Origin of the sequence: Streptomyces sp. NPDC051183 (assembly GCF_040682455.1) — a bacterium.
Lineage (GTDB): Bacteria > Actinomycetota > Actinomycetes > Streptomycetales > Streptomycetaceae > Streptomyces.
Genome location: NZ_JBFBBA010000028.1, coordinates 54,911 through 111,289 on the forward strand (window position 1 = coordinate 54,911; position 56,379 = coordinate 111,289).

Sequence of the window (56,379 nt, forward strand, 5' to 3'; positions counted from 1 at the left end):
AACGCTGGAGGTACTGATGCCGTCGTTCAAGGTGGACACGTCGACCGCCGTGGTGTTCGTGGCCACGGCACCCACTCCGAAGCTCGTGAGCAAGCAGACCGGCGAACGAGCCATGGACCGGGAGACCGGGGCCGGGCTGTCCACGGTGGGGCTGCTGATCTCCGACGAGGGGGAGGGCAACCTCTACCAGGTGACCGTGCCGGAGACCGGGCTCCCCGAGGGCCTGATGCCGGGTATCCCGGTCTCCGTGATCGGCCTGAAGGCGCGGGACTGGGAGAACACGTTCAACGGCCAGACCCGGCACGGCATCTCGTTCCGTGCCGTCGCCCTCACGACCGCCGGGGCCTGACCATGACCGACCTGACGACCTTATGGGAGCTCGGCCTCCCTCTGGCCGGTAGCGGCGGCGGGCTCTGGTACACGAAGGCCCGCGCCCCGCGCGTGTACTGGTCCGTTGCCGGTCTGCCCATGGCGCGTGTGCGCTTCGCAGTCACGTACCGCTCCACGATGGACGTGTGCGGGCTGACGGTCCAGCCGTCCCGGCTCCGGGCCTTCGTGGTCCGCAACGTCGCCCGCCGCAGCGACGTACAGCCCGTCCCGCCGAAGGTTCGCCGGGTACGGGGCTCCTCGACCGGGATGCGGGTCACCCTGCGCCTGCCGGCCGGGCTGGAGCCCGCGGACGTGATCGCGGCCTCCGAACGGCTGCGGCACGCCTGGGGCGTCCACTCCGTCAACGTCGTGGAGACCAAGCCCGGGTTCGTCGAGCTGCGGATGACCGGCTACGACGTACTGCGACGGGTGAAGATGCCGCGCCGGATCCCTTCGGGGCAGCTGGCGGTCCCGGTCGCCCTCCGGGAGGACGGTACGGCGTTCGTACGGGACTACCTCAGGGTCCCGCACGCGCTGACCCTCGGCGCCAACCAGTCGGGCAAGTCGATGTACCTGCGCAACCTGATCACCGGATTGGCCCCGCTGCGGGTCGCCCTGGTCGGGATCGACTGCAAGCGGGGGGTCGAGCAACGCCGTTACGCGCCGCGGCTGTCGGCGCTCGCCATGACGCCGGACGACGCATCCGGGGTCCTGGACACGCTCCTGGAGGAGATGGAGAACCGCTTCGACCTGCTGAGCTACCACGGGGTCGGAGACCTCTGGGCCCTGCCCGACGAGGTGCGGCCGGTACCGATCGTGCTGCTCGTGGACGAGGTCGCGGAGCTGTTCCTCGTAGCAAGCAAGAAGGACGAAGAACGCCGGGACCGGATGGTCACCCAGTTGATCCGCCTCGGGCAGATGGCCCGCGCCGCTGGCATCTACCTGGAGATCTGCGGACAGCGCTTCGGGTCCGACCTCGGCAAGGGGGCTACGACGCTCCGCGCCCAGCTCACCGGCCGTGTGGTCCACCGCGTCAACGACAAGCAGACCGCCGACATGGGCCTGGGCGACATCGCCCCGGACGCGGTCGTGGCCGTGACGACGATCCCGCCCGACAAGCCCGGGGTCGCTGTGGCCGGCGACTCCTCCGGCGGCTGGTCCCGGATCCGCACTCCCGAGCTGAGCGCGGACGAAGCTGCCGAGATCTGCGCGCAGTTCGCGGACCTGACCCCGCTCATTCCCGCCCTCGCCCCGTACCGCCCGGTGATCTCGACCCGGACCCCCGCGGGTGGATCCGTCCCGCTGGTGAATCCGATCCCGGCGATGGACTGAGAGTCCCCCTTCCCTCGGTCGGCGCGACCGCCTCGCGCCAGGTCCCTACCCGGCCCATGCCCGAAACCGAAGGGAACCGCCATGACCGTCCAGAAGCAGCCGCCGACGCGGCGGCGCTCGCCCAAGTCCGCTCCGGCCGCGCCGAACTGTGAGACCTGCGGCGGAACGGGCGAGACCGCCACGACCGTCCGGGTCGGCCGCAAGCGCCGGGAGATCGGCGCCACGCAGTCCGGACTGTGCCCGGCCTGCCTCGGCACCGGCACCGCTTGACCGTCCCGAACCTGCTGGTGCCGGACCGAAGCGCCCGGCACCGGCCTTCCGAGAGGAGGTAGCTCGTGTCCCGCTCCATCCGAGCCGATCCGGTGGTCATCCAGGCCGTCATCGCCGGTGCCCTGTCCTTCGCCCACCTGCACGACCTGGCGGAAGCGGCAGGACAGGACGGCTGGAAGGCGTGGGCCTACCCGGTCAGCGTCGACCTGTTGCTCGTTGCGGCGTGGCGCCGGATGCGCGCCGACAGGGAGAACCGCGACGCATGGCTCTGGTTCGCCATCGCCCTCGTCGCGTCCCTCGGCGCCAACGTCGCCACCGCTGGGCTGCTCGACCTCGGCGCAGTCCCGCCGTGGCTGCGCATCCTCGTCGCAGGCTGGCCCGCGCTCGCCTTCCTCGGCGGCACGCTCCTCGCCCACACAACCGCTCCGGCGTCGCGGGAGGTGGCGTACTCGGGTAAGCCCGAGGGCGAGCCCGCTTCTTCGGACGTCACCGTGGAGCGTGCGCCGGATCCGGCTCCGGAGCTGCCGGCAGCAGACCCCGCGACACCGGAAGTACCAGCCCCGGCCGCCGTACCCCCGAGCGTTCCCGTCCCGCCTGCGCTACTCGCCCACGCCCAGAAGATCGCGGACGCCCATCAGGCCCAGAACGGGACCCCGATCGACGCCGCGACCCTGCGGAGCCGCCTCGGTGTTCCGCCCGCCCTTGCTGACGCCATCGCCATCCAACTCGCCTAACAGGAAGAGAGGCAGAACCGTGCGCCCGAACCGCTTCTACCAGGTCATATGCATCGGCCCCGTGAAGGTCGGCAGCCACAGCGACGGCCGCGGCCGCACCCTGCACACCGCCGTCTGCACCGCCCCCCGCTGCGACTTCTCGGCCGACTACACCAGCCGCACCGGTGCCGAACTCGCCGCCCGGACCCACCGCTGCAACCCCCGCTGACCACGAAGGAGACCCGCGTCATGGACGTACCGCTCTGGCTCGCCCTGATCGTCGTCGGCGTCCTCGGCTACAAGCTCGTCCGCCCGCCGCTGTGGCTCGTGGCCGTGATCCTCCTCGGCGGATACCTGCTCGCGCACAGCTTCATGGCCCCGCTCATTGACCCGTTCACCAAGTAGGGAGGCACTGCCATGCTCCGCCCCCGTGTCCCGGTCAACCCCGCCCCGACCGGCCTCGTCGCCCCGCTCGTCCGCCCGACCACCGGGGACATCACCTACGGCGCCACCGCCGCCCCGGCCTGCGGCTGCGACCACGCCCCGGCCGCCACGACCGACCAGCCCCGCGCCCAGCTCCCCACGGTCCGCCTCACCCCGGCCGGCTTCGTCGCCGTCGTCGCGGGTGGCGCCGGCCTCGTCCTGGTCGTCGGCGCGGTCCTGGTCTCCATGCTGCTCGCCGTCGCCGTCACGGGAGCCTCGGTCGCCGTCTGCGCGGTCGTCCTGCGCTCGCTCCTCAACGGCCAGAACCACCGTTGACCGGCCCCGGGACGGCCTAAACCGCCAAGTCTCCGCCGTCCCGGCGCCGTGCTCCTGCCCGAACCAAACGATCCGGAAGGAAGCACCATCATGACCCAGCACACCCCTGCCCTGCGCCCGGTCTGCCCGCACTGCGACGGCCACCCCTCCGTTGCCGTCACCGTCGGCGGCCGCGACCGCGCCGGCCTCCTCCGTACGATCACCGCCCACTGCCCCGCCTGCCACGGCACCGGCACCCGCCTCACGCGCGCTGCGCAGATCACGGCCGGGCGGTGAACGGCATGAACCTCACCCCCTCCTCCGACCGCCCGGGTCTGCACGTCAGCAAGCCGTCCCCCGACGCACCCGCCACGGGCTCCGCCGTCTGCCACTGCGGCGCCACTGCCACGGCCAAGGGAGACGCCCAGGTCGGCGCCCTGGTCGCCGGTTGGAACGCCAACCACGGCTCCGCCCACGGGAAGTGATCGCGTGACCAACACCGCCACCGCGGCGGGCCTGGACCCGGCCACCCTGAGCGATCTGCTCCGGGTGGCCGGGGACCCCGGCTTCGAGCGGCTCCATGAACAGATCCGCCGCACCGGGGGATGCGCCGCCCCGATCCGCCTCTCCGGCGGGACCAAGCTCCTCGACCCCGCCACCCGGACCGTGCTCCACGCCTACAGCACCGACGCCGAACCCGGCGGCGTCCTCCGCGTCGCCTGCGGCAACCGCCGGGCCTCCCGGTGCCCCGCCTGCGCCTGGACGTACGCGGGCGACACTTACCACCTGATCCGCGCCGGCCTCGTCGGGGACCCGGCCAAGGGCACGCCTGAGACGATCCGCGATCACCCGCGCGTCTTCGCCACCCTGACCGCTCCGTCCTTCGGGCCCGTCCACAACCGCCCCGGCCCCCGGCCCTGCCGGTGCGGCGTCCGGCACCTCGAGGACGCGGAGGAGCTGGGTACCCCGCTCGACCCGACCACGTACGACTACGCGGGCGCCGTGCTGTGGAACAACCACGCCTCCGAGCTGTGGCGGTACTTCACGATCTACCTCCGACGGGAGATCGCCGCCCGCGCCGGCCTGACGCAGAAGGCCGCTCGCGAACAGTCCCGCGTCTCCTTCGGCAAGGTCGCCGAGTACCAGAAGCGCGGAGCCGTGCACTTCCACGCCGTCGTCCGCTTCGACGGACCGGACGGGCCCGACAGCCCGCCTCCCGCGTGGGCCACCCTCGACCTGCTCACCGATGCCATCCGGGCCGCCGCCGCCCGCGTACGCATCGTCGTTCCCGCCAGCCCCGAGTACGGCTTCGAGAACGACTGGGTGCTCCGGTGGGGCGAGCAGATCGACGTGCAGCCCATCGGCGCCTTCGGGAACGGCGAGGACCTGACGGAACAGGCGGTCGCCTCCTACGTCGCCAAGTACGCGACCAAGGCCGCTGAGACCACCGGGACCGTGGACCACCCCGTGGGGAACAAGGAGGCCTTGCTCCTCCTTGGCGTCCCCGATCACCCTCGGCGGCTCATGGAAGCCTGCATGGACCTTGACCGGGCCTACCCGGACCGGCGCCTGCGGGCATGGGCTCACATGCTCGGCTTCCGTGGGCACTTCTCCACCAAGTCCCGCAGCTACTCGACCACGCTCGGCGCCTTACGCCAGGTCCGCGCCGACTACCGCGCCGCCCAGCAACGCGCCTCCCTCGGCCTGCCCGACCTCGACGACAACCCGGAGTCCACGCTCCTCGTCGTCGCCCACTGGTCCTACGCCGGCCACGGCTCCACCCCCGGTGAGTCCTGGCTCGCCGCCAACATCCGCCGCGACATCCAGCACAGCCGCGAGACCGCCCGCGAAGCACTGGCGGACCTGCCCGAAGAGCATGAGGGGGAGCGATGACCGTGATGGTGCAGCAGCCGGTTCTCTACCGAGTCGCTGATGTGACGGGGCTGTTGGGGTTGAGTCGGACGGTCGTCTACGAGCTGATCCGTTCGGGACGCCTCCGGACCGTCACGCAGGGCCGGGCCCGGCTCGTTCCTGCGTCCGCGATCGCCCAGTACGTCGATCTTCTGGAGCGCGAAGCGGTGGCCCGACCGTGACGAAGAGGCGTAGTCGAGGGGATGGCGGCCTCCACTGGGATGAGCGTCGTCAGCGTTGGATCGCCACTGCGCAGCTCGGCTTCGACGCGAGCGGCAAGCGCATCGTCCGGAGGGGGAGTGGCCGGACCAAGACCGAAGCCAAGAACAAGTTGAAGGAGGTTCTGCGGGACCACGAGGACGGCCTCGCCATCGCTCCCACCAACTACACGGTGGCCGATGCGGTGAACGACTGGCTGATGTACGGGTTGGCCGGCCGCGACGCACGCACCGTGGACACCGCCACGTCCCTCAGCCGGAACCACGTCATCCCTGCCCTCGGGGCCAGAAAGCTGCGTGAGCTGAGTGGGGAGGACGTGGACAAGTGGCTGGCAGAGAAGGCCAAGACGCTCAGCACACGGACGCTTCAAGCGGTGCATTCGTGCCTGAACCGAGCCGTCAAGCGCGCCATGGTGCGGGACAAGGTGAAGCGGAACATCGTGGAGCTCTGCTCCATCCCGACCGGGCAGCTCGGCCGCCCCTCGAAGGCGCTCAGGTTGGCCCAAGCCGAAGCGGTGCTCAAGGCTGCCGAAGGGACGACGGCGGGCGCGTACATCGTGGTGGCACTGCTCACGGGTGCCCGGACAGAAGAGATGCGCGCACTCACCTGGGATCACGTCTTCCTGAAAGGGGATCCCACCGCGGCGCCACCCGTTCCGCCGCACATCGCGGTGTGGCGGTCGGTCCGCTCCACCGGGGACACCAAGACCAAGAAGTCCCGACGGACGATCGCCTTGCCGGCCCGGTGCGTGGCCGCGCTCTGGCAGCAGTTCGAAGATCAGGGGTGGGACCGGCTCGCCGCCGGTGAGAAGTGGACGGAGAAGGGGCTCGTCTTCTCCTCCGCGTCGGGGACCGAGCTGGACTCGACCAACGTCCGCCGCGCCTTCCGGCAGGCGATCACCGGAGCCGAGGGGGTCGACGCGAAGGAGTGGACCCCGCGGGAGCTGCGGCACAGCTTCGTCTCGCTGCTGTCCGACAAGGGGGTCCCGCTCGAAGAGATCTCCCGGCTGGTCGGCCACTCCGGGACGGCCGTCACTGAGGCGGTCTACCGGAAGCAGATCCGGCCCGTGATCCAGACCGGGGCGACGGCCATGGACGAGATCTTCAAGGACGCTCGGAAGCCGTAGTCACTCAGTTAGTCACGCAGACGCAGAGAGAGCCGGTGCAGATTTCTCTGCACCGGCTCTCACCTGGTGTTTCTCTGTCGGGGTGGCGGGATTTGAACCCACGACCTCTTCGTCCCGAACGAAGCGCGCTGCCAAGCTGCGCTACACCCCGATCGTCGTCCTTGCAGCGTTGCTGCCTGGCGACATCGATTACTTTAGCGGACCCTCGGCCGGAGACGAAATCCGGTTTTCGCGCGGCGGTGCCGGGCGGTGGCGGTCCGCCGCCACCAGGGCCAGGCCGAGGGCGTAGAAGGCGATGCCCAGGACGACCGCGTTCACGGCGACCTCCGCGTAGCCGTACTTCGCCGCGTCCAGGAAGGGGTACGTGTAGCGGCTCGGCACGTCGGGGGACAGGAGCGCGCCGCGGATCAGGGCGAAGGCCAGGTACGCGCCCGGGAAGGCCAGCCACTGCAGGGCGTGCCGGGCGGTGAGGGAGCGGGGGGCTGTGAGCAGCACGAAGTCCAGGAGCGCGCCGATCGGCGTGACCGTGTGCAGGAGCTGGTTGGAGACGGCCTTGGCGCCGGTGAGGCGGTCGATGGCGTCGGCGTTGTTGAAGGGGCTCGCGTGGTTCGCCAGGACCAGGTGGAACACCAGCCCGGTGATCAGGATGAAGAGGAGCACCCCGCCCGTCCACAGCGCGGGCAGCGGCGGCCGGCGCCGCAACGAGCGCTGCGCGGAGATCCCGAAGACCACCGCGACCAGGATGTTCGTCCAGATCGTGAAGTAGCTCAGGACCACGGGCACGCTGCCGTACGCGCACTCGATCACGAGCCCGGTCACGGCCGCGGCGGAGATCAGGGCGCGGAAGATCGCGGGCAGCACCGTCGGCCGCACCGCCGGGACGGCCGCCCGGTCCGTTGATGGGATCATCCGGCCAACGTACTGCCTGCGGTTACGCCGCCGGGGTCAGCGTCAGGAGTGTCGCCTCGGGCGGGCACGCGAACCGCACCGGGGTGAAGCGGTTGGTGCCGCAGCCCGCCGACACGTGGAGGTACGCGCGCTGGTCGTCGCTCTCGTACGTCGACAGGCCCTTCACCCGCTTGGTGTCCAGGTCGCAGTTGGTCACCAGTGCCCCGTAGAAGGGGATGCACAGCTGACCGCCGTGCGTGTGCCCGGCGAGGATCAGCGGGTAGCCGTCGGCCGTGAAGGACTCCAGCGCGCGCAGGTACGGGGCGTGCACGACGGCGATCGAGAAGTCCGCCGCGGTGTCGGGGCCGCCCGCGACCTCCTCGTAGCGGTCGCGCTTGATGTGCGGGTCGTCCAGGCCGGTGAAGGCGAGGTCCACCCCGTCCAGCTTGAGCCGGGCCCGCGTGTTGGTGAGGTTGTGCCAGCCCGCCGCGTCGAAGGCGTCCCGCATGTCCTGCCACGGGTTGTGGACGGCGCCGACGACCGGCTTGTTTCCGTTCAGCCCGTGCCGGCCCTGGACCTTCTCGATCAGGTAGCGCCCGGGGTTGCGCAGCCGGGGCCCGTAGTAGTCGTTCGACCCGAACACGTACACCCCGGGGAACTCCATCAGCGGGCCGAGGGCGTCCAGTACCTCGGGCACACCGTCCGTGTCGGAGAGGTTGTCGCCGGTGTTCACGACGAAGTCCGGGCGCAGCCCGGCCAGGGACTGCAGCCAGGCGCGCTTCTTGCGCTGCCCGCTGACCATGTGGATGTCCGAGACCTGCAGGATGCGCAGCGGACGCATCCCCTGCGGGAGCACGGGTACCGTGACCCGGCGCAGGCGGAAGGACCGCGCCTCGAAACCGGCGGAATAGGCCACACCCGCGGCCCCGACCGCCGCGATTCCGGCGGTGACTTTCAGGGGTACTCCGTAACGCGCACGCATGCCCCCATCGTCGCAGACCGGGAAAACCAACGGGCGCCACAGGCCCCGGACCTGGCAGACTCGGGGCATGACCACGCTCAAGGCCAAGCTCCAGGAAGACCTCACCGCCGCCATCAGGGCGCGTGACGAGCTGCACTCGTCCACGCTGCGACTGACCCTTTCCGCCATCACCAAGGAGGAGGTCGCGGGCAAGGAAGCGCGCGTGCTCTCCGACGAGGAAGTCCTCAAGGTGATCGCCAAGGAGGCGAAGAAGCGCCGCGAGGCCGCGGATGCGTTCGCCCAGGGCGGTCGTCCGGAGCAGGCCGCGCGGGAGACCGCGGAGGGCGAGTTCCTCGACACCTACCTGCCCAAGCAGCTCAGCGACGACGAGCTCGACGCGATCGTGGTGCAGGCCGTCGAGGAGGCCAGGGCGACGGGCGCCGAGGGGCCGCGTGCCATGGGTGTCGTCATGAAGATCGTGAACCCGAAGGTCGCCGGTCTGGCGGACGGGGGCCGCGTGGCCGCCGCCGTGAAGAAGGCCCTCGCGTAACCGGGGCACCGAACAGACCGAATAAGAAAGGGGGGCCCCGCCGGATCCGGTCCGGCAAGGGCCCCCCTTTTTTCGAGGGCTCGCCCCCGTCAGCCGCAGCCGCCGATCAGTCGCGGCCGCCGATCAGCCCGGGCTCCAGGGTGAACCCGGGGAACGGGTTGTCCGGGGTGCCGCCGGTGCCGCCGGTGGCGCCGCCCGGGTTCCCGCCGGTGGCTCCGGCGACCGTCTGCTGCCCGCCGGGGCGCCCCTCACCGGGCTTGCCGTCGCCGCCCGGCTTTCCGGGCTTGCCGGGCTTGGTCGGGTTGGTGTTCGGGTTGGGCCGGCCGCCGCCGTTGCCCCCCGGGGTGTCGGGGATGTGGACGGTGGAGAAGCCGGGTGCCTCGCGGCCCGCGAGCGCGCCCGAGATCGCCTGCTTCCAGATCGGGCCGGGCAGCCCGCCGCCGTAGACCTTCGGGTAGTACGTGCCGCCGATGGTGATGTTCTCCATCGACACCTGCTTGGCGCCGCCCGAGCCGACCCAGGTCGCGCCGGACATGTTCGGGGTGTACCCGACGAACCAGGCGTTGTAGCGGTTGTCGGTGGTGCCGGTCTTGCCCGCGTTCTGCCGGTCGGTCAGGCCCGCGGCCGTACCGGTACCGGAGTCGACCACGCCGAGCAGCAGCGTGTTGATGGTGTCGGCGGTCTTCTCCGACATGACGCGCTCGCACTGGCTCTTGGGGACGGTCAGCGCCTTGCCGTGCGAGTCGGTGATGGACTCTATGGCGACGGGCGTGCAGTACACGCCCCGGTTGGCGAAGGTCGCGTACGCGTTGGCCATGGTCAGCGGGGACATGCCCTGGGTGCCGAGCGAGATGGCCGGGACCTCGGGCAGCTTGGTGCCGTCGGCCGGGACGACCCGCAGCTTGTTGGTCATCTGGGTGACGGGGCAGATCCCGGTCTCCGAGATCATCTCCACGAAGTAGGTGTTGACCGACTTGGCCATCGCCTCCTTCATGCCGAAGGAGCCGAACTCGTTCTCCGCCTCGTTGGGCACCCGCTCCTGCTTGAGGTTGACCCACGGCTTGTCGCCGCAGGTCCGCACGGGGCTCGGGTACTCCATCTCCTGCGGGGTGGTGTACACCTTCGTCGGCAGGATGCCCAGCTCCAGGGCCGAGGCCGCGACGAAGGGCTTGAACGTCGAGCCGGTGGGGAAGCCGAAGTTCGACCCGCCCATCTGCTTGTCCACCGAGAAGTTGATCTGGGTCTCGTTCTTGCCGAAGCCGTACGGCTTGGACTGGCCCATCGCGAGCACCCGGCCGGTGCCCGGCTGGACCAGGGTGACGGCGGTGGCGACCTTGTCGTCCTGGTCGACGTGGTCCTTGATCGACTCGTTCGTCGCGTCCTGCGACTGCGGGTCGAGGGTGGTCCGTACGGTCAGACCGCCCTGGTTCCAGACCTTCGCCCGCTCCTCGCGCGTCTTGCCGAAGACCGGGTCGGTCAGAAAGGTGTTGCGCACGTAGTCGCAGTAGAAGCCGGCGCCCTTCACGGCGGTGATGCAGCCGTTCTTCGGCTTGGTCACCTTCAGCTGGACCGGCTTGGCCTTCGCGGCCTCGCCCTCCGCCTCCGTGATGTCCTTCATGTCGATCATCCGCTGGAGGACGACGTTGCGGCGCTTGGTGGCCTCCGCCGCGTCGTTCACCGGGTCGAACCGGCTCGGCGACTGGACGACGCCCGCCAGCAGCGCCGACTCCTCCAGGGTCAGGTCCTTGGCCGGCTTGCTGAAGTAGCGCTGGGCGGCGGATTCGATTCCGTACGCCTGCTGGCCGAAATACGTGATGTTGAGGTAGTTCTCGAGGATCTTCTTCTTCCCGAGCTCCTCCTCGACCTGGATCGCGTACTTCAGTTCGCGGATCTTGCGGCCGAGGCTCTTGACCTGTGCTTCGCGCACCTTGGTCTCGTCGTCGCCCGCTTCTTCGACGAAGACGTTCTTCACGTACTGCTGGGTGAGCGTCGACGCGCCCTGCGCGGCGCCGCCTTCCTGCGCGTTCTGGTTGACCGCGCGCAGGATGCCCTTGAGGTCGACCGCGCCGTGCTCGTAGAAACGAGAGTCCTCGATCGCGACGATTGCCTTCTGCATGTACGGGGAGATGGCCGTGAGCGGCACCACCTGCCGGTCACGTGAATAGACAGTGGCGATCAAGCCACCTTCGGAGTCCAGAATCGTGGTGCGCTGGCTCAGCGGCGGAGTCTTGAGATTGGCCGGGATCTCGTCGAATCCCTCGACGGTCCCCTTGGCCGCGAGCCCCAGGGCGCCGGCGCCCGGGATCGCGATACCCGCAAGCACAACACCGGAGAGAACGGACACCCCGAGGAACTTGGCGGCCTGCTGTGGCCCCGTGAGCCCGCCGCCCGAGCGCTTCTTTCCCATGGAGGGCAGCCTACGTTCTCATTCGCCGGACACGCGCGAATGCCTTGGCCTAAGCTGTCCCCAACTGTCACAGCAGTGCGGTGCGACATCAACCCCTCGGCTTGTTTTTCACCCTTCCCGAATGGGGTGGACTCATGTCCGAATCCCGCCCCCTGCTGTCCGGGTGATCCGCCGATTCCACCCGAATTGCCGGAATGGTCGGGCATGTCGCCGGATCACTCCGTCGGGTGATCTGCCGCTTACCCATAGTCCGTTCGGACCATTCAAGATTGGGCCCGTCGGGGGTGTTGCACTGTGCCCGCCTTCCGTAACGTCCTCAACTGGCAGCGGTGAATATGCCGCTACCGCCGTGGGGGAGCCTCGATTCGGGAGAGGACGGCGCCGGGATGGGCTGGGTTACCGACTGGAGTGCGCAGGCAGCCTGCCGCACTACCGATCCGGATGAACTGTTCGTTCAAGGAGCGGCACAGAACAGGGCCAAGGCGGTGTGCACCGGATGTCCGGTGCGGACCGAATGCCTGGCCGACGCGCTCGACAATCGTGTCGAGTTCGGCGTGTGGGGCGGAATGACCGAGCGGGAACGACGTGCGCTGCTGCGCCGGCGTCCCACCGTCACCTCGTGGCGGCGACTGCTCGAAACCGCCCGCACGGAGTACGAGCGCAGTACGGGCATCCTCACCGGGGATGTCGACGTGGAGATTGACGTTCCGTACGAGACGTACGCGGCAGCCGGGTAGATCACCCGAACGCCACCCCGTACGAGGCACCACGTACGAACGCCTACGCTCCGGCCGGAACCCCGGCCGCGAGTCGCTCTCCGATGGCCCGAAGCCCGGCGAGGTCGTGTACATCGCCGGGCAGGGCGGCCACTTCGGCCACCGCCACCTCGGGGTGCAGCGAGGTGAAGCGGTCGCGCGTGCGCTGTTCGCGCGCGATCACCTGCATCCGCTCGGCATGCAGGCGCAGCAGTCCTGCCGTGATCTCGTCCACCTCGGCCTCGGCCTTGGTGCTCGCGTCCTCGTCGGTGGGGGAACCGTCGTCGGCGCGGTCACGAAGTCCAGCTTTCCCGGACTCCTGATCGACAATGCCGCCTTCTTCAAGATTCTCTGCGGCCGCCAACGCCCGCTCGGCGGACAGCTGGTCGGCCCCGCTGCCGTGGACCCGGTTCAGCACCAGCCCGGCCAGCGGCATCCGCTCCGCGGCCAGCCGTTCCACGAAGTACGCCGCCTCGCGCAGGGCGTCCGGTTCGGGCGCCGCGACCACGAGGAAGGCCGTACCGGGAGCCTGCAGAAGCCGGAAGGTCGCGTCCGCGCGCGTGCGGAAACCGCCGAACATCGTGTCCATGGCGGCCACGAAGGTCTGTACGTCCTTCAGCAGCGAGGCGCCCATCAGCTTGCTGAGCGTGCCCGTCATCATCGACATGCCGACATTGAGGAACTTCATCCCCGCCCGGCCGCCCACCTTCGCCGGAGCCATCAGCACCCGGATGAACTTCCCGTCCAGGAAGGACCCGAGGCGCTTGGGGGCGTCCAGGAAGTCCAGCGCGGACCGGCTCGGCGGCGTGTCCACGATGATCAGGTCCCAGTCGTCCCGGGCCCGCAGCTGGCCCAGCTTCTCCATCGCCATGTACTCCTGAGTGCCCGCGAAACCGGCCGACAGGGACTGGTAGAAGGGGTTGGCGAGGATGGCCTCGGCCCGCTCGCGGTCCGCGTGCGCCTCGACGATCTCGTCGAAGGTCCGCTTCATGTCCAGCATCATGGCGTGCAGTTCGCCGTCGCTCCCCACCCCGGTGACCCGGCGCGGGGTGTTGTCGAGCGAGTCGATCCCCATGGACTGGGCGAGCCTGCGCGCCGGGTCGATGGTGAGCACCACCGCCTTGCGGCCGCGCTCCGCCGCCCGTACGCCGAGCGCCGCCGCGGTGGTGGTCTTGCCGACCCCGCCCGCGCCGCAGCACACGATGATCCGGGTCCCGGGATCGTCCAGCAGCCGGTCGACCCCGAGCCGCGGCGGCGCCTCCAGGCCCGTGGTGCCCGCCGCGCGCTCCGTCATGCGCTCCGTCATGCGTCGCCCACCTGCTTCCGCAGCTCCGTGGCCAGCCCGTAGAGCCCGGCCAGATCCATCCCCGTGCCGAGCAGGGGAAGCTCGTACGCCGGCACGCCCAGCTCCTCCAGTACGGTGCGCTGCGCGCGCTCCAGCTCGACCCGGCTCGCGTGCTCGGCGGCCTGGGTGAGCAGCGGGTCCACCAGCCGCTCGGCCAGCCCCCCGCGCCGGGCGCCGCCGAGGCCCGCCCGGGACAGCGCCTTGGCGACATCGGCGCGGCGCTCGCCGGCCGCGGCGCGCAGGGCGTCCTCGTCGAGGTGGTGCGGCCGGACCATGTTCACGACGACCCGCCCCACCGGCAGCCCCGCATCCCGCAGTTCGGCGATCCCGTCGGCGGTCTCCTGGACGGGCATCTCCTCCAGCAGCGTCACCAGGTGGACCGCCGTGTCGGGGGACTTCAGCAACTGCATCACGGACTGCGCCTGGTTGTGGATCGGCCCGAACCGGGCCAGGCCCGCCACCTCGTCGTTGACGTTCAGGAAGCGGGTGATCCGCCCCGTCGGCGGGGCGTCCATGATCACGTGGTCGTACACGTACCGCCCGGCCTTGTCCTTGCGCCGCACCGCCTCGCACGCCTTGCCGGTCAGCAGGACGTCCCGCAGCCCCGGCGCGATGGTCGTCGCGAAGTCGATGGCCCCGAGCTTCTTGAGCGCGCGGCCGGCCGAGCCGAGCTTGTAGAACATCTGGAGGTAGTCGAGCAGCGCCCGCTCCGCGTCGATGGCGAGCGCGAACACCTCCCCGCCGCCCGAGGCGACGGCGATCTTCCGCTCCTCGTACGGGAGCGCCTCCGCCCCGAAGAGCTGTGCGATGCCCTGCCTGCCCTCGACCTCCACCAGAAGAGTCCGCCTGCCCTCGCGTGCGAGGGCGAGCGCGAGTGCCGCGGCGACCGTGGTCTTGCCGGTGCCGCCCTTGCCGCTGACCACCTGGAGCCTGCTCACAGCGCCCGAGCCTAATTCCTCGCTCCCGGCTCCGGGGGTGCCGGGTGGCCTCGCGGCGTCCCGGGGCGTGCGCGTGGCCCCCGCGCGGCAGGCACTACGCTCGCTCTCATGACCAAGAAGTTCGAATACGCGACCGTCCCGCTGCTGGTCCACGCCACCAAGCAGATCCTCGACACCTGGGGCGAGGACGGCTGGGAGCTCGTCCAGGTCGTACCCGGCCCGAACAACCCCGAGCAGCTCGTCGCTTACCTCAAGCGGGAGAAGGCATGAGCGGCGCCGTCGACGCGAAGCTGGCCGAACTCGGCCTGACGCTGCCCGAGGTCGTCCCGCCGCTGGCCACGTACCAGCCGGCCGTGCGGTCGGGCGCGTACGTGTACACCGCGGGCCAGCTCCCGATGGTCAAGGGCAGCCTGCCGGTGACCGGCAAGGTCGGCGCCGAGGTCTCGCCGGAGCAGGCCAAGGAACTGGCCGCCGTGTGCGCGCTGAACGCCCTGGCCGCGGTGAAGTCGGTGATCGGCGATCTCGACAAGATCGCGCGCGTCGTGAAGGTCGTCGGCTTCATCGCCTCGGCCCCGGACTTCACCGGGCAGCCGGGCGTGCTGAACGGTGCGAGCGAGCTGCTGGGCCAGGTGCTCGGCGAGAAGGGCGTCCACGCCCGCAGCGCGGTCGGCGTGGCGGTCCTCCCGCTGGACGCGCCGGTCGAGGTCGAGATCCAGGTCGAGCTGCTCCCCTCCTGACGCACTCCCCTCCTGACGCGCCCCTCGCTCGGCTCGGCGCCGGGGCGCCTCCCCGGCTTCGGGCCGCTGCGCCGGACTCCGTCCGGCGACGCTGGTCCGGTGGCGCTGCCTGAGCGCCGGCGGGGCTGATTCCAGCCTCCGCCGGCGTTGGGGCGCGGTGGCCGGGGCGGGGCCCCGGGTCGGCCGCGGGCGCCCGCGGCCCGGCACACCCGCGGCGGGGAACCCTCGAACATCGGGCCGGATGGCCGTAGCATCCCGCCATGCCGAATGGTCAGGAACGCCAGCCGCCGCAGGACCCCGCCACCGCCGGAGGGCAGTGGTATCCGCCGGAGTGGCCCGACCGCATCCGCGCGCTCAACGAGGGCTCCCTCGTCCCGGTCCCGCCCAGGCGCGCCGCGACCGTCATGCTGCTCCGCGACACCCCCGCCGGCCCCGTCGTGCACATGCTGCGCCGCCGGGCCTCCATGGCCTTCGCGGGCGGCGCGTACGCCTACCCCGGCGGCGGGGTCGACCCCCGGGACGAGGACCACCGCATCGGCTGGGCGGGCCCGAGCCAGGAGGACTGGGCCGCCCGTCTCGGCACCGACGCCGCCACCGCCCAGGCGATCGTCTGCGGGGCCGTGCGCGAGACCTTCGAGGAGGCCGGCGTCCTGCTCGCCGGTGAGACCGCCGACACCGTCGTCGGCGACACCACCGCCGACGAATGGGAGGCCGACCGCCGGGCGCTCGTCGCCCGCGAGCTGTCCTTCGCCGAGTTCCTCGACCGCCGCGGGCTCCTCCTGCGTTCCGATCTGCTCGGTGCGTGGGCCCGGTGGATCACCCCGGAGTTCGAGCCGCGCCGCTACGACACCTGGTTCTTCGTCGCCGCCCTCCCCGAGGGGCAGCGCACCCGCAACGCCTCCACCGAGGCCGACCGGACCGTGTGGATCCGCCCGGCGGACGCCGCCGAGGGCTACGACAAGGGTGAGCTGCTGATGATGCCGCCGACGATCTCCACGCTGCGCTCGCTGGAGGCGTACGAGGGTGCCGCCGACGCGCTCGCCGCGGCGGCCGCGCAGGACCTGACCCCCGTCCTCGCCCAGGCCGCGCTGGAGGACGGTGAGCTGGTGCTGAGCTGGCCGGGGCACGACGAGTTCACGAAGCGCGTCCGCCTGGGGCGTGTGGCGGACGGCCCCGCGAGCCCCGCCGGCCCCGCAAGCCCCGCCCGCCCCGCGAGCCCCGCCGGCCCCGCGAGCCCCGCACGTCCTGGAGACCCCGTATGACCGACGCCGCCGCCCTGCCCGGCCAGCCTCGCGGAATGGTCACCTCCGGGCCTGCCACCGCCCGCGCGGTGAACATCCTGGCCCCGAACGCCTCCGCCATGACCCTGGACGGCACCAACACCTGGCTCGTGTCCGAGCCCGGTTCCGACCTGGCCGTCGTCATCGACCCCGGCCCGCTGGACGAGGGGCACCTGGCCGCGGTGCTCGCCGCCGCCGAGGAGGCGGGCAAGCGGGTCGCCCTGACCCTCCTCACCCACGGCCACCCCGACCACGCCGAGGGCGCCGCCCGGTTCGCCGAGCTGACCCGTACGAAGGTCCGGGCCCTCGACCCCGCCCTGCGCCTGGGCGACGAGGGACTGGCCGCCGGGGACGTGATCCGTACCGGCGGCCTCGAACTGCGCGTGGTCCCCACCCCGGGGCACACCGCCGACTCGCTGTGCTTCCACCTGCCGGCCGACCGGGCGGTCCTGACCGGTGACACGATCCTGGGCCGCGGCACCACCGTCGTCGCCCACCCCGACGGCCGCCTCGGCGACTACCTCGACTCGCTGCGCCGGCTGCGTTCGCTGACGGTCGACGACGGGGTCCACACCGTGCTCCCGGGCCACGGACCGGTCCTGGACGACGCCCAGGGCGCGGTGGAGTTCTACCTGGCCCACCGCGCACACCGCCTCGCGCAGGTGGAGACGGCGGTGGAGAACGGTTTCGTCACCCCGTCGGCCGTCGTGGCGCAGGTCTACGCGGACGTGGACCGCTCGCTGTGGCCGGCGGCGGAGTGGTCCGTACAGGCGCAGCTGGAGTACCTCCGGGAGCACGGCCTGATCCCCGGGGGGCCGGTCGAGTGACCAGGCCCTGGACGGCCTACTAGCGCTGTGACCTCGTGCCGTGCCGGGCCGTGTACTCGTCCGCGAGCCAGGGCCCGAGGTCCTCGATGTACGAGCGCAGCACCGCGGGGTCCGCGACCGGGTCCAGCGCGACGGCGGCCGCGGCCCGCATCTGTGCGGCGCGCTCGGGGTAGTACCGGCCGAAGATCTCCGCGGACTCGGGGAGATCGCTGGTCCAGCCGCCCCACCGGGGCATGACCAGGGTGAACCCGGTCCGCACCAGGTGCCGGGCGAAGCCCCGGGCGAGGGCGCGCTGCTCCTCGGGTGTCGCCGCGGCCGCGGCCCTGGCCCGCCAGCGCGGGAGCAGTTCGGCCAGGCCGCCGTTGGTCTCCCGGGCGAGCAGGCTGTCGGGGCGGTACCGGGGCAGGTGCTCGGCCAGGTCGGCCCCGAGCAGCGGCGTGCACAGGCAGGCCAGGAACCAGCCCAGGTCGTAACGTTCCTGCTCGCTCAGCAGCCGGTCCTTGCCGTACAGCAGGACCCCCACCCCGTCGATCTCGGCGAAGTCCTGGTCGAGCCCGCGTCCCAGTACCTCGGCGGTGTCCCGGTCCTGGTCGGAGGGCTCGTGGTGCAGGGCGAGCAGCAGGTCGAGGTCGGACCGCCCGGGCCGGGCCGTGCCGCGCGGCAGGGACCCGTACAGGTACGCGCTGTGCAGCCGCCGCCCGTACGCCTCGGCGATGCGCTCCCGCGCGGCGGAGACGACCGGTGCGAACACGGGCTGGATCGCCCCGAGGGACCCCTCCCGCTCGAAGTACCCGTACGCGTCCAGTCCTCTGTGCTCCATGGCCCCACTGTGCAATATGCGGCCTCGTCGGCGCTTGAGGCGCCGCGTCCGGACATGCGGAAGGGCCCCGCCCGACCGGGCAGGACCCTTCACACGCCAGGTACCGGCGTCAGCGCGAGCGCTTCGCCAGCCGCTCCACGTCCAGCAGGATGACCGCACGGGCCTCCAGCCGCAGCCAGCCGCGCCCCGCGAAGTCGGCCAGGGCCTTGTTCACGGTCTCGCGCGACGCGCCGACGAGCTGGGCCAGCTCCTCCTGCGTCAGGTCGTGCACGACGTGGATGCCCTCTTCGGACTGCACGCCGAAGCGGCGCGACAGGTCCAGGAGCGCCCTGGCCACGCGGCCCGGCACGTCGGAGAAGACCAGGTCGGACATCTGGTCGTTGGTCTTGCGCAGGCGCCGGGCGACGGCGCGCAGCAGGGCGGTGGCCACCTCGGGCCGGGCGTTGAGCCACGGCTGGAGGTCGCCGTGGCCGAGGCCGAGCAGCTTGACCTCGGTCAGGGCGGTGGCGGTGGCGGTGCGCGGGCCCGGGTCGAAGAGCGACAGCTCGCCGATCAGCTCGCCGGGGCCGAGGACGGCCAGCATGTTCTCGCGGCCGTCGGGGGAGGTGCGGTGCAGCTTCACCTTGCCCTCGGTCACGACATACAGCCGGTCGCCGGGGTCGCCCTCGTGGAACAGGGCGTCACCGCGTGCGAGGGTCACCTCGCCCATGGAGGCGCGGAGCTCCGCGGCCTGCTCGTCATCGAGCGCCGCGAAGAGCGGGGCGCGCCGCAGAACGTCGTCCACGAGTCTCTCTCCTATGTCGACCAGCTCAGGGGACCGGTCTCCCATTTTGCCGGACGGCTCAAACAGTGCGATCAATCACTACCTAGGATGCCGGACGTACGCGTGTGCTGTGCGGTGAGAGACCAATCGGGGTGGTGTTACCTGAGGTCCGGGCGGGTGTCAGCGGCCGGCCTTAGGCTGGCCGGGTGTCCAACAAGCCGGTGAGAGCACAGGCCAAGGGGTCCGCGGGAGTGACGGCGGCCCATAATTCAGCCGTGGGCGAACAAGCCTCCGGGAAGGTGTCCCGGACGGCGTCATCGCCTCCCCAGGGCAAAGGTTCAGCCAAGAAACCCGCCGCGAAGCCTCCGGCCAAGGCGCCCAGGCCCGAATCGCGCCTGTCGATGGTCCGGCGGGCCCGCCGCATCAACCGCGAACTGGCCGAGATCTATCCGTACGCCCATCCGGAGCTCGACTTCCGCAATCCCTTCGAGCTGCTGGTCGCCACCGTCCTGTCCGCGCAGACCACCGACCTGCGCGTGAACCAGACGACCCCGGCGCTCTTCGCCGCCTACCCGACCCCGGAGGACATGGCCGCCGCCGCCCCCGAGGATCTGGAGGAGATCATCCGGCCGACCGGGTTCTTCCGGGCGAAGGCCAAGTCCCTGCTCGGCCTCTCGCAGGCCCTGCGCGACGACTTCGGCGGCGAGGTGCCGGGCCGGATCGAGGACCTGGTCACCCTCCCCGGAGTCGGCCGCAAGACGGCCAATGTCGTCCTGGGCAACGCCTTCGGAGTCCCGGGGATCACCGTCGACACGCACTTCGGCCGGCTGGTGCGCCGCTGGAAGTGGACCGAGCAGGAGGATCCGGAGAAGGTCGAGGCGGAGATCTGCGCGATCTTCCCGAAGGGCGAGTGGACGATGCTCTCGCACCGCGTCGTCTTCCACGGCCGCCGGATCTGCCATGCGCGCAAGCCCGCCTGCGGCGCCTGCCCGATCGCCCCGCTCTGTCCGGCGTACGGGGAGGGCGAAACGGACCCGGAGAAGGCCAGGAAGCTGCTGAAGTACGAGAAGGGCGGCCAGCCGGGCCAGCGCCTGACCCCGCCCCCGGACTACCCGGGCCTCCCGGCGGCGCCGCTGGGCGGGCGAGCGGCGCCGCAGCCGTAGGGCTGTAGGGCTGTAGGGCCGTAGGAACGAATCGGTACCCGGGCCGCGTTTGGCGGTGTGGGACACGGTGTCGACAGAAAGACGCGGACAGGGGTGCCTATGACGCGCGGTACGCAGGGCGAGACCACGGCCGGAGCCCGCGAGGGCGGGGAAGCGGCCGTCACCACCGACGGCCTGCCCGGCTGGCTCGACCCCGTCGTGGAGGCGGTGCGCACCGTCCGGCCGACGCAGCTCAGCCGCTTCCTGCCGCCCGAGGACGGCCGCGGCCGCCAGTCCGCCGTGCTGATCCTCTTCGGCGAGGGCCCCCGCGGCCCCGAGCTGCTGCTCATGGAGCGCTCCGGAAGCCTGCGCTCGCATGCCGGCCAGCCCTCCTTCCCCGGCGGCGCCCTCGACCCCGAGGACGGCGACCCGCACACCACCGGCCCGCTGCGCGCCGCGCTGCGCGAGGCCGAGGAGGAGACCGGCCTCGACCCGGCCGGCGTACAGCTCTTCGGGGTGCTGCCCCGCCTCTACATCCCGGTCAGCGAGTTCGTCGTGACCCCGGTCCTCGGCTGGTGGCGCGCCCCCAGCCCGGTCGGAGCCGTGGACCCGGCCGAGACCGCCCGCGTGTTCACGGTCCCGGTGGCCGATCTCGCGGACCCCGGGCACCGGGTCACCGTCGTCCACCCCGGCGGCTACCAGGGCCCGGCCTTCGCCGTCGAATCGGCTCTGGTCTGGGGGTTCACCGCCGGGGTGATCGACCGCATCCTGCACTTCGCGGGCTGGGAGCGCCCGTGGGACCGATCACGTCAGGTCCCGCTCGACTGGCGCGCATGAGACGGTGGCCCACGTGAACGTGCTGGACATCCTGTTGCTGCTCGCCGCCGTGTGGTTCGCGATCGTCGGCTACCGCCAGGGGTTCGTCGTCGGCATCCTGTCGGTGATCGGCTTCCTCGGCGGTGGTCTCGTCGCCGTGTCCCTGCTGCCCCTGATCTGGGACCGGGTGACCGACAACGGCACCCAGGTGTCCACCACGGTCGTCGTCATCGCCGTCGTCGTGATCATCATCTGTGCCTCGATCGGCCAGGCCCTCACCACGCACCTGGGCAACCGGGTCCGGCGCCACATCACGTGGTCCCCGGCCCGCGCGCTCGACGCGACCGGCGGCGCCCTGGTGAACGTGGTCGCGATGCTGCTGGTGGCATGGCTGATCGGTTCGGCGCTCGCCGGGACCTCGCTCCCCACGCTCGGCAAGGAAGTCCGCAACTCCAAAATCCTGCTCGGCGTGTCGCGGGTGCTCCCGGCCCAGGCGAACACCTGGTTCTCGGACTTCAGTTCCACGCTGGCGCGCAACGGCTTCCCGCAGGTCTTCAGCCCGTTCTCGAACGAACCCATCACCGAGGTCAAGGCGCCCGACCCGGCGCTCGCCCAGAGCCCGGTCGCCGAGCAGGCCAAGCGCTCGATCGTGAAGGTCGTCGGCACCGCGCCCGGCTGCAGCAAGGTGCTGGAGGGCACGGGCTTCGTCTTCGCGCCCGGCAAGGTGATGACCAACGCGCATGTCGTCGGCGGGGTCGGCGAGCCGACGGTGCAGGTCGGCGGCGAGGGCAAGCTGTACGACGGCAAGGTCGTGCTCTACGACTGGGAGCGCGACATCGCCGTCCTGGACGTGCCCAAGCTGAAGGCGCCCGCGCTGGAGTTCGCCGACAAGGACGCGGCGAGCGGCAGCGACGCCATCGTCGCCGGCTTCCCGGAGAACGGCTCGTACGACGTCAGGTCGGCGCGCGTCCGCGGCCGGATCAACGCCAACGGCCCGGACATCTACCACCGTGGCACCGTCCGCCGTGACGTCTACTCCCTGTACGCGACGGTCCGCCAGGGCAATTCCGGCGGCCCGCTGCTGACGCCCGACGGCAAGGTGTACGGGGTCGTCTTCGCGAAGTCCCTGGACGACCCGAACACCGGCTACGCCCTGACCGCGGACGAGGTCCGCGACGACATCCGGATCGGCAGGACCGCGGAGCGGCGGGTCGACACCCAGGGCTGCGCCCTCTGAGCCGTACGGGCGCGGTTCCGGTTCCTACGTTCGCTGGTGCCGGAGCCTGGCCGAGACCCAGCGGGCCCGGCGGCGCAGGATGCGCGGGATCCCGAGTCTGGGGTCGTGGCCGTGTCGGCCCGCCCTCTCGTGGGTGCCCGGCGTAGCAGCCGAGCGGCGTTCGTGTGCGGTCTCACCGTAGTCGTGCGTCCAGCCCATACTTCGAGCTCTGCCCGTGCCCCAAGGTCCGTAACCGCGTTGGGGGCGGCCAATTGGCGTATGCGCCGGGCAATTGAATGCTTGTCACATGGTCGTACGAGTGATCCGCGAGGGTGCTCAGCGGTCCGGCTCGGGGTCCTTCAGCCAGTTGACCAGCTCGGTGGAGAACGCGACCGGGTCCTCCTCGTGCGGAAAATGCCCCAGGCCGTCGAACAGCCGCCAGCGGTACGGGGCTTCGACGTACTCCCCGGATCCCGCCGCGCTGCGCGTACGCATCACCGGATCGAGCGAGCCGTGCAGGTGCAGCGTCGGCACCCGCACCGGCCGCTTCATCCGGCGGTTGAACTGGAGCCCGTCGGGCCGGGCCATCGAGCGCATCATCCAGCGGTACGGCTCGATGGAGCAGTGCGCGGTGGACGGAATGCACATCGCCCGCCGGTACACGGCGAGATCGGCCTCCTCGGGCGGCACGGGGCCGGACCAGTCCCGGATCAGCTCCGCGACGAGCGCCCCGTCGTCGGCGACCAGTTGCCGCTCGGGGATGAACGGCCGCTGGAAGCCCCAGATGTGCGAACTGGCGCGGGTCTGCCCGAAGTCCGCCAGCATCGCCGAGCGCCAGCGGCGCGGGTGCGGCATCGAGGAGACGACCAGCCGGCGCACCAGCTTGGGCCGCATGACGGCCGCAGTCCAGGCGAGGTAGCCGCCCAGGTCGTGCCCCACGAGGGCGGCGTCCGGCTCGCCGAGGGACCGTACGACCCCGGTGATGTCGAGCGCCAGGTTGGCGGGGTCGTAGCCGCGCGGGGTGCGGTCGCTGCCGCCGACACCGCGCAGGTCCATGGCGACGGCCCGGTACCCGGCGTCGGCCAGCGCCACCAGTTGGTGCCGCCAGGTCCACCAGAACTGCGGGAAACCGTGCAGGAGCAGCACCAGCGGCCCGTCACCGAGTTCGGCGACGTGGAACCTCGCGCCGTTGGCGGCGACGTCGCGGTGCGTCACCGCCCGCCCGCCGGGCACGTCGATCCTGACCGCCGTGGCAGCGGTGGGCGGAGTGCTGGAGTCCGGCGAGGGAGCTGTCATGAGGACGAGCGTGCCACACCCACAGCCTTGTCACTCACCGGCCGCGGGTGCGGCTTGACGGTCCCGACGAGGGCGGCGGTCTGCTTGACCGAGTCGATGGTCTTCGTCGGCGGCTTGACCTTCTTGAACTTCGCGACGGCGAGCAGCCCGATCAGGCCCGCGAGCAGCCAGAACGCACCGCCGACGATGAGAAGGGACCAGGCGAGCCCGAGACCGAGGTTATGGATCCCGTACGCCGCGGCGAAACTCAGTACGGGGAGGGAGAACAGCACGAGCACTCCCGCGACGATCGCGGCGCCGCTGCCGATCCCCGCGCGCTTGACGTCCTGCTTGATCTCCACCTTGGCGAGGGCGATCTCGTCGTGCACCAGGGCGGACATCTCGGCGGTGGCCGAGGCGACCAGCTGGCCGAGTGTGCGCTCGGCTCCCTGCGCCTCTTGGTCCACTGCGCTCATCGCTCTCTCCCTCTGTCGTCCGTCGGCGACGGCTGTGCTCCGTCGGTCCTGCGTCAGTCAGATCATGCCGGACGGTCGCCGTCGGCGCTGGACCCGGCTGCCGCCCGTGCCGCGGCGTCCGCCTTCGCCTCGGCCTTGCGGCGGTGCTCCGCGGCCTTCTCCTCGTAGATCTTCGCCATCCGCAGGTGGTACTCGGGCTTGTTCTCCTCGTAGATGTCCGGGATCCCGTCGAGGTCCTCGTCGCGCTCCTCGGCCTCGGTGAGCGCCTTGTACTTGCGGTTGCGCAGCTTGAGCATGACGCCCGCGAAGACGGCGGCGATGAGCGAGCCGATCAGGACGGCGGCCTTGACCTCGTCGGTGAGCACCTGGTCGCCGGTGAAGGCGAGCTCGCCGATCAGCAGGGACACGGTGAAGCCGATTCCGGCGAGCGAGGCCACGGCGAACACGTCGGGCCAGGCGAGGTCGTCGTTCAGCTCGGCCTTGGTGAAGCGGGCGGCGAGCCAGGTGCCGCCGAAGATGCCGACCGTCTTGCCGACGACCAGGCCGAGCACCACGCCGAGGGTCTCGGGCCGGGTGAAGACCTGCCCGATGGAGTCGTCGGAGAGCGAGACCCCGGCGGAGAACAGTGCGAAGAGCGGCACCGCGAGACCCGCCGAGACCGGCCGGACCAGGTGCTCGATGTGCTCGCCGGGGGAGTGCTGCTCGCCGTCCTTGCGGTGGCAGCGGAGCATGAGGCCCATGGCCACGCCGGCGATGGTGGCGTGGACGCCGCTGTTGTACATCAGGCCCCAGATCGCCAGGGCGAGGGGGAGGTAGACGTACCAGCCCCGGACGCCCTTGCGGAGCAGGAACCAGAAGAGGGCCAGGCCCACGACCGCGCCGCCGAGCGCGAGGAAGTTGATCTCGCTGGTGAAGAACACCGCGATGATCATGATGGCGAACAGGTCGTCGACGACCGCGAGGGTCAGCAGGAACGCGCGCAGGGCGGACGGCAGCGAGGTGCCGATGACCGCGAGGACGGCGAGCGCGAAGGCGATGTCGGTGGCGGTCGGGACCGCCCAGCCGTCGGTCGAGCCGTTCCCGAGGACGTTGACCAGTACGTAGACCAGCGCGGGCACGGCCATGCCGCAGATGGCGGCGATCACCGGGAGGGCGGCCGCCTTGGCGTCGCGCAGATCGCCCGCGACGAGCTCGCGCTTGAGCTCGATGCCGGCGACGAAGAAGAAGATCGCGAGCAGGCCGTCGGCGGCCCAGTGCTGGAGGGAGAGGTCCAGACCGAGCGAGGCCGGGCCGATGTGGAAGGACCGGACGCTGTCGTAGCTGTCCGAGATCGCGGGGATGTTCGCCCACATGAGGGCGGCGATCGCGGCCACGAGGAGCAGCACGCCGCCGACCGTCTCGGCGCGCAGTGCGTCGGCCACGAAGCGGCGCTCGGGCAGGGACAGCCTGCCGAGGAGCTTGCGGTGGTGGTTGTCGGTGGGGTTGGGCGCGGCCACGGGTGGCACCTCCGGGGTGGGTTGGACGGCATGACGAAGCACGTTGCCGACCAGACTTCCCGGCGCACCCTGTGAGTATTTCTTTACGCTTCTAATACTTTACAGGGCGCACGCAGGGGCGTATCCGGTGATCATCACTTTATGCGCGAAAGGGGCATCCGGCGCGATGCGTCGGATGCCCCCTCCCACCGTGTCCTACTGGTGTTCCGGTGCCCTGCCGGTGTCTTGCCGGTGCCTAGTCCTCGTTGCCGGCGGCCGGGAGCTTGCTCTGGATCAGGTCCATCACCGAGGAGTCCGCGAGCGTGGTGACGTCACCGACCGCGCGGTTCTCGGCGACATCGCGCAGCAGACGCCGCATGATCTTGCCCGAGCGGGTCTTCGGCAGCTCCTGCACCGGCAGGATCCGCTTCGGCTTGGCGATCGGGCCGAGCGTGGCGCCCACGTGGTTGCGCAGCTCCGCGACCAGCGTCTCAGTCTCGGAGGCGCTGCCGCGCAGGATGACGAAGGCCACGATGGCCTGGCCGGTGGTCTCGTCGGTGGCGCCGACCACGGCGGCCTCGGCGACCGAGGGGTGCGAGACGAGCGCCGACTCGACCTCGGTGGTCGAGATGTTGTGGCCGGAGACCAGCATCACGTCGTCCACCCGGCCGAGCAGCCAGATGTCGCCGTCGTCGTCCTTCTTGGCGCCGTCGCCCGCGAAGTACTTGCCCTCGAAGCGCGACCAGTAGGTGTCGATGAACCGCTCGTCGTCGCCCCAGATGGTGCGCAGCATCGACGGCCACGGCTCGGTGAGGACCAGGTAGCCGCCACCGCCGTTCGGCACCTCGTTCGCCTCGTCGTCCACGACGGTGGCGGAGATGCCCGGCAGTGCGCGCTGCGCAGAGCCCGGCTTGGTCTCGGTGACGCCCGGCAGCGGGGAGATCATCATCGCGCCGGTCTCGGTCTGCCACCACGTGTCCACGATCGGGCAGCGGTCGCCGCCGATGTGCTTGCGGTACCAGATCCAGGCCTCGGGGTTGATCGGCTCGCCGACCGAGCCCAGCACGCGCAGGCTCGACAGGTCGAACTTCGCGGGGATGTCGTCGCCCCACTTCATGAACGTACGGATGGCCGTGGGCGCGGTGTAGAGGATGGTGACGCCGTACTTCTGCACGACCTCCCAGAACCGGCCCTGGTGCGGGGTGTCCGGCGTGCCCTCGTACATGACCTGCGTGGCGCCGTTCGCGAGCGGCCCGTAGACGATGTACGAGTGCCCGGTCACCCAGCCGATGTCGGCGGTGCACCAGTAGACGTCGCTCTCCGGCTTCAGGTCGAACACCGCGTGGTGGGTGTACGCGGCCTGCGTGAGGTAGCCGCCGGAGGTGTGCAGGATGCCCTTGGGCTTACCCGTGGTCCCCGAGGTGTAGAGGATGAAGAGCGGGTGCTCGGCGTCGAAGGCCTGCGGGGTGTGCTCGGCGGACTGGCGGCCGACGAGCTCGTCCCACCAGATGTCGCGGCCCTCGGTGAAGGCGGTGTCCTGGTTGGTGCGCCGTACCACGAGGACGTGCTCGACCTGCGGGCACTTGCCGACGGCCTCGTCGATGGCGGGCTTGAGGGCCGAGGGCTTGCCGCGGCGGTAGCCGCCGTCGGCGGTGATGACCAGCTTGGCGTCCGCGTCCTGGATGCGGGAGGCGACGGCGTCGGCGGAGAAGCCGCCGAAGACCACCGAGTGCGCGGCGCCGACGCGGGCGCACGCGAGCATCGCGACGACCGCCTCGGGGATCATCGGGAGGTAGACGGCGACCCGGTCGCCGGCCTGTACGCCGAGCTCGGTCAGGGCGTTGGCGGCCTTGGACACCTCGTCCTTGAGCTCGGCGTAGGTGATCGAGCGGCTGTCGCCGGGCTCGCCCTCGAAGTGGATGGCGACGCGGTCGCCGTTGCCGGCCTCGACGTGGCGGTCCACGCAGTTGTACGCGACGTTCAGCTTGCCGTCCGCGAACCACTTCGCGAAGGGCGGGTTGCTCCAGTCGAGCGTCTCGGTGGGCTCGGTGTCCCAGGTCAGCCGCCGGGCCTGCTCGGCCCAGAAGCCCAGCCGGTCCTCGTCGGCCTGTGCGTACGCAGCCGCTGTCACGTTGGCTGCGGCGGCCAGGTCGGCAGGAGGAGCGAACCGACGCTCCTCCTTCAACAGGTTGGCCAGGCTTTCGTTGCTCACGACATCTCCCTTTCCCAGGGTGTCCGTTGTGTCCCCGGGCATAGCTCATCAGTCACAGGGCCTGGTGGCAAGGGGTGGCCGGAAATTGGTTTAGACCTATATCACGGCTACCCCGCTCCGATCGCGCGCTCCACGCGCGAGTGGCCCCTTCCCGCTGCAGGGTGCGGGAAGGGGCCACTCTGTGGCACGGATACCGGAGAGTATCGGTTCAGGCGCGCTGGCCGACGCTGTCGAACACGCGGCAGTCGAAGTAGTCCTCGCCCTCGGAGAGCAGATACGCCTGCGCCTCGCCCACGTGGAAGTACATCCCGTGCAGCTCCAGCGTGCCCTCCGCCAACCGCCTGGCCACCGCTTCGTGTGCCCGCAGGTGCTCCAGCTGCTGCACCACATTGGTCAGGCACAGCTGCTCCACGGCGTCCGCCGGGAGCCGGCCCGCGATGCGGGCCCAGGCGTGGTGACGGCTGCCCATCCGCTCCAGGCTGGGCAGCCCGTGCCGCAGCCAGCGGTGCAGCGGGGTCATCGGTGCCCCGGGCGAGGAGTTGAGCAGCGCCTGCATGGCTCCGCAGCCCGAGTGCCCGCACACGGTGATGCTGTCGACCTTGAGCACGTCTACGGCGTATTCGATGGCTGCCGCGACCGAATCATCAGTGGACTCGGCGCCCGGCAGCGGTACGAGGTTGCCGACGTTGCGGACGGTGAACAGGTCGCCGGGGCCGCTGGCCGTGATCATGCTGGTCACCAGGCGGGAGTCCGCACAGGTGAGGAAGAGCTGCGAGGGCCGCTGCCCTTCGCGCGCCAGCCGGGCCAGCTCGTCCCGCACGCGGGGCGCGGTGTCCCGCTGGAAGGCGCTGATTCCGTTGGCCAGTTGGCCGGCGCCCCGCCCCCGGCCGCGGGGCTGCGCGGTGGCGACCGGCTCGGCGGCTTCGGCGGTCCCGGCGGCCTCGGGGTCCGCCTTCGCCTCGGTGCCCGCCTCCGGGCTCGTCGTACGGGGAGCCGTGTGCCGGTGGTCGCAGTGGTTCTGCCAGGGGGTCCAGGGCCGACAGCAGTGGTGGGCTCCGCGCCGGCCGCCCGCGAGCTCGGCCTCCGCGCGCTCCCGCTCGACCTCGGCGATCCGGGCTCCCGAGCGGCCGGTGATCTCCACCGAGCCCCCGTGGGCCAGGTGGGACTCCTGCCAGTCGTGGAGCGTCTCGTAGGCGGCGTGGTCGATGAACGAGCCGTCCAGCTCGATGACCGTGTGCGCGGTGTGCGGGATCTGGTTCAGAACGCGGCTCAGCCGCGGTACCGCGAGGAAGGTCAACTGCCCGCACGCCCACACCCGGTGGACGCCGCTTTCGAGCTCCTCCACGGTGATGCGGGTCCGGGCGAGCCGGTGCAGGGCCAGCGCGACGGCGACCGCGACGCCGATGGCGACGCCCTCCAGGACCCCGCCGATCACGACGGCCGCGATCGTGGTCGCGTACACCAGGGCCTCGCGGTGCCGGGTGACTGTACGCAGGTGCGTGATGCTGACCATCTGCACGCCGACGGCCATCACGAGGGCGGCCAGCGCGGCGAGCGGGATCAGGTCGAGCACGGGGACCAGCAGCGCGGCCGCGAGCAGGATCCAGAAGCCGTGCAGCATGGCCGACCTCCGGCTCGCCGCACCGGACTTGACGTTTGCCACGCTGCGGACGGCCACACCCGTGATGGGCAGGCCGCCCAGCGCCCCGGAGACGATGTTCGCCGCGCCCTGGCCGCGCAGTTCGCGGTTGAGGTCGGCCCGCGCGGGGCGGTTGCCCGTGGCCCGCTCGGAGGCGATCAGTTTGTCGGTGGCGACCGCGGACAGCAGGGACTCCACGCTGCCGACCAGGGTGATGGTCAGGACGGCGGCGATGATGCCGAGGACCGGCCCCTCGGGCAGCTCGGGCAGTGCGTGGCTGCGCCAGGACGGCAGGTCCACGCGGGGCAGGGTGAGCCCTGCGAGCGCGGCGAAGGCGGTGGCCGTGGCGACGGCGGCGAGCGCGGCCGGCACCTTGCGCAGGGCGCGCCCGGCCCGTCCGGGCAGCCGCGGCCAGCCGAGCAGCACCACCAGGGTGAGCGCGCTGACGCCGAGGGCGGCGGGGTGCAGGTCGGCCAACTGGCCCGGCAGCCCGAGGACGTTGGCCATGGCGGAGCTCTGAGGGGTGCCGCCGAGCACGATGTGCAGCTGGGCCAGCGCGATGGTCACGCCGATGCCCGCGAGCATGCCGTGCACGATGGCCGGGCTCACCATGAGCGCGGACCGGGCGGTGCGCAGGGCGGCCAGCCCGAGCTGGCAGCAGCCGGCCAGCACGGTGATGGCGCACGTGGTGCGCCATCCGTAGTGCTGGATCAGCTCGGCGGTGACGACGGTGAGTCCGGCCGCGGGGCCGCTCACCTGGAGCGGTGCGCCGCCGAGCCGCCCGGCCACGATCCCCCCGACGGCCGCGGCGACCAGCCCGGCCTGGAGCGGGGCGCCGGTGGCCAGCGCGATGCCGAGGGACAGCGGCAGGGCGATCAGGAAGACGGCGATGGAGGCGGACAGGTCGGCAGGGAAGTCTTTGAAGTCTTTGGCTTCTTTGAAGTCTTTGGCTGGGGCTGTCATAGGTCCCGTCTCCTCGGTGGGAGGGGTGAAGCGGCGGGAGTCTCAACACTCGGTAAATGAACGGTAATGGAGAGTAAAGAGTTGTGGTAGGTAATACGGGCAAATGGCCTATGAATTGACCCTTGGGAGTGATTAAGCATTTAGTCCGGCTTGTCATACCTTCCTCAAATCGGACCGCATGGGACGTTGCGGCGCGGAAGTCCTGCGAGGGAACCGCGAAGGAACCGCGAGGAAGGGGTGGCCCGATGACCGCCGCCACGAAGAAGATCGCCGGTGGCATTGCCGCCTCGGCGCTGGTCCTGGGAGTTGCGGGGTGCAGTACTTCGGAGCCCGCCAAGGCCCCGCCCGTACGGAAGGGTGCCGCTGCCCCGGAGGCCCCGGGCAGCGTGAAGCGGCTCATCGGCGACGGCTCGACCTCGTACACCGGTCCGCAGCCGAACGTACAGAAGGCGCAGAAGCTCAAGCCCGGCGAGAAGCCGCCGCAGTTCGTCGTGTACTCGTGGGACGGGGCCGGCGAGGACAGCCAGCGGCTCTTCTCGCACTTCCGTGAGGTCGGCAAGAAGTACAACGCCCGCATGACGTACTTCCTCAGCGGCGTGTACATGCTCCCGGAGGCGAAGAAGGACCTCTACACGGCCCCGCAGCACTCACCGGGCCGCTCCGACATCGGCTTCGGCGACCTCCAGGGCATCAAGGACACCGCCACCCAGGTGCGCGCCGCCTGGCTGGAGGGCAACGAGATCGGCACCCACTTCAACGGCCACTTCTGCGGACCCGACGGCGGGGTCGGCACCTGGTCGGTCGACGAGTGGAAGAGCGAGATCAATCAGGCCAAGTCCTTCGTCAAGAACTGGAAGACGAACGCCGCCCTGAAGGACATGGAGGCGCTCCCCTTCGACTATGACAAGGAGCTCATCGGCGCCCGGACCCCCTGCCTCGAAGGTCAGAAGAACTTCATGCTGGCCGCGAAGGGCATGGGGTTCCGCTACGACTCCAGCGGCATCAGCAAGCAGATCTGGCCCAAGAAGACGGACGGCCTCTGGGACCTGCCGCTCCAGTTGGTGCCCATGCCGGGCCGCGCTTTCGACACGCTGAGCATGGACTACAACTACATGGTCAACCAGTCCGGTACGACCTCGCAGGGCGACCCCTCGCAGCACGCGTACTGGGGCGAGCAGATGCGCGACGGCCTGATGAAGGCCTTCGAGCGCACCTACCAGGGCAACCGGGCGCCGCTGATCATCGGCAACCACTTCGAGTCCTGGAACGGCGGCACCTACATGCGCGCCGTCGAGGACTCCATCAAGGGCATGTGCACGCAGAAGGAAGTCCGCTGCGTGCCCTTCCGCGAGCTGGCCGACTGGCTGGACGCCCAGGACCCCAAGACCCTGGAGTGGATGCGCACGCTCGATGTCGGCCAGGCGCCGAAGGAGGGCTGGACGAAGTTCCTGACGGTGGGGCCGCCGGCGCCGCCGGTCGCCCCCGCCGGGGTCAAGCCGGCTGAGGAGTCGGCCGACGAGAGTCAGAGCGAGGACTGACGAGGTCCTCCGCGGCGACGATTTCCCGCAGGACGAAACCGGGGTCGATCTGGTCCGCCAGGTCGACCCCCGTCTTCGCGTTGCCCCAGCTCTCCGCGTTGCGCAGGTGGAAGTGCACCATCTGCTCGGTGTACCGGACCCAGTCGCGCTGCGCGTACGAGTCGTCGGCCGCGTCCTGGAGCGCCTGCAGCGCCAGCCGGTTGCTCGCCTCCAGCAGCTCGAAGGCGGCCGGGCGGCCCTTCTCCATCGACCGCACCCAGTCCGAGTGCCCGACGGTGACCAGCAGGTCCTGGCCGACCTCGTCCTGCAGGAACTCGATGTCCTCCGGACCCTGCACCTTGTTGCCGATCACCTTGAGCGTGACCCCGAAGTCCCGCGCGTACTCCTTGTACTGGCGGTACACGGAGACGCCCTTGCGGGTCGGCTCGGCGACCAGGAAGGTCACGTCGAAGCGGGTGAACATCCCCGAGGCGAAGGAGTCCGAGCCCGCCGTCATGTCGACGACGACGTACTCGTCCGGCCCGTCGACGAGGTGGTTGAGGCACAGCTCCACCGCTCCGACCTTGGAGTGGTAGCAGGCCACTCCCAGATCGGACTCGGTGAACGGGCCCGTGGCCATCAGCCGTACGGGCTCCCCGTCGAGCAGCAGCGTGCGCGCGCACGCCTCGTACACGGGGTTGTCCTCGCCGACCCGCAGCAGTCGCGAGCCGGTACCGGGCGGGGTGGTCTTGATCATCGAGTCCGCGGACGCGATCCGCGGGTTGGAGCCGCGGAGGTAGTCCTTGATCAAGGGCAGGTGTGCGCCCAGGGCGGGCAGCGCGGCCGCCTCGTCCTCGCTGAGTCCGAGCGCGGCGCCCAGGTGCTGGTTGATGTCGGCGTCCACCGCGACGACGGAGGCCTCATTGGCGGCGAGGTGGCGGATGAAGAGGGAGGACAGCGTGGTCTTGCCGCTGCCGCCCTTTCCCACGAAAGCGATCTTCATGTTCACGAAGCGTAGTGGATTGGTCGCTTTGGGTTGTCCCGGTAAGTGAAGAAGACCACTCCAAGGAGGGGTCGGTGCTATGGGGGCGCAGTGCGTAGGCTCCCTACTTATGAGTAGTGCTTCTGACTCCGCCGCCCGCGCCGCCTCGGCCGCGGCCGCCGACCCGCTGGCCCCGCTGGGCGCGCTTCCCGGTGTCGCCGAGTCCGTGGATTCCGTACGCAAGGCCGTGGACCGGGTGTACGGGCACCGGGTCATGCGCCGCCGCAGCGGGGAGATCACCTCGGAAGCCGCACTGCGCGGTGCGCGCGGGAGCGCGGCGCTGTCCGGGGCGGACTGGGCACTGGAGGAGGTGCGCCGCCGGACCGACTTCGGAGCGGAGGCCGAGGCGCGCACGGTGGGCGCGGCGCTGCGCCTCACGGCCGAGGCGGGGCAACTGCTCAGCATCTGGCGCCAGTCGCCGCTGCGGGTCCTGGCGCGGCTGCACCTCGTGGCCTCGGGGTCGACCGCGGACGGCGATGCGGTGGGGCGCCCCCGGCTGGCGGGCGAGCCGGTGGACGAGCCCTTCGTCACCGCGCCGCTGCCCAGTGCGGAGGAGGTCGCGGGCCGGCTGGACGGGCTCTCCCGGCTGATCATCGCGGGCGGCTCCGCCCCGGCGCTGATCACGGCGGCGGTGGTGCACGGCGAGCTGCTGGCCCTGCGTCCCTTCGGCTCGTACAACGGCCTGGTCGCGCGTGCGGCCGAGCGGATCGTGCTGATCAACAGCGGTCTCGACCCGAAGGCGATCTGCCCGGCGGAGGTGGGCCATGCGGAGCAGGGCCGGGACGCCTACCTGGCGGCCTTCGAGGGGTACGTGTCCGGCACCGCGGAGGGGATGTCCGCCTGGATCGCCCACTGCGGGCGCGCGATCGAGCTGGGTGTGCGCGAGTCGACGGCGGTGTGCGAGGCCCTGCAGCGGGGCGCGGCGTAGGCGCTGACGGCTGGGCGTAGCTGCTGACCGCTGACCGCTGACGGCTGACGGCTGACGGCTGACAAAGGGTTGCGGCGACACCGTCTTGCTTTGGTGTCGCCGCTGGCATTTACGCCCAGTTACCAAGCGTCCTCGATGGTTGCCCATCAGGTCGGGAACTTTGCCCGTCACCTGGTGCGGCTGGCCCGTAATCGACGGGTCGACGTCGCGTGGGTGCTCGGCGTTCATGCTTCGGTCCGTGGGCCTTACTGCGTTTTAAAGATGATCCTCTCGGATGTTCTTTGGTCTCGCGGGCCGTTGACTCCTTTGTACTCCGCTTCCGAGCCGAGCGAAACCCCTGGCCACATTTCTTTGCTTTACGGGGCGTCCGGGGGCGAACCGGACAGCCCAAATCGGCGCAGGTCAGGCAGTCGCTCGGGGCGTCTCAGGCGGAGCCGGCAGCGGCGAGCGCGGCTCGGCGACGGCTCGCGTACCAGACCAGTCCGGCGGTGGCCGCGGCCGCACCGACGGCCGCCGCGGCGACGAGCGCCGGACGGGCCGGCATCGACAGCCCGGGCAGCCGCTGCTTCAGCCGTACCGGCCGGTTGAAGACCAGTACCGGCCATTCGCGGGCCGACGCCTCGCGCCGCAGCGCCCGGTCGGGATTGACCGCGTGGGGGTGCCCCACCGCCTCCAGCATCGGGATGTCGGTGGCGGAGTCGCTGTACGCGTAGCAGCGGGCGAGGTCGTACCCCTCGGACTCCGCGAGCTCGCGCACGGCCTCCGCCTTCGTCGGGCCGTAGGCGTAGTACTCGATCTCGCCGGTGAAGCAGCCGTCGTCGCCCACGACCATCCGCGTGGCGACGACCCTGTCGGCGCCCAGCATCTCGCCGATCGGCTCGACGACTTCGGCGCCGGAGGTGGACACGATCACCACGTCGCGGCCCGCGGTGTGGTGGGCCTCGATGAGGGATGCGGCCTCGTCGTAGATGATCGGGTCGATGAGGTCGTGCAGGGCTTCCGCGACGATCTCGCGGACCTGCTGCACGTTCCACCCCTTGCAGAGGGCGGAGAGGTACTCCCGCATCCGCTCCATCTGGTCGTGGTCCGCGCCGCCGGCCAGGAAGATGAACTGGGTGTACGCCGTGCGCAACACGGCTCGCCGGTTGATCAGGCCGCCTTGATAGAAGGACTTGCTGAACGTCAGAGTGCTCGACTTCGCAATGACCGTCTTGTCCAGGTCGAAGAAGGCTGCGGTGCGAGGCAAGGAGTGCGGCAAGGGCTGATTTTCCACGACCCGAGCATATGCGCCCACCATTCGGCGTAAGGTGTGGCGCGTGGGTTTGCCTGAGAAGGCTCTCGGGTACACCATGGAAGTCACGGATCGTTCGCGACCGTGCTAACCCGGTCTGGCTCCTCCCCCCCCGAGTCGGACCGTGGGGACGACCCCCGCTCTCCCCCCCGGCGGGGGTCGTCGCATGTCCGGACGCGGTTCGCGTCCCTGCCTTCGGCCCCAAGTGACCATCCCTCTGGCCCTTCCTCTTGTCGGGGCCAGCGCGGCGAAGGCCCTCACCAGATCAGACTCGTCACGGTGCGTAGCGGTTCCGCCGCGCTCTGGAACTCACCTGTTGGGGTGAGTGAGTTATTCACATCCGGCTGGATGTCCACAGTTTTCAAGCAAGATCCACTTCTTTTTCCTGATCGCGGCACGGTGATTCCGGCCGCGAAGTCCGCGGTGCTGGATATGCGGTGAGAAGGGGGCGGAGATCGTGGCTGGATCCAAGTCGTGGGAAGTCCGGGAAGCCGTCGTGGCGGGCGGGGTGGGTCGGATCGCGGGTGCGGGCCGTACGGCACCCGGTGGCGGACGACCACTGATCATCACCGAGGACCCCGTGCTGCTGGACGACCTGTTGCGGCTGTGCGCCGCCGCGGGTGCCGAGCCGCACGTGCACCATGCGGTGCCGGGGCAGAGCGGAGCCGGGACCGGTGTGAGTGGTGATGCCGGCGGTGGTGGGAGCGGTGGTGGGAGCGGCGGCGATGCCGGCTGGGAGTCGGCGCCGCTCGTCCTGGTCGGGGACGACGCCGCCCGGCGCGTGCGCGGGGCCCCGAGGCGGGACGGGGTGTTCCTCGTCGGCCGGGAGCTCGACGATCCCCTCGTGTGGCAGCGGGCCTTGGAGATCGGTGCCGAGGAAGTGCTCCGGCTGCCCGACGCCGAGGGCCTGCTCGTGGACCGCATTGCCGATGTGGTGGAAGGGGCCGGGCGGCCCGCGCTGGCCGTCGGGGTGATCGGCGGCAGCGGCGGAGCCGGAGCCTCCACCCTCGCCTGCGCGCTGGCCCTGCGCGCCGCCCGAGCGGGGGAGCGGACCATCCTCATCGACGGCGACCCCCTCGGCGGGGGCATGGACGTACTGCTCGGGGGTGAAGCCGCCGAGGGGCTGCGCTGGCCGGACTTCGCCGGTTCCAGGGGCCGGGTCGGCGCCGGAGCCCTGGAAGAGTCGCTACCCGAACTGCACGCCCTGCGGGTGCTCAGCTGGGACCGCGGGGACCGGGTGGTGGTGCCGCCCGCCGCCATGCGGTCGGTGGTCGCCGCCGCACGCCGGCGCGGAGGGGTCGTGGTGGTGGACCTGCCCCGCCGGGTGGACGAGGCCGTGGCCGAGGTGCTGGCGCAGCTGGACCTGGTGCTGATGGTGGTCCCGGGCGAGTTGCGGGCGGTGGCCGCGGCGGGCCGGGTGGCTGCGGGGGTGCGGATGGTGGCCCGGGACGTACGCGTCGTCGTACGGGGCCGCGGACCCGGCGGACTCGACGCCGAGGCGGTGGCCGGGCTGCTGGGGGCGCCGCTGGCCGGTGAGGTGCCGGTCGAGGTGGGGCTCCCGGGGCGGGTGGCCGAGGGGGAACCGCCGGGTGCGCAGGGGCGCGGTGCGCTGGCCCGGTTCTGCGACGGCTTCTGGCAGCGGGTGCTCGGCTCCGCCCAGGGGGTGACGGCATGAGCGCCGTGCTGCTGGACGCGGTGCGCCGGCGGCTCGCCGAGAGCGGGGCGGATCCGACCCCGGCCCGGGTCGCGGCGGCCCTGCGGGAGCAGGGCCGACTGCTGGGCGACGCCGAAGTGCTGGGTGTGGCCGCCGAGTTGCGCTCCGAACTGGTCGGTGCGGGACCGCTGGAGGCGCTGCTCGCCGACCCCGAGGTCACCGATGTGCTGGTGGCCGCACCCGACCGGGTGTGGGTGGACCGCGGCGGCGGGCTGGAGCTGACTCCGGTGACCTTCGCGGACACCGAGGCCGTGCGCAGGCTCGCCCAGCGGCTCGCCGCCGTCGCGGGACGGCGCCTCGACGACGCCCGGCCCTGGGTGGACGCCCGGATGCCGGACGGCACCCGGCTGCATGCGGTGCTGCCGCCGGTGGCCGTCGGGTCGGCCTGCCTGTCGCTGCGGGTGGTGCGGCCGAGGGCGTTCACCCTGGAGGAACTGGTGGCGGCGGGAATGCTTCCGCCCGGTGGGCAGCGACTGCTGCGGGACATGATCGAGGCCCGGCTGTCGTTCCTCGTCTCCGGAGGGACCGGCACCGGCAAAACCACTCTGCTCAGTGCCCTGTTGGGGCTCGTCGGGCCCGGTGAGCGGATCGTACTGGCCGAGGACTCGGCCGAGTTGCGCCCCGACCACCCGCATGTGGTGCGGCTGGAGACCCGCCCGGCCAACCAGGAGGGGGCGGGCCTGGTCACCCTCGCGGATCTGGTCCGCCAGGCGCTGCGGATGCGCCCGGACCGGCTGGTCGTCGGCGAGGTGCGGGGCGCCGAGGTGGCGGATCTGCTGGCCGCGCTGAACACCGGCCACGAAGGCGGCTGCGGCACGGTCCACGCCAATGCCGCGGCGCACGTCCCGGCCCGGCTGGAGGCGCTCGGGACGGCCGCGGGGCTCGACCGGGCCGCCCTGCACAGCCAGTTGGCGGCCGCGCTCACCCTGGTGGTGCACCTGGTCCGGGACCGGGCCGGCCGGCGCCGGGTCGCCGAGGTGCATGTGCTCCAGCGGGACGCCGCCGGGCTGGTGGTCACCGTACCGGCGCTGCGCTGGGCCGCGCGCGGGTTCGTACGGGAGCGGGGCTGGGAGCGGCTGCGCCCGCTGCTGGGCGGTGCCCGGTGAGCGCCGTCGCGGGGGTGCCGGTGCCGGTCTTCGCCGGGGTGCTGTGCGCCGGGGCGGCCGCCTGGACGCTGGCCGGGGGCGACCGGGTCTCCCGGCGGACCCGGATGGTGCTGGCCGGCGCGGGACCGGTGGTTCCGAGCGGGCCGGTGCGCTGGGAGCGGCTGGTGATCGGCGTACGGGTACGGGCCGCGCGGTGGCGGGAGTGGGCCTGCCTCGGGGCCGGGCTGGTGCTCGGGCTGCTGGGCGGGTCGGTGATTCCGCTCGTGGCGGGCGCCGTGGCGCTGCCGCTGGTGCGGCGTTGGCTGCGGGCCCGGGAGCGGGAGCGCGCCCGTGCGGCGAGGGCCGCGGAGGTGGCGGCCCTGTGCGGTGCGGTGGTGGGTGAGCTACGGGCCGGGGCGCAGCCGGGCCAGGCGCTGACCGCGGCGCTGCGCCGGACGGTCGCGGTGCCCGGTGGGCCGGGCGGGGCGGAAGCTGCCGTGCTGGCGGCCGCGACGTTCGGCGGGGAGGTGCCCGGGGCCCTGCGACAGGCGGCCCGGGAGCCCGGCGCGGAGGGGCTGGCCGGGATGGCGGCCTGCTGGCGGGTCTCGGTGGACGGGGGCGCCGGGCTGGCCGCCGGGCTGGACCGGCTGGAGGCTGCGCTGCGGGCCGAGCGGGACCGGGAGGAGTCGCTGCGGGCCCAGTTGGCGGGGGCGAGATCGACGACGGCGGTGCTGGCCCTGCTGCCGGTGGTGGCGCTGCTGATCGGCATCGGGCTGGGGGCGGATCCGCTGCGGGTGCTGCTCCACACGCCCGTGGGGTGGGGCTGCCTGCTGGCGGGCGGGGTGCTGGAGGTGCTGGGACTGCTGTGGTGCCGGCGCATCGTGCGGGCGGGGGAGCGGTGATGGGCGGCTTTACGGTCCACAGGCTGGGGACGGCGCTGTGCCTCGCGGCGGTAGTGCTGTGCGTGGCGACGGCCTGGGCGGGCAGAGCCCGGGAGCGGGTCGCCCGGCGGCGGGTCTGCGCCCTGCTCGCGACGCAACCAGCTCGGAAACGAGTGGTGTTCGGGCCCCGGATACGGGCTGCGGCGGCCGCCTGGGCGGGGCCGGCCGGGGCCCTGGCGGCGGGCTGGGTGCTGATCGGCGGGTTCGCGGGGGTGGCGGTCGGGTGCGCGGCGGCCTTCGGGGTGCGGTGGTGGTCGGGCCGCCCGCGGCCGCCTGCCGGGGTGGACCCGAAGGAGGCGGAGCACCAGTTGCCGTTCGCGGCGGACCTGTTGGCCGCCTGCCTGGCGGCGGGAGCCGGGCCCGTGGAGGCCGCCGAGGTGGTGGGGGAGTCCCTGGGTGGCCCCGTGGGCGAGCGGCTGTCCCTGGCCGGGGCGGAGCTGCGGCTCGGCGGGGAACCGGGCGCCGCGTGGGGCAGGTTGGCGGAGATGCCGGGCGCCAGGGCGCTCGCCGAGTGTCTGGAGCGGTCCGCCCGGACGGGTGCGCCGGCGGCGGAGCCGGTCTCCCGGCTGGCGGGGGCGCTGCGGGCGGACCGGACCCGGCTGGCGGGCGCCCGCGCGCAGCGGGCGGCGGTGCTCGTCACCGCGCCGGTGGGGCTGTGCTTCCTCCCTGCATTTCTTGCGATCGGAGTGGCGCCGGTGGTGATCGGTATGGCTTCGGGCCTCCTCTCGAACACCTGAAATCCAAATCTGAAATCACGTCAAGAAGCTGAATCAACAGGAGGTTGGCATGAGGATCATCTGGTCTCGCGTACGGGCGGCGCTGACGGGCCGTGGCGGAGATGCGGGAATGTCGACATCGGAATACGCCATGGGCACGATCGCGGCGTGTGCATTCGCGGCCGTTCTGTACAAGGTGGTGACGAGCGAGGTGGTCTCCACGGCGCTCCAATCGACCATCGGGAAGGCTCTCGATGTGCCGTTCTGAGCGAAACTCACGGGGAATGCGGGGCGGGAGGGACGACCGGGGCTATGTGACGGCGGAGGCCGCCCTGGTGATCCCGGCGCTGGTGCTGTTCGCGGCGCTGCTCGTGTGGGCGCTGATGGCGGCCGCCGCGCAGATCCGGTGCGTGGACGCCGCGCGGGCCGGTGCCCGGGCGGCGGCCCGCGCGGAGCCGGCGGAGGTGACGGTGGCGGCGGCCGAGGCGGCCGCCCCGCCGGGCGCCGAGGTCAGGGTGGAGCGGACGGGCGACCTGTGGCGCGTCCGCGTGTCAGCCCCCGCCCCGGGTCCACGCGGCCTCACGGTCCACCTCGGCGCCCAGGCGGTATCCCTGGCCGAAGACACCGTGGGACCACCGCCATGACCAGACGCGTAACCAACCCGGCACCCTGCCGCCCGAGCCGCGCCGTGACCTGGCCCCCGGGCCGTTCCGTGGGCAGCGCCGCGTGCTGGCCCCCGAGCCGGGCCCTGAGCGGGGCGGCGGTCCTGAACCCGAACCGGTCCCCGGGCCGGGCCGTGACCTGGCCCCTGAAACGGGCTGTGAGGTGGTCCGGGGGCCGGTCCCCGAATGAGGGTCAGGGCTGGACCGCGAGCCGGGCCCTGAGCTGGGCAGCGGGCCGGGGCCCGAACCGGTCCCGGGGCTGGGCCGTGTGTTGGTCCGTCAGCCGGGCTGCGGACTGGCCCTTGGGCTGGTCCGTGGATTGGACCGCCAACCGGACCCCGGGCCGGTCGCCCATGGGCCGCCCCGGGGTCCGGTCTGCGGGCCGGGCCCTGAGTCGCGCCGTGAACTGGTCCTGGGGGCGTTCTGTGGGCCGGGTTGTGGCCTGGACCGCGGGCTGGGCCGTGAGGCGGTCCGGGGGCCCGTCCCCGAACCGGGCCGGGAGCCGGCATCTGGGCTGGTCCGTGGGCCCGGGCCCGAACCGGTCCGCGGGCTGGGCCACGTGTTGGTCCGTGAGCCGGGCTGTGGACTGGTCCGTGGGCTGGGCCGCGTGTTGGTCCGTGAGCCGGGCTGTGGACTGGTCCGTGGGCTGGGCCGCGGGTTGGCCCCCGAGGCGGGCCGTGGGGCGGTCAGGGGGCCGGTCCCCTGACCGGGGGCAGCGCTGGGCCCGGAGCTGGGTCCTGCGCTGGGCGGCAGGCCGGGTCTCGGGCTGGTCTGGGGGCCGGGTCCTGGGCGGGGCCGGGAAGCGGGCTTGGGACCGGGCCGTGAGTCGCCTCATGGGTCCGGCCCGGGGTCGGGCTGGGGAACGGGGGTCGGCGACGGTTTGGGCGGCGCTAGTGGTGACCGTGCTCGGGGCGGTGTTCGGCGGAGTTCTCCTGCTCGGCCAGGCCGTCGTGGCCCGCCACCGGGCGGCGGCGGCCGCCGACCTGGCGGCCCTCGCGGCCGCGGCGAGCTGGACCCACGGCCCGGAGGCCGCCTGTGCCACGGCGGTACGGGTTGCCGTGGCGCAGGGTGCGCGGCTCACCGGGTGCGTGGTGGCGGGAGAGACGGCGCAGGTCACGGCCCGCGTGGCGTCTGGCCCGTTCACACCGCCGATCCGCGCCCGGGCGGGCCCGCCCCTGCCGCCACCGGACGGCCGAGCCATACCGGGCCAGCGGCCCACCCCGGCTGGGCCCCCGACCTGAGCCGAAGCCCCGTCCCGGGCACTGACACCGCCCCAACCCAGGGCCCTGGTACGGCACGGTCGCGGGCCCCGCCAGTCGGCCCGGGTAAGGACAGGGTCCGGCCCTGCTGCGAGCCCGGACTCCGGTTCTGGCCCGACCCGGGGTCCGATCCGGGGCACTGGGCTCCGGCCCAGAGCGTGGTTGCGGCTCGGGACTGGGTCCGGCACCGTACCGGCCCGCACCGGGTGTCGGCCCGGGTGAATACCGGCCTGGGCTCCCGTGCCGGCCCCGACCGTGGTTCCGGCTCGGGTGCTGGGGTGGACCAGTTCTGGCCCGCACGTGGGCGCGGGGCCCACGCCTGGTGTGGGTTCGCACCGTGGTGTCGGCCCGGACCTGTACGGATCTGGATTCCGGCGCCGGTGGGCCTTGGGGCTGCCAGGACCAGTGCCGGTCCGCTCGCGCGGTCGCGCTATGCCCGTTGGTGCCACGGACTCGGCGTCGGCCGGGGCCAGCACCGGCCTGGAGTCGGGTGCCGACCCGGGCTGCCCCGGGTTTGGGATGGCCGCGGCCCGGGTCCCCGGACCGGCCGCCGGGCCGGTAGCCCGGCACCTCGGGACCGGCCCGGGCTGTGGGGGCTTGGCGTGGTGCAGCTCTTGGCCCGTGGCGGGCCGGGGTGCTGCGGTGTGGGACTGGCCCGGGTCGTGGGGGCTTGGCGTGGTGCAGCTCTTGGCCCGTGGCGGGCCGGGGTGCCGCGGCGTGGGGCTGGCCCGGGTCGTGCCCACGCCGAGCCCACGGCAGCCCTTGGCCCGGGCCCGGGGCTCCGTGGCTCGGGGGTGGGGCCGTGCGCCCGGTGTCCGTTCGGGGCTCCACGGAGCGGGGTGGGCCGCGGGCCGGGGCGGGTTCAGGGCGGGGCTAGTGGTGGGGGGAGTCCTTGAGGAGGTGGGTCAGGAGGCGGATGGCGCCGCGTTTGTGGAGGGGGTCGTTGCCGTTGCCGCATTTGGGGGACTGGATGCAGGAAGGGCAGCCGGCCTCGCATTCGCAGGCGGCGATGGCGTCGCGGGTCGCGCTCAGCCAGGCGTGGGCCGTGTGGAAGGCGCGCTCGGCGAATCCGGCGCCGCCGGGGTGGCCGTCGTAGACGAAGACCGTCGGGAGGAGGGTGTCGGGATGCAGCGGGACGGAGACCCCGCCGATGTCCCAGCGGTCGCAGGTGGCGAAGAGCGGCAGCAGGCCGATGGAGGCGTGCTCGGCGGCGTGCAGGGCGCCGCCGAGGATCTCCGGGTTGATCCGGGCCTCGTCGAGCTGGTCCTCGGTGACCGTCCACCACACGGCCCGCGTGCGCAGGGTGCGGGGCGGCAGGTCCAGCTTGGTCTCGCCGAGGACCTCGCCGGTGATCAGCTTGCGGCGCAGGTAGGAGACGACCTGGTTGGTGACCTCGACGGAGCCGAAGCAGAGCCGGCCCCGGCCCCACGGGACCTCCGTCTCGGTCTCCAGGACCGAGATCGAGGTGGTATCGCGGGCGGTGGTGGAGAAGGGCGGGCTGGACTCCTCCACCAGGGCCACCGAGTCCTCCAGGTCCAGGTGCTTCACGAGATACGTGCGGCCCTGGTGGAGGTGGACCGCCCCGTCGTGGACGCCGGTGTGGGCGGCGGACTCGTCGACCGTGCCCAGCAGCCGGCCCGTGGCGACCTCGACGATCTGCACGGGGCGGCCGCCGTCGCCCCGGATGTCGGTCAGGTCCGAGGCCCGCTCACGGCGGGTCCAGTGCCAGGCCGTCGCCCGGCGGCGCAGCAGCTTGGCGGCCTCCAGCTGGGGCAGCAGTTCCCGGGCCGCCGGGCCGAAGAGGTCGAGGTCCGCCTCGGTCAGGGGGATCTCGGCCGCGGCCGCGCACAGGTGCGGGGCCAGGACGTACGGGTTGTCCGGGTCCAGGACCGTGGCCTCGACCGGCTGGCGGAACAGCGCCTCCGGGTGGTGGACGAGGTACGTGTCGAGCGGGTCGTCGCGGGCGATCAGCACGGCCAGGGCCCCCTGGCCCGAGCGCCCGGCGCGGCCGGCCTGCTGCCACAGGGAGGCCCGGGTGCCGGGGTAGCCGGTGATCAGTACGGCGTCCAGCCCGGAGACGTCCACGCCGAGCTCCAGGGCGGTCGTGGCGGCCAGCCCCAGCAGTTCCCCGGAGTGCAGGGCCCGCTCCAGGGCGCGGCGCTCCTCGGGCAGGTAGCCGCCCCGGTAGGCCGCGACCCGCCGGGGCAGTGAGCGGTCCACCTCGGCGAGCCGTTCCTGGGCGATGACGGCGATCAGCTCGGCGCCGCGCCGGGAGCGGACGAAGGCGACCGTGCGGACGCCCTGGACGACCAGGTCGGTGAGGAGGCTCGCCGTCTCGGCCGTGGCCGTACGGCGCACGGGGGCGCCCTTCTCGCCCTTGAGGTCGGTCAGGGGCGGCTCCCACAGGGCGAAGACGACCTCGCCGCGCGGGGAGGCGTCGTCGGCGACCTCGACGACCGGCAGGCCCGTCAGGCGGGACGCGGCGGCCGCCGGGTCGCTCGCGGTGGCGGAGGCCAGCAGGAAGACGGGTTCGGAGCCGTAGCGGGCGCACAGCCGCCGCAGCCGGCGCAGGACCTGGGCGACATGGGAGCCGAAGACTCCCCGGTAGCTGTGGCACTCGTCGATCACCACGTAGCGCAGGGCCCGCAGGAAGGAGGACCAGCGGGGGTGGGCGGGCAGGATCCCGCGGTGCAGCATGTCGGGGTTGGTGAGGACGTAGTTGGCGTACTGGCGCACCCACTCGCGTTCCTCGACGGGGGTGTCGCCGTCGTAGACGGCGGGGCGGATCGCGTTGCCCAGCGGGGCGGCCAGTTCCCGTACGGCGCGCCGCTGGTCGGCGGCCAGGGCCTTGGTCGGGGCCAGGTACAGGGCGGTCGCACCCCGTCCGTTGGGGGCCTCGGCGCCGTCCGCGAGGGCGGAGAGCACGGGGGCCAGGTACGCCAGGGACTTGCCCGAGGCGGTGCCGGTCGCGACGACCACCGACTCGCCGTCGAGGGCGTGCTCGGCCGCCGCGGCCTGATGTTCCCACGGATGGTCGATGCCGGCTGCCTGGATGGCGGCTACGACATCAGTTCGGATGCGGTCGGGCCAGACTGCATGACGGCCCGCCCGAGGGGGCAAGTGCTCCGTATGGGTGATGCGCGCAGCCCGGGAAGACCCCCCTGCCAGCCGGTCCAGGACCGTGCCGGGGGTGGGTCGTGGGTCCACGGGTGCCGTGGGCCGACCGGGGCGGTGAGTATTGGCCATTGGAACCGAGTGTGTCACTGGCGTGCGGGACAATGGTCCCAAGGCGTCGTGCGCGCCTGCCGGTAAGTGATTGAATGCCATCGCGGCAGCCAATCCCTCGCCTACCTTCGGGTGGGGAGGCCCCTGGGGGGCGCCGCTCGATAGCAAGGTGCTGGAGGATCCGTGGACCTGTCCCTGTCGACTCGCACTGTCGGCGACCGTACGGTCGTGGAGGTCGGTGGCGAGATTGATGTGTATACCGCGCCCAAGCTGCGCGAGCAGTTGGTCGAGTTGGTGAACGACGGCAGCTACCACTTGGTTGTCGACATGGAGCGAGTGGACTTCCTCGACTCCACCGGGCTTGGTGTGCTCGTGGGAGGCCTCAAGCGCGTCCGCGCGCACGAGGGCTCGCTGCGTCTGGTCTGCAACCAGGAGCGCATCCTGAAGATCTTCCGCATCACCGGCCTGACCAAGGTGTTCCCCATCCACACCTCGGTGGAGGACGCCGTCAGCGCCACCGACTGACGGCTTCCCGGCGGCCGCCCGGCGGGCAGCCGCCGATGAGCCGCATGAGGAGCGGGGGGCACCGGGCCACAGGCGGTCCGGGCCCCTGCAAGGCACGCCCGTAGTCCGAGGGGGACGCGCATGGCCACCGTTGAACTGCGCTTCAGCGCCCAGCCCGAACACGTCAGGACGGCCCGCCTGGTCGCGGCCGCCGTGGCGCGGCGGGCCGGCGTGGAGGAAGCCGTCCTCGACGAGGTCCGCCTCGCCGTGGGCGAGGCCTGCTCGCGCGCCGTCGGACTGCACCGCAGCAACGGGCTGACCGCGCCCGTCCGGGTCGTACTGACCGAGGAGGAGAAGGTGTTCTCCATCGAGGTCGGCGACGAGGTTCCCGGGCCGCCCGGAGGCCCGGCCGACGCCGTGGCCGGCATCGACGCCGTCCTGGACCCGGACATCGAGGGCGAGGACGAGATGGGCCTCGCCGTGATCAGCGGGCTCGTCGACGACGTCGAGGTGACCAGTGGGGAAGCGGGCGGGACCATCCGGATGAGCTGGCCCGTCGCCGGGGTCTCCGAGCTTCCGTAAGGCGTCGGGCGTCAGGCGTAAGGCGCGAGACGTCAGGACAGGACCTCCTGCGGCCGGGTTCGCCCGGACCGCCGGTATCGCGCCGGGCCCGTGGCCCCGGCGCCTTTTGTGCTGCCCGTCTGACCCGCCCGTCTGACCCGCCCGTCTGACCCGCCCGTCTGACCCGTGCTCCCGCCTGCCCGCCCGAACGTGCGTCGGTTGGCCGTCTGCTGGCCGTCCGTCGCTTGGGCTCAGCCCGTCTGCGGATCGTCTCCCGGTCGCCCCGGACCCGTCGTCCGACGCCGCCGCGCGCGCGGGTCGTCGTATCTTCCGATCTTTATCCCGGCCCTGCTGAGCAGGGCCTCTTTTGCGTTTCCGCGCCGCCCTCGCGCGAATTCCTAGATCAATGACCAGGCGTCAATGCCTTTGTCCCATTACCCCTTTCGAGGGTAATGGAGTGACGCGATCTATTGCTGAGGAGCAAGAGCAGGCCAATTCCGTTTCCCGCGCACTGTTTTGATCAGGGTGCGCTCCCTACAATCCGTCCACATCTTGAGCTCATCACGTCAAGGAGGACGAATGACGGGGCTCTTCACCCCTATCGCGCCCGATCGCACCACTGATCTGGCATCCGCAGTACTCACCGATGACAATCGGCTCATCGTGATCGTCATTGCGGCCGTGGCACTGGCCGCGCTCGTCGTCGCGCAGATCCTGGTCCGCCAGGTCCTCTCCGCCGACGAGGGAACCGACAGCATGAAGAAGATCGCCGCAGCCGTCCAGGAAGGCGCCAACGCCTACCTCGGCCGCCAGTTGCGCACCCTCGGCGTCTTCGCCGTCGTGGTCTTCTTCCTGCTGTTCCTGCTGCCCGCCGACGACTGGACGCAGCGGGCGGGACGTTCCGCCTTCTTCCTCGTCGGCGCCATCTTCTCGGCGGCCACCGGCTACATCGGCATGCGCCTCGCGGTCCGCGCCAACGTCCGCGTCGCCGCGGCCGCCCGCGAGGCCACCCCCGCCGAGGGCGAGCCCGCCAAGGACCTGACCGAGGTCTCCCACAAGGCCATGCGGATCGCCTTCCGCACCGGCGGCGTGGTGGGCATGTTCACCGTCGGCCTCGGCCTGCTCGGCGCCTCCTGCGTCGTCCTGGTCTACGCCGCCGACGCCCCCAAGGTCCTGGAGGGCTTCGGCCTCGGAGCCGCCCTGATCGCGATGTTCATGCGCGTGGGCGGCGGCATCTTCACCAAGGCCGCCGACGTCGGCGCCGACCTGGTCGGCAAGGTCGAGCAGGGCATTCCGGAGGACGACCCGCGCAATGCCGCGACCATCGCCGACAACGTGGGCGACAACGTCGGAGACTGCGCCGGAATGGCCGCCGACCTCTTCGAGTCCTACGCCGTCACCCTGGTGGCCGCGCTCATCCTCGGCAAGGCCGCCTTCGGCGACCTGGGCCTCGCCTTCCCGCTGATCGTCCCCGCCATCGGTGTGATCACGGCGATGATCGGCATCTTCGCGGTCTCCCCGCGCCGTACCGACCGCAGCGGCATGACCGCCATCAACCGCGGCTTCTTCATCTCCGCCGTGATCTCGCTCGTACTCGTCGCCATCGCCGTCTACGCGTACCTGCCGGCCACCTACAAGGAGCTCGTGGGCGTCGAGAACCCCGCGATCACCAACCACTCCGGTGACCCGCGCATCCTGGCCGTCGTCGCCGTCGCCATCGGCATCGTGCTCGCGGCCCTGATCCAGCAGCTGACCGGCTACTTCACCGAGACCAACCGCCGTCCCGTCCGGGACATCGGCAAGTCCTCCCTCACCGGCGCGGCGACCGTCGTGCTCGCCGGCATCTCCGTGGGCCTGGAGTCCGCCGTCTACACGGCGCTCCTCATCGGCCTCGGGGTCTACGGGGCGTTCCTGCTCGGCGGCACGTCGATCATGCTGGCGCTGTTCGCCGTGGCCCTGGCCGGCACCGGTCTGCTCACCACGGTCGGCGTCATCGTCGCCATGGACACCTTCGGGCCCGTCTCCGACAACGCCCAGGGCATCGCCGAGATGTCCGGCGACGTCGAGGGCGCCGGCGCGCAGGTCCTGACCGACCTGGACGCGGTGGGCAACACCACCAAGGCCATCACCAAGGGCATCGCCATCGCCACCGCCGTGCTCGCCGCGGCCGCGCTCTTCGGCTCGTACAACGACGCCATCGCCACCGCGGTCAAGGAAGTCGGAGCCAAGGCGGGGGAGATGAACCTCAGCCTGGACATCGCGCAGCCCAACAACCTCGTCGGGCTGATCCTGGGCGCGGCGGTCGTGTTCCTGTTCTCCGGCCTCGCCATCAACGCCGTATCCCGCTCCGCGGGCGCGGTCGTCTACGAGGTGCGCCGCCAGTTCCGCGAGCACCCCGGGATCATGGACTACAGCGAGAAGCCCGAGTACGGGCGCGTCGTGGACATCTGCACCAAGGACGCGCTGCGCGAGCTCGCCACGCCCGGCCTGCTCGCCGTCCTCACGCCGATCGCCGTCGGGTTCTCGCTCGGTGTCGGCGCGCTCGGCTCCTTCCTGGCCGGAGCCATCGGCACCGGCACCCTGATGGCGGTCTTCCTCGCCAACTCCGGTGGTGCGTGGGACAACGCGAAGAAGCTCGTCGAGGACGGGCACCACGGCGGCAAGGGCAGTGCGGCCCACGAGGCGGTCGTCATCGGGGACACGGTCGGCGACCCGTTCAAGGACACCGCCGGTCCGGCCATCAACCCGCTGCTCAAGGTCATGAACCTGGTGGCCCTGCTGATCGCCCCGGCCGTCGTGCAGTTCAGCTACGGCGCGGACACCAACCCGACCGTGCGGGCGATCGTCGCGGTCCTCGCGATCGGCGTCATCGTCGGCGCGGTGTACGTCTCCAAGCGCCGCGGCATCGCGGTCGGCGACGAGAGCGGGACGGTGCCCGCCGAGCGGGTGGCCCAGTCGGCCGACGCCGCGGTGGTCTCCTCGTAGGCCGGGCACGGGCAACGATCGGGCAGCGGCCGGGCAGGGTCTGACCGGGAGTCGGACGGGCTCGGTCGTACGCCCGAACGGCGGACGGGCGGCGCGGACTGACGCGCCGTCCGTCCGCCGTTGCGTGTCCCCGGATGGCAGGCGTGTATCTTCCGGGCCGAGAGCCTTCGAAGGGACCAATCCGGTGAACAAGAAGCTTGCGGCCGCAGTGTCAGGCGGTGCGGTACTGATGCTCGTCCTGTCCGGCTGCGGCGGGGACGACGGCGACAAGAAGGCCGACGCCTGGGCCAAGAAGGTCTGCGACAGCTGGCAGCCCGAACTGAAGAAGATCGAGCAGGCCAACGCCGACATCAAGCGGGTGGCCACCGAGAGCAGCAAGCCCGAGGAGGTCCAGTCGACCGACTCGGCGGCGTTCGGGACCATGTCCGCGTCGTACAAGGCGATGGGTACGGCCCTGCAGGGGGCGGGAGTTCCCCCGGTCAAGGACGGCCAGGCGACCCAGACCGCGGCGGTCCAGGGCTTCGAGTCGACCTCGCAGGGCTACACGGCCCTGAAGACGAAGATGGACGCCCTCGACCCCAAGGACCAGGGCAAGTTCGCCGAGGGGCTCAAGGACGTCGCGGCCGGGCTGGAGGACGCGACCAAGGGCGGCAAGGACGCGCTCGACCAGCTCAAGGCGGGCGGTCTGGACAAGGCGATGAACAGTCAGAAGGGCTGCCAGGTCACGACGGCGTCGCCGGCGAAGTAGGCCGCGCGGCGGCGGCTCGCGCAGGCCGCACGCCGACCAGGGCGGCAAGCTGCCTTACGCCGACCAGGGCGGCAGGCCTTACGCCGACCAGGGCGGCCGGGGTCCCCGAGGGGGCCGCGGCCGCCCTGGCGCGTGTCCGGGCCTCGCGACGCGGGCATTGTCCGCGCCAGCGGCCACAATGGACGGGTGAGTACCACCAGCCTTCCCTCGCCCGACCGCGCCGCCGAGCTGCGGACCGCCCTGCTCGACGCCGGCTTCACCGCCGACGGGCTGCTCGAACTGCTCGGCGCCCCCGCCTACGCCGCGCTGGCCCGCAGCGAGACGGTCCCCGCGCTGCGCGCCACCCGCGGCGCCGGCGACGGCTCTCTCGCGAGCCTGATCCGGCTGTTCCTGCTCCAGGAGCCGGAGCCGTACGTGCACGCCGCGGCCGCGCTGCCCGTCGAGGCGGCGCTGGCCGACGGCTGGCTGCGCCGGGAGGGCGACGAGGTGCACGCCACCGTCGACGTGCGCCCGTTCGGGGGCCCGGACGGCGAGGACTGGTTCATCGTGTCCGACCTCGGCTGCGCCGTCGGCGGGGCCGGCGGGATCGGCAGCCGCGAGGAGGGCGTCGTCCTCGGCGTCGGCGGAGCCTCCACCACCCTGGCCGGGGTCACCGTCCGCATCCCGGTCGGCAGCGCCCTCGACCTGGGCACCGGGTCCGGCATCCAGGCGCTGCACGCCACCCGGCACGCGACCCGGGTCACCGCCACCGACGTCAACCCCCGGGCCCTGGAGTTCACCCGGTTGACGCTGGCGCTGTCCGGGGCTCCGGAGGCCGAGCTGCTCACCGGGTCGCTGTTCGAGCCCGTGGGGGACGCGACGTACGACCTGATCGTGTCGAACCCGCCCTTCGTGATCTCCCCCGGCGCCCGCCTCACGTACCGGGACGGCGGGATGGGCGGCGACGACCTGTGCCGGACGCTGGTGCAGGAGGCGGGAGCCCACCTCAACCCGGGCGGGTACGCGCAGTTCCTCGGCAACTGGCAGCACGTGGAGGGCGAGGACTGGCACGACCGGCTCCGCTCCTGGGTGCCGCGCGGCTGCGACGCGTGGATCGTGCAGCGTGACGTGCAGGACGTGACCCAGTACGCGGAGCTGTGGCTGCGCGACGCGGGCGACCACCGCACCGACCCGGCCGAGTACGCGCGGCGGTACGAGGACTGGCTGGACGAGTTCGAGGCCCGCAAGACCAAGGCGGTCGGCTTCGGCTGGATCACCCTGCGCCGCAGCGACGCGGCCGAGCCCTCGATCGTGGTCGAGGAGTGGCCGCACTCGGTGGAGCAGCCGCTCGGCGACACCGTCCTGGCCCACTTCGCCCGCCAGGACTACCTGCGGGACCACGACGACGCGGCCCTGCTGGAGGCCCACTTCACGCTGGCCGCAGAGGTCGTCCAGGAGCAGGTCGGCGCGCCCGGCGCGGAGGATCCGGAACACGTCGTGCTCCGGCAGAACCGCGGAATGCGGCGCGCCACGAAGGTCGACACGGTCGGGGCGGGCTTCGCAGGAGTGTGTGACGGCTCACTCAGCGCGGGCCGGATCCTGGACGCCATCGCGCAGCTGATGCAGGAGGACCCGGTGGTCCTGCGCGACCGGACGCCGGAGGCCATCCGGATGCTGGTGGAACAGGGGTTCCTGGAGCCGCTGACGGGTCCCGCGAAGTAGCCGCCGGCGGGCCGGCCCCGGGATGTAACCCGGGGTATGCCCGCTGTTCCCCCGCCCCTGGCAGGCTCCTGCGGAGCGGGATCCGGGGGGATCCCGGGAGCGGCCCGCGGGTTTGGGGGAGCGGCATGGAAGGCGGTCCGGCGTTCTTCGCGGCGACGGTGTTCCTGCTGTTCGGGGCCGTTCTGCTGGCCTGGACCGGGGCGCGTGCACTGCGCCGTGCCCCGGTGGCCGAGGGCGTGCGCCCCGCCGTGGCCGTGCCGCTGGCACTGCTGGGCGGCGGGGTGTCGCTGGCCCTCGGGGTCTGGTGCCTCGGGCGGGCGTGAGACGGGGGCTGTGAAGCCGGGGCGCGCGCACGACGAGCCGCCGGGGCGCACGCACGACGAGCCGCCGGGGCGCGCGCACGCCGGCCCGGTCCGGAGCCGGGTGACGACGCCCCGAGCTGACCGGAGCCGTCCGAAAGTCGCCCGGAGCCGTGTGAAGTCGCCCGGAGCCGCGTGAGCCGCGCCGGGCCCGCCCCGACGCCGCGTCAGGCCGCCCGGAGCGGCGTGAGGCCAGGTGAAACGGGGCGCGGGGGCGGGGCCAGACGGCCCCTTGGCCACTCGGCATGGTGATCGCCAAGGGTCCGGCGCGGCATCCGGGCGGCAGAAATGGCACTTGTCGGGTTACCGTTCGAGTGGCCGTTGCGGGCTTCTGCCGTTTGACACGGGGGCGGGTTGTACCGTCACACTCCGCAGCGTCGCCGTACTGCGACCGAGTGCCGACCGGAGAGAAGAGCCAAGTTGTCCCCGACTAGCGAGACCGCAAAGGGCGGCCGCCGACTCGTCATCGTCGAGTCCCCTGCCAAGGCGAAGACGATCAAGGGCTACCTCGGCCCCGGATACGTCGTCGAGGCGAGCGTCGGGCACATCCGCGACCTCCCGAGCGGCGCGGCCGAGGTTCCCGACAAGTACACCGGTGAGGTCCGCCGTCTCGGTGTGGACGTCGAGCACGACTTCGCGCCGATCTACGTGGTCAATGCCGATAAGAAGGCCCAGGTCAGGAAGCTCAAGGAGCTGCTGGCCGAGTCCGACGAACTCTTCCTCGCCACCGATGAGGACCGCGAGGGCGAAGCCATCGCGTGGCACCTGCAGGAAGTCCTCAAGCCCAAGGTCCCCGTCCACCGGATGGTCTTCCACGAGATCACCAAGGACGCGATCCGCGACGCCGTCGCCAACCCGCGCGAGCTCAACCAGCGCATGGTCGACGCCCAGGAGACCCGCCGCATCCTCGACCGCCTCTACGGCTACGAGGTCTCGCCGGTCCTGTGGAAGAAGGTCATGCCGAAGCTGTCGGCGGGCCGCGTCCAGTCCGTGGCCACCCGCCTCGTCGTCGAGCGGGAGCGCGAGCGCATCGCCTTCCGCTCCGCCGAGTACTGGGACCTGACCGGCACCTTCTCCACCGGGCGCGCCGGTGACGCCTCGGACCCGTCCACGCTGGTCGCCCGCCTGAACACGGTGGACGGCAAGCGCGTGGCGCAGGGCCGTGACTTCGGTTCGACGGGTCAGCTCAAGAGCGAGGTGCTGCACCTCGACGAGGCAAACGCCCGGGCGCTCGCCGCCGCGCTGGGGCAGACCGCGTTCGCCGTCCGCTCGGTCGAGTCCAAGCCGTACCGCCGCTCCCCGTACGCCCCGTTCCGTACGACGACGCTGCAGCAGGAGGCCTCGCGCAAGCTGGGCTTCGGTGCGAAGGCGACCATGCAGGTGGCGCAGAAGCTGTACGAGAACGGCTTCATCACCTATATGCGTACGGACTCCACGACGCTCTCCGACACCGCGGTGTCGGCGGCGCGGGCGCAGGTCACGCAGCTCTACGGGGCCGACTACCTGCCGGAGAAGCCGCGCGTCTACGCGGGCAAGGTCAAGAACGCGCAGGAGGCGCACGAGGCGATCCGTCCTTCGGGTGATCGTTTCCGCACCCCGGCCGAGACGGGTCTGACCGGCGACCAGTTCCGCCTGTACGAGCTCATCTGGAAGCGGACCGTCGCCTCCCAGATGAAGGACGCGGTCGGCAACTCCGTCACCGTGAAGATCGGCGGCCTCGCCTCCGACGGCCGGGACGCGGAGTTCACCGCCTCCGGCAAGACGATCACCTTCCACGGCTTCATGAAGGCGTACGTCGAGGGCGCGGACGACCCGAACGCCGAGCTCGACGACCGCGAGAAGCGCCTCCCGCAGGTCGCGGAGGGCGACGCGCTGTCCGCCGAGGAGATCACGGCGGACGGTCACTCGACCAAGCCGCCGGCCCGCTACACCGAGGCCTCGCTGGTCAAGGAGCTCGAAGAGCGCGAGATCGGCCGCCCGTCGACCTACGCGTCGATCATCGGCACGATCCTGGACCGCGGCTACGTCTTCAAGAAGGGCACGGCGCTCGTGCCGTCCTTCCTGTCGTTCGCCGTGGTGAACCTGCTGGAGACGCACTTCGGGCGGCTCGTCGACTACGACTTCACCGCGAAGATGGAGGACGACCTCGACCGCATCGCGCAGGGCGAGGCCCAGTCCGTGCCGTGGCTCAAGCGCTTCTACTTCGGCTCGGAGGACGCCTCGGAGGTCGTGCCGGCCGGCGGCGACCACCTCGGCGGCCTGAAGGAGCTGGTCACGGACCTGGGCGCGATCGACGCCCGGGAGATCTCCTCCTTCCCCGTCGGCCAGGACATCGTGCTGCGGGTCGGCCGCTACGGGCCGTACGTGGAGCGCGGTGAGAAGGACGCCGAGGGCCACCAGCGGGCCGACGTGCCCGACGACCTGGCTCCGGACGAGCTGACGGTGGAGTACGCGGAGGAGCTGTTCGCGAAGCCGAGCGGTGAGTTCGAGCTCGGCAAGGACCCGGTCAGCGGCAACGAGATCGTCGCCAAGGACGGCCGCTACGGGCCGTACGTGACGGAGATCCTGCCCGAGGGCACGCCGAAGACCGGCAAGAACGCGGTCAAGCCGCGCACGGCCTCGCTGTTCAAGTCGATGACCCTGGACACGGTCACGCTCGACGAGGCGCTCAAGCTGATGTCCCTGCCGCGGGTCGTCGGCGCGGACGCCGAGGGTGTGGAGATCACGGCCCAGAACGGCCGCTACGGCCCGTACCTGAAGAAGGGCACGGACTCGCGGTCGCTGGAGACCGAGGACCAGTTGTTCTCGATCACGCTGGACGAGGCCCTCGCGATCTACGCGCAGCCGAAGCAGCGGGGCCGGGCCGCGGCCAAGCCCCCGCTGAAGGAGCTCGGCACCGACCCGGTGAGCGAGAAGCCGGTCGTGGTCAAGGACGGCCGCTTCGGCCCGTACGTGACGGACGGCGAGACGAACGCGACGCTGCGGCGGGACGACGACGTCGAGACGATCACGCCGGAGCGCGGCTACGAGCTGCTGGCGGAGAAGCGCGCGAAGGGTCCGGCCAAGAAGACGGCCAAGAAGGCTCCCGCGAAGAAGGCCCCCGCGAAGAAGGCCCCGGCGAAGAAGGCGACGGCGACCAAGACCGCCGCCGCGAAGAAGACGGCGGCCAAGAAGACCACCACGGCCGCGAAGAAGACCACGGCCAAGACCGCGGCCAAGAAGACGACGGCGAAGGCGGCCGCGACGGCCTCGTCGGACGACTAGCCTCCCGGCCCGGTTCCGGGCCCCGGCTCCGGGCAGGGCCCCGTGCGAAACGCACGGGGCCCTGCCCGTTCGCGCGAGGTGGGTCCGGGGTCACACCCGGGGTTGTCCACAGGCTTCCGCACCCGCCAAGCACAGCGGATAGGCTGGGCGGATGACGCGAGCCGAGCAGCCAACGGTCGTGACCGCCCCCGCCACCCCCACCTACGACGAAGCCCTAGCCGCGGACTCCCGCGAGCGAGCGGTGCGCGCCCTGCTGCGCACGCCCAGGCTGCGCCGGCTGTGGAGTGCCCAGCTGGTGAGCGGCATCGGTGACGCCCTCGCCCTGCTGGTGCTGGTGCTGCTCGCCTTCCAGGCGGCCGTGTCCCAGGACGCCTTCGGCGGTGGATACGGCGGCTGGGCCATGGCCGTCGCCGCCGTCTTCGGCGTCCGGATCCTCGCCACGCTCCTGTTCGGCGCCGTGCTGCTGGGCCCGCTGGCCAAGCTCACCGCGCCCCGGGACGCGGGCGGGAAGCTGGACCGCCGCTGGACGATGATCGGGGCCGACGGGGTCCGTCTCGGCCTCTTCGTCGTCGCCCCGCTCTGGCTCGACTGGATCCCGGAGCACGCGCTGACCGCGCTGCTCGCCACCGTCTTCGTCTCCGGCGCCGCCGAGCGGCTGTGGAGCGTGGCCAAGGACAGCGCCGCCCCCGCGCTGCTGCCGGCGCCGCCGCCGGAGGGGGCGACCGTACGGCCGCTGCCGGACCACCTCGACGCGCTGCGCCGGCTGAACCTGCGTACCGCCTTCGCGGCCATGCCGGCCGCCGCGGCCGTGCTGCTCGCCGCGACCCTGATCGGCAAGGCCCTCGGCCTCGGAGTGGGCTGGTTCGCCGAGAACCAGGCCGCGCTGGGCTCGTACGTGGCCTCCGGCCTGTTCGCGGCGTCCGTTTCGCTGCTGCTCCCGCTGGTGCTGCCCGCCACCAAGACCCCGCGTCCGCGCTCCCCGCTGGAGGGCCTGCGCGCCCCGAAGACCGGCGACCGGCCCGAGAAGGGCCGTACGGGCGCGATCCCGCTGCTCGTGCTGGCCTGCGCCGCCGTCGCCGGAGCGGTGGCCTGCGCCGCCGCCGTGGCCGTACTGCACGCCATCGACCTCGGCGGCGGCCCGGCCTCCTTCGCGATGCTCGTGCTGGCCCTCGTCGGCGGCACCGGCCTCGGCATCCGTGCCACCCAGGCCGGCAAAGTGCTCCCGGCGCTGTCCCGGCGCAGGCTGCTGGCCCTGGCCGTCGGCGTCACCGGGCTCGCGCTGCTGCTGACCGGGCTGGTCCCTGACACCGCGACCGTGCTGTTCCTGTCGCTGCTGGCCGGCACCGCCGCGGGCGTCGCCGCCAACACCGGCCACACGCTGCTCGACCAGGAGACCGAGGAGTTCCGCCGGGCCCGGGTCACCGAGCACCTGCAGGCCGTCGTACGGGTCGCCGTGGCCGTGGGGGCCGTGGCCGCGCCCGTCCTCGCCTCGGCGATCGGCCCGCACCGCCTCGCTTTCGGTGACGTCGTCTTCGCGCACGACGGCGCCGCATTCACGCTGATGCTGGTCGGCGCCCTGCTGCTGCCCGTCGCCGTCGTGGTGCTCGCCAAGGCCGACGACCGCGGCGGCGTACCGCTGCGCCGCGACCTGCGCGAGGCGCTGCGCGGCGGGGAGCCCGCGCAGGCGGCGTCCACCACCGGCTTCTTCATCGCC

At 72.0% G+C, this 56,379-nt stretch carries 53 protein-coding genes and 1 tRNA gene (1 of these 54 running past the window's edge); 38 read left to right on the forward strand and 16 right to left on the reverse strand.

Annotated features, from left to right (window positions below; genetic code table 11):
- Positions 1-16 precede the first annotated feature (16 nt).
- From AB0M99_RS23885 to AB0M99_RS23940, 12 genes are all read left to right on the forward strand, one after another.
- Positions 17-349 carry a hypothetical protein gene (locus tag AB0M99_RS23885; RefSeq protein ID WP_365923595.1) on the forward strand — a complete coding sequence of 111 codons (333 nt, stop codon included), beginning with the start codon at positions 17-19 and terminating at the stop codon, positions 347-349.
- Between the two features lie 2 nt (positions 350-351).
- Positions 352-1,701: an FtsK/SpoIIIE domain-containing protein gene (locus tag AB0M99_RS23890; RefSeq protein WP_365923597.1), complete on the forward strand. Its 1,350-nt coding sequence runs from the start codon at positions 352-354 to the stop codon at positions 1,699-1,701.
- Positions 1,702-1,782: 81 nt separating this feature from the next.
- On the forward strand, positions 1,783-1,971 hold the full coding sequence (locus AB0M99_RS23895; protein WP_365923599.1) for a hypothetical protein: 189 nt from the start codon (positions 1,783-1,785) through the stop codon (positions 1,969-1,971).
- A 65-nt stretch (positions 1,972-2,036) separates the two neighbouring features.
- Positions 2,037-2,705 (forward strand): DUF2637 domain-containing protein, encoded by a 669-nt coding sequence (locus AB0M99_RS23900; RefSeq protein ID WP_365923601.1) that lies wholly within the window; start codon positions 2,037-2,039, stop codon positions 2,703-2,705.
- A 19-nt stretch (positions 2,706-2,724) separates the two neighbouring features.
- Positions 2,725-2,913 (forward strand): mobile element transfer protein, encoded by a 189-nt coding sequence (locus tag AB0M99_RS23905; RefSeq protein ID WP_365923603.1) that lies wholly within the window; start codon positions 2,725-2,727, stop codon positions 2,911-2,913.
- A 20-nt stretch (positions 2,914-2,933) separates the two neighbouring features.
- Entirely contained in the window at positions 2,934-3,089 is a 156-nt protein-coding gene (locus tag AB0M99_RS23910) for a hypothetical protein (protein ID WP_365923604.1), read from the forward strand.
- 12 nt (positions 3,090-3,101) lie between these two features.
- Entirely contained in the window at positions 3,102-3,443 is a 342-nt protein-coding gene (locus AB0M99_RS23915; RefSeq protein ID WP_365923606.1) for a SpdD-like protein, read from the forward strand.
- Positions 3,444-3,533: 90 nt separating this feature from the next.
- Entirely contained in the window at positions 3,534-3,719 is a 186-nt protein-coding gene (locus AB0M99_RS23920; protein WP_365923608.1) for a hypothetical protein, read from the forward strand.
- Between the two features lie 5 nt (positions 3,720-3,724).
- The gene (locus AB0M99_RS23925; RefSeq protein ID WP_365923610.1) at positions 3,725-3,907 is read left to right on the forward strand and encodes a hypothetical protein; all 183 of its coding nucleotides are present in this window, start codon (positions 3,725-3,727) and stop codon (positions 3,905-3,907) included.
- 4 nt (positions 3,908-3,911) lie between these two features.
- Positions 3,912-5,315, forward strand: coding sequence for a replication initiator protein RepSA (gene repSA, locus AB0M99_RS23930; protein ID WP_365923612.1), 1,404 nt, complete (start codon positions 3,912-3,914; stop codon positions 5,313-5,315).
- On the forward strand, positions 5,312-5,515 hold the full coding sequence (locus AB0M99_RS23935; protein WP_365923613.1) for a helix-turn-helix domain-containing protein: 204 nt from the start codon (positions 5,312-5,314) through the stop codon (positions 5,513-5,515). Before repSA ends, AB0M99_RS23935 begins: the two co-directional genes overlap by 4 nt.
- Positions 5,512-6,678, forward strand: coding sequence for a site-specific integrase (locus AB0M99_RS23940; protein ID WP_365923615.1), 1,167 nt, complete (start codon positions 5,512-5,514; stop codon positions 6,676-6,678). Before AB0M99_RS23935 ends, AB0M99_RS23940 begins: the two co-directional genes overlap by 4 nt.
- A gap of 77 nt (positions 6,679-6,755) precedes the next feature.
- On the opposite strand, the gene AB0M99_RS23945 is transcribed toward AB0M99_RS23940, so the two are convergent.
- From AB0M99_RS23945 to AB0M99_RS23955, 3 genes are all read right to left on the reverse strand, one after another.
- Positions 6,756-6,829, reverse strand: a tRNA-Pro gene (locus AB0M99_RS23945).
- A 38-nt stretch (positions 6,830-6,867) separates the two neighbouring features.
- Positions 6,868-7,587, reverse strand: a complete 720-nt coding sequence (locus AB0M99_RS23950) for a Pr6Pr family membrane protein (RefSeq protein WP_365923617.1) — start codon at positions 7,585-7,587, stop codon at positions 6,868-6,870.
- Between the two features lie 22 nt (positions 7,588-7,609).
- Positions 7,610-8,548, reverse strand: coding sequence for a metallophosphoesterase (locus tag AB0M99_RS23955; protein ID WP_365923619.1), 939 nt, complete (start codon positions 8,546-8,548; stop codon positions 7,610-7,612).
- Between the two features lie 67 nt (positions 8,549-8,615).
- On the opposite strand from AB0M99_RS23955, the gene AB0M99_RS23960 reads away from it, so the two are divergent.
- The gene (locus AB0M99_RS23960; protein WP_365923621.1) at positions 8,616-9,077 is read left to right on the forward strand and encodes a GatB/YqeY domain-containing protein; all 462 of its coding nucleotides are present in this window, start codon (positions 8,616-8,618) and stop codon (positions 9,075-9,077) included.
- 106 nt (positions 9,078-9,183) lie between these two features.
- Here the strand turns inward: AB0M99_RS23960 and AB0M99_RS23965 are convergent, their stop codons facing one another.
- Positions 9,184-11,484 carry a transglycosylase domain-containing protein gene (locus tag AB0M99_RS23965; protein ID WP_365923623.1) on the reverse strand — a complete coding sequence of 767 codons (2,301 nt, stop codon included), beginning with the start codon at positions 11,482-11,484 and terminating at the stop codon, positions 9,184-9,186.
- 386 nt (positions 11,485-11,870) lie between these two features.
- Between AB0M99_RS23965 and AB0M99_RS23970 the strand changes: the two genes are divergently transcribed.
- Positions 11,871-12,221 (forward strand): WhiB family transcriptional regulator, encoded by a 351-nt coding sequence (locus tag AB0M99_RS23970; RefSeq protein ID WP_365923624.1) that lies wholly within the window; start codon positions 11,871-11,873, stop codon positions 12,219-12,221.
- Between the two features lie 43 nt (positions 12,222-12,264).
- Here the strand turns inward: AB0M99_RS23970 and AB0M99_RS23975 are convergent, their stop codons facing one another.
- Complete coding sequence (locus AB0M99_RS23975) at positions 12,265-13,533, reverse strand: ArsA family ATPase (protein WP_365923701.1); 1,269 nt, start codon at positions 13,531-13,533, stop codon at positions 12,265-12,267.
- 8 nt (positions 13,534-13,541) lie between these two features.
- The gene (locus AB0M99_RS23980) at positions 13,542-14,522 is read right to left on the reverse strand and encodes an ArsA-related P-loop ATPase (protein WP_365923626.1); all 981 of its coding nucleotides are present in this window, start codon (positions 14,520-14,522) and stop codon (positions 13,542-13,544) included.
- A 108-nt stretch (positions 14,523-14,630) separates the two neighbouring features.
- Here AB0M99_RS23980 and AB0M99_RS23985 point away from each other — a divergent pair, with 108 nt between their 5' ends.
- The 4 genes from AB0M99_RS23985 to AB0M99_RS24000 all read left to right on the forward strand — a co-directional run bounded on the left by AB0M99_RS23985 (position 14,631) and on the right by AB0M99_RS24000 (position 17,366).
- Positions 14,631-14,792, forward strand: a complete 162-nt coding sequence (locus AB0M99_RS23985) for a DUF4177 domain-containing protein (protein ID WP_007264966.1) — start codon at positions 14,631-14,633, stop codon at positions 14,790-14,792.
- Complete coding sequence (locus tag AB0M99_RS23990; protein WP_365923629.1) at positions 14,789-15,259, forward strand: RidA family protein; 471 nt, start codon at positions 14,789-14,791, stop codon at positions 15,257-15,259. Before AB0M99_RS23985 ends, AB0M99_RS23990 begins: the two co-directional genes overlap by 4 nt.
- A 260-nt stretch (positions 15,260-15,519) precedes the next feature.
- The gene (locus tag AB0M99_RS23995; RefSeq protein ID WP_365923631.1) at positions 15,520-16,521 is read left to right on the forward strand and encodes an NUDIX hydrolase; all 1,002 of its coding nucleotides are present in this window, start codon (positions 15,520-15,522) and stop codon (positions 16,519-16,521) included.
- Positions 16,518-17,366, forward strand: coding sequence for an MBL fold metallo-hydrolase (locus tag AB0M99_RS24000; RefSeq protein ID WP_365923633.1), 849 nt, complete (start codon positions 16,518-16,520; stop codon positions 17,364-17,366). Before AB0M99_RS23995 ends, AB0M99_RS24000 begins: the two co-directional genes overlap by 4 nt.
- Before the next feature lie 19 nt (positions 17,367-17,385).
- On the opposite strand, the gene AB0M99_RS24005 is transcribed toward AB0M99_RS24000, so the two are convergent.
- Positions 17,386-18,186 carry a nucleotidyltransferase domain-containing protein gene (locus AB0M99_RS24005; RefSeq protein WP_365923635.1) on the reverse strand — a complete coding sequence of 267 codons (801 nt, stop codon included), beginning with the start codon at positions 18,184-18,186 and terminating at the stop codon, positions 17,386-17,388.
- Between the two features lie 109 nt (positions 18,187-18,295).
- The gene (locus AB0M99_RS24010; protein ID WP_003981529.1) at positions 18,296-18,970 is read right to left on the reverse strand and encodes a Crp/Fnr family transcriptional regulator; all 675 of its coding nucleotides are present in this window, start codon (positions 18,968-18,970) and stop codon (positions 18,296-18,298) included.
- 254 nt (positions 18,971-19,224) lie between these two features.
- Here AB0M99_RS24010 and nth point away from each other — a divergent pair, with 254 nt between their 5' ends.
- The 3 genes from nth to AB0M99_RS24025 all read left to right on the forward strand — a co-directional run bounded on the left by nth (position 19,225) and on the right by AB0M99_RS24025 (position 22,144).
- Positions 19,225-20,112, forward strand: coding sequence for an endonuclease III (gene nth / locus AB0M99_RS24015; RefSeq protein ID WP_365923637.1), 888 nt, complete (start codon positions 19,225-19,227; stop codon positions 20,110-20,112).
- 99 nt (positions 20,113-20,211) lie between these two features.
- Positions 20,212-20,928, forward strand: a complete 717-nt coding sequence (locus AB0M99_RS24020) for a CoA pyrophosphatase (protein ID WP_365923639.1) — start codon at positions 20,212-20,214, stop codon at positions 20,926-20,928.
- 13 nt (positions 20,929-20,941) lie between these two features.
- A complete protein-coding gene (locus tag AB0M99_RS24025) occupies positions 20,942-22,144 on the forward strand; it encodes a MarP family serine protease (protein WP_365923641.1) in 1,203 nt (400 codons plus the stop codon).
- Between the two features lie 315 nt (positions 22,145-22,459).
- Here the strand turns inward: AB0M99_RS24025 and AB0M99_RS24030 are convergent, their stop codons facing one another.
- The 5 genes from AB0M99_RS24030 to AB0M99_RS24050 form a co-directional block, all read right to left on the reverse strand.
- Positions 22,460-23,419, reverse strand: coding sequence for an alpha/beta hydrolase (locus AB0M99_RS24030; RefSeq protein ID WP_365923643.1), 960 nt, complete (start codon positions 23,417-23,419; stop codon positions 22,460-22,462).
- Positions 23,416-23,874, reverse strand: coding sequence for a phage holin family protein (locus tag AB0M99_RS24035; protein WP_365923645.1), 459 nt, complete (start codon positions 23,872-23,874; stop codon positions 23,416-23,418). Before AB0M99_RS24035 ends, AB0M99_RS24030 begins: the two co-directional genes overlap by 4 nt.
- Before the next feature lie 62 nt (positions 23,875-23,936).
- Positions 23,937-25,370: a Na+/H+ antiporter NhaA gene (gene nhaA, locus AB0M99_RS24040; RefSeq protein ID WP_365923647.1), complete on the reverse strand. Its 1,434-nt coding sequence runs from the start codon at positions 25,368-25,370 to the stop codon at positions 23,937-23,939.
- Between the two features lie 235 nt (positions 25,371-25,605).
- On the reverse strand, positions 25,606-27,603 hold the full coding sequence (gene acs / locus AB0M99_RS24045) for an acetate--CoA ligase (RefSeq protein WP_365923649.1): 1,998 nt from the start codon (positions 27,601-27,603) through the stop codon (positions 25,606-25,608).
- A gap of 166 nt (positions 27,604-27,769) precedes the next feature.
- Complete coding sequence (locus AB0M99_RS24050) at positions 27,770-30,163, reverse strand: SulP family inorganic anion transporter (protein ID WP_365923651.1); 2,394 nt, start codon at positions 30,161-30,163, stop codon at positions 27,770-27,772.
- Positions 30,164-30,408: 245 nt separating this feature from the next.
- On the opposite strand from AB0M99_RS24050, the gene AB0M99_RS24055 reads away from it, so the two are divergent.
- Positions 30,409-31,701 (forward strand): hypothetical protein, encoded by a 1,293-nt coding sequence (locus tag AB0M99_RS24055; RefSeq protein ID WP_365923653.1) that lies wholly within the window; start codon positions 30,409-30,411, stop codon positions 31,699-31,701.
- Here the strand turns inward: AB0M99_RS24055 and AB0M99_RS24060 are convergent.
- Positions 31,655-32,683 carry an ATP-binding protein gene (locus tag AB0M99_RS24060; protein ID WP_365923655.1) on the reverse strand — a complete coding sequence of 343 codons (1,029 nt, stop codon included), beginning with the start codon at positions 32,681-32,683 and terminating at the stop codon, positions 31,655-31,657. The two genes, AB0M99_RS24055 and AB0M99_RS24060, sit on opposite strands and share 47 nt — an antisense overlap.
- Positions 32,684-32,792: 109 nt before the next feature.
- Here AB0M99_RS24060 and AB0M99_RS24065 point away from each other — a divergent pair, with 109 nt between their 5' ends.
- Positions 32,793-33,650 (forward strand): oxidoreductase, encoded by an 858-nt coding sequence (locus tag AB0M99_RS24065; RefSeq protein ID WP_365923657.1) that lies wholly within the window; start codon positions 32,793-32,795, stop codon positions 33,648-33,650.
- Positions 33,651-34,074: 424 nt separating this feature from the next.
- Here the strand turns inward: AB0M99_RS24065 and AB0M99_RS24070 are convergent, their stop codons facing one another.
- Positions 34,075-34,947, reverse strand: a complete 873-nt coding sequence (locus AB0M99_RS24070; protein WP_365923659.1) for an HAD-IB family hydrolase — start codon at positions 34,945-34,947, stop codon at positions 34,075-34,077.
- A gap of 502 nt (positions 34,948-35,449) precedes the next feature.
- On the opposite strand from AB0M99_RS24070, the gene ssd reads away from it, so the two are divergent.
- From ssd to AB0M99_RS24105, 7 genes are all read left to right on the forward strand, one after another.
- On the forward strand, positions 35,450-36,616 hold the full coding sequence (ssd, locus tag AB0M99_RS24075) for a septum site-determining protein Ssd (protein WP_365923703.1): 1,167 nt from the start codon (positions 35,450-35,452) through the stop codon (positions 36,614-36,616).
- Complete coding sequence (locus tag AB0M99_RS24080; protein WP_365923661.1) at positions 36,613-37,761, forward strand: TadA family conjugal transfer-associated ATPase; 1,149 nt, start codon at positions 36,613-36,615, stop codon at positions 37,759-37,761. Before ssd ends, AB0M99_RS24080 begins: the two co-directional genes overlap by 4 nt.
- Positions 37,758-38,642 carry a type II secretion system F family protein gene (locus AB0M99_RS24085; RefSeq protein WP_365923663.1) on the forward strand — a complete coding sequence of 295 codons (885 nt, stop codon included), beginning with the start codon at positions 37,758-37,760 and terminating at the stop codon, positions 38,640-38,642. Before AB0M99_RS24080 ends, AB0M99_RS24085 begins: the two co-directional genes overlap by 4 nt.
- Positions 38,642-39,418, forward strand: a complete 777-nt coding sequence (locus AB0M99_RS24090) for a type II secretion system F family protein (RefSeq protein ID WP_365923665.1) — start codon at positions 38,642-38,644, stop codon at positions 39,416-39,418. Before AB0M99_RS24085 ends, AB0M99_RS24090 begins: the two co-directional genes overlap by 1 nt.
- Positions 39,419-39,467: 49 nt before the next feature.
- Entirely contained in the window at positions 39,468-39,665 is a 198-nt protein-coding gene (locus AB0M99_RS24095) for a DUF4244 domain-containing protein (RefSeq protein ID WP_365923667.1), read from the forward strand.
- 16 nt (positions 39,666-39,681) lie between these two features.
- On the forward strand, positions 39,682-40,041 hold the full coding sequence (locus AB0M99_RS24100) for a TadE family type IV pilus minor pilin (protein ID WP_365923669.1): 360 nt from the start codon (positions 39,682-39,684) through the stop codon (positions 40,039-40,041).
- 914 nt (positions 40,042-40,955) lie between these two features.
- Positions 40,956-41,300 (forward strand): Rv3654c family TadE-like protein, encoded by a 345-nt coding sequence (locus AB0M99_RS24105; RefSeq protein WP_365923671.1) that lies wholly within the window; start codon positions 40,956-40,958, stop codon positions 41,298-41,300.
- Positions 41,301-42,191: 891 nt separating this feature from the next.
- On the opposite strand, the gene AB0M99_RS24110 is transcribed toward AB0M99_RS24105, so the two are convergent.
- Positions 42,192-44,645, reverse strand: coding sequence for a DEAD/DEAH box helicase (locus AB0M99_RS24110; protein ID WP_365923673.1), 2,454 nt, complete (start codon positions 44,643-44,645; stop codon positions 42,192-42,194).
- 81 nt (positions 44,646-44,726) lie between these two features.
- On the opposite strand from AB0M99_RS24110, the gene bldG reads away from it, so the two are divergent.
- From bldG to tmk, 8 genes are all read left to right on the forward strand, one after another.
- A complete protein-coding gene (gene bldG, locus AB0M99_RS24115; protein ID WP_267751850.1) occupies positions 44,727-45,068 on the forward strand; it encodes an anti-sigma factor antagonist BldG in 342 nt (113 codons plus the stop codon).
- A gap of 120 nt (positions 45,069-45,188) precedes the next feature.
- Positions 45,189-45,629 carry an ATP-binding protein gene (locus AB0M99_RS24120; protein WP_365923675.1) on the forward strand — a complete coding sequence of 147 codons (441 nt, stop codon included), beginning with the start codon at positions 45,189-45,191 and terminating at the stop codon, positions 45,627-45,629.
- Between the two features lie 558 nt (positions 45,630-46,187).
- Positions 46,188-48,593 (forward strand): sodium-translocating pyrophosphatase, encoded by a 2,406-nt coding sequence (locus AB0M99_RS24125; RefSeq protein ID WP_365923677.1) that lies wholly within the window; start codon positions 46,188-46,190, stop codon positions 48,591-48,593.
- Between the two features lie 184 nt (positions 48,594-48,777).
- Positions 48,778-49,341, forward strand: a complete 564-nt coding sequence (locus AB0M99_RS24130; RefSeq protein ID WP_365923679.1) for a small secreted protein — start codon at positions 48,778-48,780, stop codon at positions 49,339-49,341.
- A 186-nt stretch (positions 49,342-49,527) separates the two neighbouring features.
- On the forward strand, positions 49,528-51,042 hold the full coding sequence (locus tag AB0M99_RS24135) for a class I SAM-dependent methyltransferase (protein WP_365923681.1): 1,515 nt from the start codon (positions 49,528-49,530) through the stop codon (positions 51,040-51,042).
- A gap of 125 nt (positions 51,043-51,167) precedes the next feature.
- Positions 51,168-51,365 carry a hypothetical protein gene (locus tag AB0M99_RS24140; protein ID WP_365923683.1) on the forward strand — a complete coding sequence of 66 codons (198 nt, stop codon included), beginning with the start codon at positions 51,168-51,170 and terminating at the stop codon, positions 51,363-51,365.
- 456 nt (positions 51,366-51,821) lie between these two features.
- On the forward strand, positions 51,822-54,665 hold the full coding sequence (gene topA, locus AB0M99_RS24145; protein ID WP_365923685.1) for a type I DNA topoisomerase: 2,844 nt from the start codon (positions 51,822-51,824) through the stop codon (positions 54,663-54,665).
- 151 nt (positions 54,666-54,816) lie between these two features.
- Positions 54,817-56,379: the 5' end (the start) of a dTMP kinase gene (gene tmk, locus AB0M99_RS24150; RefSeq protein ID WP_365923687.1), read on the forward strand. It continues 1,698 nt past the right edge of the window; only the first 1,563 of its 3,261 coding nucleotides appear in the window; the start codon lies at positions 54,817-54,819; its stop codon lies off the right edge, out of view.

Bases quoted from the DNA above. Each gene is read 5' to 3' on its own strand.
- AB0M99_RS24060 (WP_365923655.1), bottom strand. From the start codon at position 32,683: ATGAAGATCGCTTTCGTGGGAAAGGGCGGCAGCGGCAAGACCACGCTG.
- AB0M99_RS24110 (WP_365923673.1), bottom strand. From the start codon at position 44,645: ATGGCATTCAATCACTTACCGGCAGGCGCGCACGACGCCTTGGGACCA.
- AB0M99_RS23885 (WP_365923595.1), top strand. From the start codon at position 17: ATGCCGTCGTTCAAGGTGGACACGTCGACCGCCGTGGTGTTCGTGGCC.
- AB0M99_RS24120 (WP_365923675.1), top strand. From the start codon at position 45,189: ATGGCCACCGTTGAACTGCGCTTCAGCGCCCAGCCCGAACACGTCAGG.
- acs (WP_365923649.1), bottom strand. From the start codon at position 27,603: ATGCCCGGGGACACAACGGACACCCTGGGAAAGGGAGATGTCGTGAGC.
- AB0M99_RS24035 (WP_365923645.1), bottom strand. From the start codon at position 23,874: ATGAGCGCAGTGGACCAAGAGGCGCAGGGAGCCGAGCGCACACTCGGC.
- AB0M99_RS24020 (WP_365923639.1), top strand. From the start codon at position 20,212: ATGACGCGCGGTACGCAGGGCGAGACCACGGCCGGAGCCCGCGAGGGC.
- AB0M99_RS23965 (WP_365923623.1), bottom strand. From the start codon at position 11,484: ATGGGAAAGAAGCGCTCGGGCGGCGGGCTCACGGGGCCACAGCAGGCC.
- AB0M99_RS23935 (WP_365923613.1), top strand. From the start codon at position 5,312: ATGACCGTGATGGTGCAGCAGCCGGTTCTCTACCGAGTCGCTGATGTG.
- AB0M99_RS23995 (WP_365923631.1), top strand. From the start codon at position 15,520: ATGCCGAATGGTCAGGAACGCCAGCCGCCGCAGGACCCCGCCACCGCC.
- AB0M99_RS24050 (WP_365923651.1), bottom strand. From the start codon at position 30,163: ATGACAGCCCCAGCCAAAGACTTCAAAGAAGCCAAAGACTTCAAAGAC.
- AB0M99_RS24100 (WP_365923669.1), top strand. From the start codon at position 39,682: ATGCGGGGCGGGAGGGACGACCGGGGCTATGTGACGGCGGAGGCCGCC.
- AB0M99_RS23960 (WP_365923621.1), top strand. From the start codon at position 8,616: ATGACCACGCTCAAGGCCAAGCTCCAGGAAGACCTCACCGCCGCCATC.
- AB0M99_RS23950 (WP_365923617.1), bottom strand. From the start codon at position 7,587: ATGATCCCATCAACGGACCGGGCGGCCGTCCCGGCGGTGCGGCCGACG.
- AB0M99_RS23985 (WP_007264966.1), top strand. From the start codon at position 14,631: ATGACCAAGAAGTTCGAATACGCGACCGTCCCGCTGCTGGTCCACGCC.
- AB0M99_RS24070 (WP_365923659.1), bottom strand. From the start codon at position 34,947: ATGGTGGGCGCATATGCTCGGGTCGTGGAAAATCAGCCCTTGCCGCAC.
- AB0M99_RS23890 (WP_365923597.1), top strand. From the start codon at position 352: ATGACCGACCTGACGACCTTATGGGAGCTCGGCCTCCCTCTGGCCGGT.
- AB0M99_RS23915 (WP_365923606.1), top strand. From the start codon at position 3,102: ATGCTCCGCCCCCGTGTCCCGGTCAACCCCGCCCCGACCGGCCTCGTC.
- AB0M99_RS24000 (WP_365923633.1), top strand. From the start codon at position 16,518: ATGACCGACGCCGCCGCCCTGCCCGGCCAGCCTCGCGGAATGGTCACC.
- AB0M99_RS24125 (WP_365923677.1), top strand. From the start codon at position 46,188: ATGACGGGGCTCTTCACCCCTATCGCGCCCGATCGCACCACTGATCTG.
- AB0M99_RS23975 (WP_365923701.1), bottom strand. From the start codon at position 13,533: ATGACGGAGCGCGCGGCGGGCACCACGGGCCTGGAGGCGCCGCCGCGG.
- AB0M99_RS24065 (WP_365923657.1), top strand. From the start codon at position 32,793: ATGAGTAGTGCTTCTGACTCCGCCGCCCGCGCCGCCTCGGCCGCGGCC.
- AB0M99_RS24005 (WP_365923635.1), bottom strand. From the start codon at position 18,186: ATGGAGCACAGAGGACTGGACGCGTACGGGTACTTCGAGCGGGAGGGG.
- AB0M99_RS24055 (WP_365923653.1), top strand. From the start codon at position 30,409: ATGACCGCCGCCACGAAGAAGATCGCCGGTGGCATTGCCGCCTCGGCG.
- AB0M99_RS23910 (WP_365923604.1), top strand. From the start codon at position 2,934: ATGGACGTACCGCTCTGGCTCGCCCTGATCGTCGTCGGCGTCCTCGGC.
- AB0M99_RS24030 (WP_365923643.1), bottom strand. From the start codon at position 23,419: ATGACAGCTCCCTCGCCGGACTCCAGCACTCCGCCCACCGCTGCCACG.
- AB0M99_RS23955 (WP_365923619.1), bottom strand. From the start codon at position 8,548: ATGCGTGCGCGTTACGGAGTACCCCTGAAAGTCACCGCCGGAATCGCG.
- AB0M99_RS23925 (WP_365923610.1), top strand. From the start codon at position 3,725: ATGAACCTCACCCCCTCCTCCGACCGCCCGGGTCTGCACGTCAGCAAG.
- AB0M99_RS23895 (WP_365923599.1), top strand. From the start codon at position 1,783: ATGACCGTCCAGAAGCAGCCGCCGACGCGGCGGCGCTCGCCCAAGTCC.
- AB0M99_RS23990 (WP_365923629.1), top strand. From the start codon at position 14,789: ATGAGCGGCGCCGTCGACGCGAAGCTGGCCGAACTCGGCCTGACGCTG.
- AB0M99_RS23970 (WP_365923624.1), top strand. From the start codon at position 11,871: ATGGGCTGGGTTACCGACTGGAGTGCGCAGGCAGCCTGCCGCACTACC.
- AB0M99_RS24080 (WP_365923661.1), top strand. From the start codon at position 36,613: ATGAGCGCCGTGCTGCTGGACGCGGTGCGCCGGCGGCTCGCCGAGAGC.
- AB0M99_RS24090 (WP_365923665.1), top strand. From the start codon at position 38,642: ATGGGCGGCTTTACGGTCCACAGGCTGGGGACGGCGCTGTGCCTCGCG.
- AB0M99_RS23920 (WP_365923608.1), top strand. From the start codon at position 3,534: ATGACCCAGCACACCCCTGCCCTGCGCCCGGTCTGCCCGCACTGCGAC.
- AB0M99_RS24140 (WP_365923683.1), top strand. From the start codon at position 51,168: ATGGAAGGCGGTCCGGCGTTCTTCGCGGCGACGGTGTTCCTGCTGTTC.
- AB0M99_RS24095 (WP_365923667.1), top strand. From the start codon at position 39,468: ATGAGGATCATCTGGTCTCGCGTACGGGCGGCGCTGACGGGCCGTGGC.